Origin of the sequence: Lederbergia graminis (assembly GCF_042655485.1) — a bacterium.
Classification (GTDB): domain Bacteria; phylum Bacillota; class Bacilli; order Bacillales; family Bacillaceae_C; genus Lederbergia; species Lederbergia graminis.
This window is the reverse complement of sequence record NZ_JBHSMC010000001.1, coordinates 807402-865072: the sequence shown is the minus strand read 5'-3', so window position 1 is coordinate 865072 and position 57671 is coordinate 807402. Positions and strand designations below refer to the sequence as shown.

The 57671-nt window shown below is 34.5% G+C and carries 57 protein-coding genes, 1 tRNA gene and 2 riboswitches (1 of these 60 only partly in view); of the genes, 47 read left to right on the top strand and 11 right to left on the bottom strand.

All coding sequences use genetic code 11. The annotated features are described in order from the left end of the window. Positions 1-50 precede the first annotated feature (50 nt). The 5 genes from ACFPM4_RS04435 (at position 51) to ACFPM4_RS04415 (ending at position 4481) form a co-directional block, all read left to right on the top strand. Positions 51-983 (top strand): beta-ketoacyl-ACP synthase III, encoded by a 933-nt coding sequence (locus ACFPM4_RS04435; protein ID WP_382348195.1) that lies wholly within the window; start codon positions 51-53, stop codon positions 981-983. A 37-nt stretch (positions 984-1020) separates the two neighbouring features. Then, positions 1021-2256 (top strand): beta-ketoacyl-ACP synthase II, encoded by a 1236-nt coding sequence (gene fabF / locus ACFPM4_RS04430; protein WP_382348073.1) that lies wholly within the window; start codon positions 1021-1023, stop codon positions 2254-2256. A gap of 291 nt (positions 2257-2547) precedes the next feature. Continuing rightward, positions 2548-3327 (top strand): DUF2268 domain-containing putative Zn-dependent protease, encoded by a 780-nt coding sequence (locus ACFPM4_RS04425; RefSeq protein WP_382348070.1) that lies wholly within the window; start codon positions 2548-2550, stop codon positions 3325-3327. 118 nt (positions 3328-3445) lie between these two features. Further along, positions 3446-3658, top strand: a complete 213-nt coding sequence (locus ACFPM4_RS04420; protein ID WP_144929051.1) for a hypothetical protein — start codon at positions 3446-3448, stop codon at positions 3656-3658. 76 nt (positions 3659-3734) lie between these two features. Next, positions 3735-4481: a YjbA family protein gene (locus tag ACFPM4_RS04415; RefSeq protein ID WP_382348067.1), complete on the top strand. Its 747-nt coding sequence runs from the start codon at positions 3735-3737 to the stop codon at positions 4479-4481. 50 nt (positions 4482-4531) lie between these two features. Here the strand turns inward: ACFPM4_RS04415 and trpS are convergent, their stop codons facing one another. Next, positions 4532-5524 (bottom strand): tryptophan--tRNA ligase, encoded by a 993-nt coding sequence (gene trpS, locus ACFPM4_RS04410; RefSeq protein WP_144929063.1) that lies wholly within the window; start codon positions 5522-5524, stop codon positions 4532-4534. Between the two features lie 285 nt (positions 5525-5809). Here trpS and ACFPM4_RS04405 point away from each other — a divergent pair, with 285 nt between their 5' ends. The 5 genes from ACFPM4_RS04405 to pepF all read left to right on the top strand — a co-directional run bounded on the left by ACFPM4_RS04405 (position 5810) and on the right by pepF (position 12161). Then, positions 5810-7009: a putative glycoside hydrolase gene (locus ACFPM4_RS04405; RefSeq protein ID WP_382348064.1), complete on the top strand. Its 1200-nt coding sequence runs from the start codon at positions 5810-5812 to the stop codon at positions 7007-7009. A 365-nt stretch (positions 7010-7374) separates the two neighbouring features. Next, positions 7375-7770, top strand: a complete 396-nt coding sequence (gene spxA, locus ACFPM4_RS04400; RefSeq protein ID WP_144929047.1) for a transcriptional regulator SpxA — start codon at positions 7375-7377, stop codon at positions 7768-7770. Positions 7771-8220: 450 nt separating this feature from the next. Then, the gene (gene mecA, locus ACFPM4_RS04395) at positions 8221-8880 is read left to right on the top strand and encodes an adaptor protein MecA (RefSeq protein ID WP_382348061.1); all 660 of its coding nucleotides are present in this window, start codon (positions 8221-8223) and stop codon (positions 8878-8880) included. A 97-nt stretch (positions 8881-8977) separates the two neighbouring features. After that, the gene (locus ACFPM4_RS04390) at positions 8978-10195 is read left to right on the top strand and encodes a competence protein CoiA (protein ID WP_382348058.1); all 1218 of its coding nucleotides are present in this window, start codon (positions 8978-8980) and stop codon (positions 10193-10195) included. A gap of 145 nt (positions 10196-10340) precedes the next feature. Continuing rightward, on the top strand, positions 10341-12161 hold the full coding sequence (gene pepF, locus ACFPM4_RS04385; protein WP_382348055.1) for an oligoendopeptidase F: 1821 nt from the start codon (positions 10341-10343) through the stop codon (positions 12159-12161). 565 nt (positions 12162-12726) lie between these two features. Here the strand turns inward: pepF and ACFPM4_RS04380 are convergent. The 3 genes from ACFPM4_RS04380 to ACFPM4_RS04370 all read right to left on the bottom strand — a co-directional run bounded on the left by ACFPM4_RS04380 (position 12727) and on the right by ACFPM4_RS04370 (position 15203). Beyond that, positions 12727-13578 carry a ClpXP adapter SpxH family protein gene (locus tag ACFPM4_RS04380; RefSeq protein WP_144922477.1) on the bottom strand — a complete coding sequence of 284 codons (852 nt, stop codon included), beginning with the start codon at positions 13576-13578 and terminating at the stop codon, positions 12727-12729. A 392-nt stretch (positions 13579-13970) separates the two neighbouring features. Next, positions 13971-14621 carry a lytic transglycosylase domain-containing protein gene (locus ACFPM4_RS04375; RefSeq protein WP_144922474.1) on the bottom strand — a complete coding sequence of 217 codons (651 nt, stop codon included), beginning with the start codon at positions 14619-14621 and terminating at the stop codon, positions 13971-13973. Between the two features lie 6 nt (positions 14622-14627). Continuing rightward, positions 14628-15203: a CYTH domain-containing protein gene (locus ACFPM4_RS04370; protein ID WP_144922471.1), complete on the bottom strand. Its 576-nt coding sequence runs from the start codon at positions 15201-15203 to the stop codon at positions 14628-14630. Positions 15204-15365: 162 nt separating this feature from the next. Between ACFPM4_RS04370 and yjbM the strand changes: the two genes are divergently transcribed. The 3 genes from yjbM to ACFPM4_RS04355 are packed head-to-tail and all read left to right on the top strand — an operon-like array spanning position 15366 to position 17758. Beyond that, entirely contained in the window at positions 15366-16004 is a 639-nt protein-coding gene (gene yjbM / locus ACFPM4_RS04365; RefSeq protein ID WP_382348051.1) for a GTP diphosphokinase, read from the top strand. A gap of 28 nt (positions 16005-16032) precedes the next feature. Then, positions 16033-16836, top strand: a complete 804-nt coding sequence (locus tag ACFPM4_RS04360) for an NAD kinase (protein WP_144922465.1) — start codon at positions 16033-16035, stop codon at positions 16834-16836. After that, the gene (locus ACFPM4_RS04355) at positions 16766-17758 is read left to right on the top strand and encodes an RluA family pseudouridine synthase (protein ID WP_382348048.1); all 993 of its coding nucleotides are present in this window, start codon (positions 16766-16768) and stop codon (positions 17756-17758) included. The genes ACFPM4_RS04360 and ACFPM4_RS04355 overlap by 71 nt, the downstream gene beginning before the upstream one ends. Positions 17759-17792: 34 nt before the next feature. Here the strand turns inward: ACFPM4_RS04355 and prpE are convergent, their stop codons facing one another. Then, entirely contained in the window at positions 17793-18530 is a 738-nt protein-coding gene (gene prpE, locus ACFPM4_RS04350) for a bis(5'-nucleosyl)-tetraphosphatase PrpE (RefSeq protein ID WP_382348045.1), read from the bottom strand. A gap of 201 nt (positions 18531-18731) precedes the next feature. On the opposite strand from prpE, the gene mgtE reads away from it, so the two are divergent. The 4 genes from mgtE to ACFPM4_RS04330 all read left to right on the top strand — a co-directional run bounded on the left by mgtE (position 18732) and on the right by ACFPM4_RS04330 (position 23533). Beyond that, positions 18732-20102 carry a magnesium transporter gene (gene mgtE, locus ACFPM4_RS04345; protein WP_382348042.1) on the top strand — a complete coding sequence of 457 codons (1371 nt, stop codon included), beginning with the start codon at positions 18732-18734 and terminating at the stop codon, positions 20100-20102. Positions 20103-20123: 21 nt separating this feature from the next. Then, positions 20124-21971 carry a monovalent cation:proton antiporter family protein gene (locus ACFPM4_RS04340; RefSeq protein WP_382348039.1) on the top strand — a complete coding sequence of 616 codons (1848 nt, stop codon included), beginning with the start codon at positions 20124-20126 and terminating at the stop codon, positions 21969-21971. Positions 21972-22090: 119 nt separating this feature from the next. Then, on the top strand, positions 22091-22873 hold the full coding sequence (gene fabI / locus ACFPM4_RS04335; RefSeq protein ID WP_144922450.1) for an enoyl-ACP reductase FabI: 783 nt from the start codon (positions 22091-22093) through the stop codon (positions 22871-22873). Positions 22874-22987: 114 nt separating this feature from the next. Further along, positions 22988-23533 (top strand): CotO family spore coat protein, encoded by a 546-nt coding sequence (locus ACFPM4_RS04330; protein WP_382348036.1) that lies wholly within the window; start codon positions 22988-22990, stop codon positions 23531-23533. A gap of 53 nt (positions 23534-23586) precedes the next feature. Here ACFPM4_RS04330 and ACFPM4_RS04325 read toward each other — a convergent pair whose 3' ends face one another. Continuing rightward, complete coding sequence (locus tag ACFPM4_RS04325; protein ID WP_382348033.1) at positions 23587-24114, bottom strand: CotY/CotZ family spore coat protein; 528 nt, start codon at positions 24112-24114, stop codon at positions 23587-23589. Positions 24115-24233: 119 nt separating this feature from the next. Between ACFPM4_RS04325 and ACFPM4_RS04320 the strand changes: the two genes are divergently transcribed. The 8 genes from ACFPM4_RS04320 (at position 24234) to ACFPM4_RS04285 (ending at position 28176) form a co-directional block, all read left to right on the top strand. Beyond that, complete coding sequence (locus ACFPM4_RS04320; RefSeq protein WP_382348030.1) at positions 24234-24590, top strand: DUF1360 domain-containing protein; 357 nt, start codon at positions 24234-24236, stop codon at positions 24588-24590. Between the two features lie 341 nt (positions 24591-24931). Then, the gene (locus ACFPM4_RS04315) at positions 24932-25411 is read left to right on the top strand and encodes a sporulation protein (protein ID WP_382348027.1); all 480 of its coding nucleotides are present in this window, start codon (positions 24932-24934) and stop codon (positions 25409-25411) included. Between the two features lies 1 nt (position 25412). Next, complete coding sequence (gene spoVAC / locus ACFPM4_RS04310; RefSeq protein WP_144922438.1) at positions 25413-25889, top strand: stage V sporulation protein AC; 477 nt, start codon at positions 25413-25415, stop codon at positions 25887-25889. Then, the gene (gene spoVAD, locus ACFPM4_RS04305; protein ID WP_382348024.1) at positions 25890-26906 is read left to right on the top strand and encodes a stage V sporulation protein AD; all 1017 of its coding nucleotides are present in this window, start codon (positions 25890-25892) and stop codon (positions 26904-26906) included. Positions 26907-26933: 27 nt separating this feature from the next. Next, entirely contained in the window at positions 26934-27290 is a 357-nt protein-coding gene (gene spoVAE, locus ACFPM4_RS04300) for a stage V sporulation protein AE (RefSeq protein ID WP_144922432.1), read from the top strand. A gap of 97 nt (positions 27291-27387) precedes the next feature. Further along, a complete protein-coding gene (locus tag ACFPM4_RS04295) occupies positions 27388-27495 on the top strand; it encodes a YjcZ family sporulation protein (protein ID WP_144922429.1) in 108 nt (35 codons plus the stop codon). Between the two features lie 129 nt (positions 27496-27624). Next, complete coding sequence (gene spoVIF, locus ACFPM4_RS04290) at positions 27625-27879, top strand: sporulation-specific transcription regulator SpoVIF (protein WP_382348020.1); 255 nt, start codon at positions 27625-27627, stop codon at positions 27877-27879. Positions 27880-27939: 60 nt separating this feature from the next. Beyond that, positions 27940-28176, top strand: coding sequence for a hypothetical protein (locus tag ACFPM4_RS04285; RefSeq protein WP_382348017.1), 237 nt, complete (start codon positions 27940-27942; stop codon positions 28174-28176). 57 nt (positions 28177-28233) lie between these two features. Here the strand turns inward: ACFPM4_RS04285 and ACFPM4_RS04280 are convergent, their stop codons facing one another. The 3 genes from ACFPM4_RS04280 to ACFPM4_RS04270 form a co-directional block, all read right to left on the bottom strand. Further along, positions 28234-28680, bottom strand: coding sequence for a GNAT family N-acetyltransferase (locus ACFPM4_RS04280; protein ID WP_382348014.1), 447 nt, complete (start codon positions 28678-28680; stop codon positions 28234-28236). A gap of 7 nt (positions 28681-28687) precedes the next feature. Further along, the gene (locus tag ACFPM4_RS04275) at positions 28688-29197 is read right to left on the bottom strand and encodes a YjcG family protein (RefSeq protein ID WP_144922415.1); all 510 of its coding nucleotides are present in this window, start codon (positions 29195-29197) and stop codon (positions 28688-28690) included. A gap of 82 nt (positions 29198-29279) precedes the next feature. Then, positions 29280-29999, bottom strand: coding sequence for an alpha/beta hydrolase (locus tag ACFPM4_RS04270; protein ID WP_382348010.1), 720 nt, complete (start codon positions 29997-29999; stop codon positions 29280-29282). Positions 30000-30140: 141 nt separating this feature from the next. On the opposite strand from ACFPM4_RS04270, the gene ACFPM4_RS04265 reads away from it, so the two are divergent. From ACFPM4_RS04265 to ACFPM4_RS04205, 13 genes are all read left to right on the top strand, one after another. After that, complete coding sequence (locus ACFPM4_RS04265; RefSeq protein ID WP_382348007.1) at positions 30141-31133, top strand: TAXI family TRAP transporter solute-binding subunit; 993 nt, start codon at positions 30141-30143, stop codon at positions 31131-31133. 126 nt (positions 31134-31259) lie between these two features. Next, positions 31260-31332, top strand: a tRNA-Val gene (locus tag ACFPM4_RS04260). 181 nt (positions 31333-31513) lie between these two features. Next, a riboswitch (ZMP/ZTP riboswitch) is annotated at positions 31514-31599 on the top strand. Between the two features lie 49 nt (positions 31600-31648). Then, positions 31649-32488 carry a bifunctional 5,10-methylenetetrahydrofolate dehydrogenase/5,10-methenyltetrahydrofolate cyclohydrolase gene (locus ACFPM4_RS04255; protein ID WP_382348004.1) on the top strand — a complete coding sequence of 280 codons (840 nt, stop codon included), beginning with the start codon at positions 31649-31651 and terminating at the stop codon, positions 32486-32488. A gap of 264 nt (positions 32489-32752) precedes the next feature. Continuing rightward, positions 32753-34399 (top strand): catalase, encoded by a 1647-nt coding sequence (locus ACFPM4_RS04250; protein ID WP_382348001.1) that lies wholly within the window; start codon positions 32753-32755, stop codon positions 34397-34399. Positions 34400-34974: 575 nt separating this feature from the next. Continuing rightward, positions 34975-35802, top strand: a complete 828-nt coding sequence (locus tag ACFPM4_RS04245) for an AraC family transcriptional regulator (RefSeq protein ID WP_382347998.1) — start codon at positions 34975-34977, stop codon at positions 35800-35802. 89 nt (positions 35803-35891) lie between these two features. After that, the gene (locus tag ACFPM4_RS04240) at positions 35892-36560 is read left to right on the top strand and encodes a ThuA domain-containing protein (protein ID WP_144922321.1); all 669 of its coding nucleotides are present in this window, start codon (positions 35892-35894) and stop codon (positions 36558-36560) included. 32 nt (positions 36561-36592) lie between these two features. Beyond that, entirely contained in the window at positions 36593-37699 is a 1107-nt protein-coding gene (locus tag ACFPM4_RS04235; RefSeq protein ID WP_382347994.1) for a Gfo/Idh/MocA family protein, read from the top strand. Positions 37700-37734: 35 nt separating this feature from the next. Beyond that, the gene (locus ACFPM4_RS04230) at positions 37735-38910 is read left to right on the top strand and encodes a Gfo/Idh/MocA family protein (protein WP_222125506.1); all 1176 of its coding nucleotides are present in this window, start codon (positions 37735-37737) and stop codon (positions 38908-38910) included. 117 nt (positions 38911-39027) lie between these two features. Then, a complete protein-coding gene (locus ACFPM4_RS04225; protein WP_382347991.1) occupies positions 39028-39570 on the top strand; it encodes an NADPH-dependent FMN reductase in 543 nt (180 codons plus the stop codon). Between the two features lie 69 nt (positions 39571-39639). Beyond that, positions 39640-39822 carry a hypothetical protein gene (locus tag ACFPM4_RS04220; protein WP_144922312.1) on the top strand — a complete coding sequence of 61 codons (183 nt, stop codon included), beginning with the start codon at positions 39640-39642 and terminating at the stop codon, positions 39820-39822. A gap of 27 nt (positions 39823-39849) precedes the next feature. Further along, on the top strand, positions 39850-39969 hold the full coding sequence (locus tag ACFPM4_RS04215; RefSeq protein ID WP_222125505.1) for a DUF6254 family protein: 120 nt from the start codon (positions 39850-39852) through the stop codon (positions 39967-39969). 96 nt (positions 39970-40065) lie between these two features. Beyond that, entirely contained in the window at positions 40066-41010 is a 945-nt protein-coding gene (locus tag ACFPM4_RS04210) for a nucleoside hydrolase (RefSeq protein ID WP_144922309.1), read from the top strand. Between the two features lie 97 nt (positions 41011-41107). Continuing rightward, positions 41108-42853 (top strand): sulfatase-like hydrolase/transferase, encoded by a 1746-nt coding sequence (locus ACFPM4_RS04205; protein ID WP_382347986.1) that lies wholly within the window; start codon positions 41108-41110, stop codon positions 42851-42853. A 123-nt stretch (positions 42854-42976) separates the two neighbouring features. Here ACFPM4_RS04205 and ACFPM4_RS04200 read toward each other — a convergent pair whose 3' ends face one another. Beyond that, positions 42977-43666, bottom strand: a complete 690-nt coding sequence (locus tag ACFPM4_RS04200; protein WP_382347983.1) for a YesL family protein — start codon at positions 43664-43666, stop codon at positions 42977-42979. A 303-nt stretch (positions 43667-43969) separates the two neighbouring features. Between ACFPM4_RS04200 and ACFPM4_RS04195 the strand changes: the two genes are divergently transcribed. The 6 genes from ACFPM4_RS04195 (at position 43970) to ACFPM4_RS04170 (ending at position 53764) form a co-directional block, all read left to right on the top strand. Further along, positions 43970-44959 carry a LacI family DNA-binding transcriptional regulator gene (locus ACFPM4_RS04195; RefSeq protein ID WP_382347980.1) on the top strand — a complete coding sequence of 330 codons (990 nt, stop codon included), beginning with the start codon at positions 43970-43972 and terminating at the stop codon, positions 44957-44959. 128 nt (positions 44960-45087) lie between these two features. Continuing rightward, positions 45088-45951, top strand: coding sequence for an ABC transporter permease (locus ACFPM4_RS04190; protein ID WP_382348191.1), 864 nt, complete (start codon positions 45088-45090; stop codon positions 45949-45951). Between the two features lie 39 nt (positions 45952-45990). Beyond that, the gene (locus tag ACFPM4_RS04185; RefSeq protein ID WP_382348188.1) at positions 45991-46884 is read left to right on the top strand and encodes a carbohydrate ABC transporter permease; all 894 of its coding nucleotides are present in this window, start codon (positions 45991-45993) and stop codon (positions 46882-46884) included. Between the two features lie 119 nt (positions 46885-47003). Then, positions 47004-48638, top strand: coding sequence for a type 2 periplasmic-binding domain-containing protein (locus ACFPM4_RS04180; RefSeq protein WP_382347978.1), 1635 nt, complete (start codon positions 47004-47006; stop codon positions 48636-48638). A gap of 266 nt (positions 48639-48904) precedes the next feature. Beyond that, positions 48905-51229 (top strand): glycoside hydrolase family 2 TIM barrel-domain containing protein, encoded by a 2325-nt coding sequence (locus tag ACFPM4_RS04175; RefSeq protein ID WP_382347975.1) that lies wholly within the window; start codon positions 48905-48907, stop codon positions 51227-51229. Between the two features lie 51 nt (positions 51230-51280). Beyond that, positions 51281-53764 (top strand): chitobiase/beta-hexosaminidase C-terminal domain-containing protein, encoded by a 2484-nt coding sequence (locus ACFPM4_RS04170; protein ID WP_382347972.1) that lies wholly within the window; start codon positions 51281-51283, stop codon positions 53762-53764. 102 nt (positions 53765-53866) lie between these two features. On the opposite strand, the gene ACFPM4_RS04165 is transcribed toward ACFPM4_RS04170, so the two are convergent. Further along, on the bottom strand, positions 53867-54988 hold the full coding sequence (locus ACFPM4_RS04165) for a methionine biosynthesis PLP-dependent protein (RefSeq protein ID WP_382347969.1): 1122 nt from the start codon (positions 54986-54988) through the stop codon (positions 53867-53869). A gap of 79 nt (positions 54989-55067) precedes the next feature. Continuing rightward, positions 55068-55175: riboswitch (SAM riboswitch) on the bottom strand. A gap of 331 nt (positions 55176-55506) precedes the next feature. On the opposite strand from ACFPM4_RS04165, the gene ACFPM4_RS04160 reads away from it, so the two are divergent. The 3 genes from ACFPM4_RS04160 to ACFPM4_RS04150 form a co-directional block, all read left to right on the top strand. Further along, complete coding sequence (locus ACFPM4_RS04160) at positions 55507-56154, top strand: hypothetical protein (protein WP_144922302.1); 648 nt, start codon at positions 55507-55509, stop codon at positions 56152-56154. 25 nt (positions 56155-56179) lie between these two features. After that, positions 56180-57235: a M42 family metallopeptidase gene (locus ACFPM4_RS04155; protein ID WP_382347966.1), complete on the top strand. Its 1056-nt coding sequence runs from the start codon at positions 56180-56182 to the stop codon at positions 57233-57235. Positions 57236-57352: 117 nt separating this feature from the next. Next, a protein-coding gene (locus ACFPM4_RS04150) for a peptide chain release factor 3 (protein ID WP_382347963.1) crosses the window boundary here: on the top strand, positions 57353-57671 show its 5' portion. 1262 nt of this gene lie beyond the right edge of the window; the window shows 319 of its 1581 coding nt (coding positions 1-319); its start codon is at positions 57353-57355; its stop codon lies beyond the right edge, outside the window.

Genomic DNA, 57671 nt, shown 5'->3' with positions numbered 1-57671 from the left:
TGATAATAATAACATGTGTGAATTTAGATAGGAAAGTAGGGATTGCTATTATGAATGCTGGTATCATTGGCGTTGGGAAATATGTTCCTGAACAAGTTATTACGAATAAAGATTTAGAATTAAGAATGGATACATCAGATGAATGGATTAGAACAAGAACAGGTATTGAAGAAAGACGTATTGCTCCAGATGATGTAAATACGTCAGATATGGCATATATAGCAGCAAAAAATGCAATTGAAGATTCTGGTTTACAACCAGAGGATATTGATTTAATACTAGTTGCGACGATCACACCAGATCAACCATTCCCGACAGTAGCATGTATACTTCAGGAAAAATTAGGTTGTACGAAAGCAGCTGCAATGGACTTAAGTGCTGCATGTGCAGGTTTCATGTATGGAATGATAACTGCTAAGCAATTCATTGAAAATGATGCATACAAAAATGTTTTGGTTGTAGGATCTGAGAAATTGTCTAAAATAACAGATTGGAATGATCGTAATACTGCAGTATTATTTGGCGATGGTGCAGGTGCATGTGTAATGAGCACTGTGTCAGAAGGCCGTGGTATATTATCTTTTGAATTAGGAGCAGACGGCTCAGGTGGTAAGCACTTATATCAAGATGATTATATTGTAATGAATGGAAGAGAAGTATTTAAATTCGCGGTTAGACAAATGGGTGAATCTTCCGTTAACGTGATTGAAAAAGCAGGGCTATCAAAGGATGATGTAGATTTTCTAATTCCACATCAAGCGAATATTCGAATCATGGAATCGGCTAGACAACGTTTGGAATTACCTGAAGAAAAAATGTCTAAAACAGTGCATAAGTATGGAAATACTTCATCTGCATCCATTCCATTATCCTTAGCAGATGATTTAGAAAATGGGAAAATTAAAGATGATGACATCGTCGTTATGGTCGGCTTTGGTGGCGGACTCACTTGGGGAGCAATAGCGATGAGATGGGGTAAATAAGAAAATAACACACCTTAATACTAGGAGCTGAATGAATATGAAAAGAAGAGTAGTTGTAACGGGCATAGGAGCAGTAACTCCTCTAGGAAACGATGTCGATACAACGTGGCAAAATATTCTAGCTGGAAAATCTGGAGTTGGTCCATTAACAAGATTAAATCCTGATGACTATTCAGCAAAAGTAGCTGCAGAGGTAAAAGACTTCGATGTTGAAAAATATGTAGAAAGAAAAGAAGCGCGTAAAATGGACCGTTTCACGCATTATGCTCTTGCAGCATCCATGATGGCGATAGAGGATGCAAAACTAACGATTGATGAGAGCAATGCGGAAAGAATTGGTGTTTGGATTGGTTCCGGTATAGGTGGAATGGAAACATTCGAGAATCAATTTGAGACTTTCCAAAAACGTGGATATCGAAGAGTAAGTCCTTTCTTTGTTCCGATGATGATTCCAGATATGGCGACAGGACAAGTATCGATTTATTTAGGAGCAAAAGGTGTAAACTCATGTACAGTTACTGCATGTGCTACGGGGACAAACTCGATAGGAGACGCATTTAAAGTAATTCAACGCGGGGATGCAGATGCGATGATTGCTGGTGGAGCAGAGGCGCCAATTACACAAATGTCAGTTGCTGGGTTCTGTGCAAATACTGCACTTTCAACTAACCCAGATCCAGAAAAAGCAAGCAGACCATTTGATGCAAATCGTGATGGTTTTGTTATTGGCGAAGGTGCAGGAATTGTCATTCTCGAAGAATTAGAACATGCTTTAAAACGTGGAGCAACAATTTATGCGGAAATCGTTGGTTACGGTTCTACAGGAGATGCCCACCATATTACAGCACCAGCACCAGGTGGCGAAGGTGGAGTGCGTGCTATGAAAATCGCACTTTCTGATGGTGAACTATCACCTGAAGATGTTGATTACATTAATGCACATGGTACAAGTACACCATATAATGATAAATATGAAACAATGGCAATCAAAGAAGTGTTTGGTGAACATGCATATAAATTAGGTGTAAGTTCTACTAAATCAATGACTGGCCACTTATTAGGTGCTGCAGGTGGAGTAGAAGCCATCTTCTCTGTACTGGCGATTAAAGATGGTGTAATGCCACCAACAATCAATTATGATACTCCAGATCCAGATTGTGATTTAGATTATGTAGCAAACGAAGCAAGAAAAGCGGAAGTCAAAGCTGTTATGAGTAACTCACTTGGCTTTGGTGGTCATAACGCGACGATTGTATTTAAGAAGTATGAATAAATAGTGATAAAAAGAGTCTATTCGAAATTTGATGAATTCGGATAGTCTCTTTTTTATTGTTCGATTTATTAGGTGTTTACTACTCCTGTTCCTTTTCCCACAGATTCTAAATACTTTTTACTCTGGAGATATGGCTTGCAAGCATGACTTTCCTCAATTAAACAATATTTAGAGTTACATAGAATGATAAAAAGTGCTCCACCATCTTTCCTTTTGAGGTTTGCAATTTTGTAACCAACTCTGTTTTCAAAAAATAGTATGAAATGGAGAGGTGGTTTCGAAAATGGGGTAGTGGGAACAGATAAATGGTTAGATGAATTTCATGATAATCCAATAGAATTATGCAAAAAGGCGAACCCTGGCGTAAAAGATGCCAATGATTTTTATAAATATTTAAGACTGTTTGGAATGTATACTCCATCTGAACAGACAAAGAAAACAATTGGAATTTTAAAGAAAGAGAAAATTTGGAGTAAAGTAGATCAATTTTATCAGAATTACCGAAAAAAATGGCGTGGACCAAATGTGGATATATATATATTTCCTATAAATGAAAATCAACATTTTTTTATGGGACAATTAAAAGGGAAGTCAGGGATTGCATTTCCAAATAAATTATTTTTATTTGTTAAAAATGGGCTAGAAGAAAAAGAATTAGAAGCGTTGTTTGTACATGAATATCACCATGTCACAAGAATGAGAAAATATAAAAAAGAGCTTGAACAATATACATTGTTAGATTCTATCATTTTTGAAGGACTTGCTGAATTAGCTGTATTGAATTGTTGTGGTAAAAAGTATTTGGCGCAATGGACGAAGGAATTCTCGAATGAAAGAATAGCATATTTTATGAAACATATATATGAACCCAATCTATCGGTAACGAGAGAAGATCGCTCACATGATGACTTTCTCTTTGGAAGGAGAGGGATTCCAAAAATGTTAGGATATGCTGTTGGTTTTGAGCTTGTGAAAGGATATGTGAAAAACAATAAGATAACACTGTTGGACTCATTTGAAATGAAATCGGAGGAATTTCTGAGAAACAATCACTTTCTCGATAAAGAATAAGAAATGATGTTTCTGAACGAAGGAATCTTGTTGGATACTGCATTAGTCCTTAACTCTATCATATATATTTACATGAATGATAAGTAAACAACAATCTATTTACAGGATGTGTTTATTTATGATATATCGCATATCATTATTGCTAATCGGGATATGTTTCTCTTTAGCAGGTGGTGTTAGTGTAGTAAGTTACTTAAATATGATTACTACCGGTGTAGGATATAGAGATTATTTTGTCTTTATCTTAACAAGGTTTGAATTTTATATCCTGCTAGCTGGACTAGTGATTATTATATCCTCCATCTATAGTTCGAATAAAAAATCAGAGTAGCTGTTACTTATAGGAATAATTTTACTACAGCCTGCCTATACTGATTGACAAATAGTAATGAAGTGAGGGGTTAAGGATGCTGTATCTTCATGATGTTTGGGTGAATTGGTTTGAAGGTGAAGAGAACGGTTACAATGTATGCCATTTTCATGAATGGAGAAGGGGAGAAGATGTAATCGAACTCCTAGATCAAGTTCCATTGTTGTATATCGAACCAATTCTTTTTGACTACATTGAAAACAATTTAGCAGAGTTACCACAGGCATTACTTAATGATATTTATAAAAAAGCATATTTACGAAAAAATCATGAAAGAGTGCAATTAGAGTATTGTTTTGTAGTAACAGATGGAAAAGGAATTTTAGCAGTGGATACGATAGGTTACACAATCCCATTAAGAAAAAGTAGGTTAATACCTCGTCAAGAGCAACTTGTTTATGAAATGATTGCAGATAACAATCCAACAATCTATAAGTTTAAGCCTGATTCTATTAAGGAATATCATATTTTATCTCCTGCTCCTGAATTAATGTCCGGCTTAACAAGGAAAGAAAGACATTTGAAAAATTTAATGTTTATGGCATTGGATCAGTTATACACATCTAAAAATACAGCAGAAATTCGCTATTGGTATACAGAGTGGTCACCGCATCGGTATAACGATATTCAAGCAATGGACTTTGAAGAAGCATGGCAATCTCTCTATGAAGAAACGAAAGAGGGATGGACGGAAAAACACGTCATGCTTTGTGAAAATCTCGTAAAAGGTCAACCTTTTTTTGAAAAACTATGGGAAATGGAATATGATTCAAAAGTTAATTAAACAAAAGGAGGGCTTATCCATTTACATTGGACAAGCCCTCTTTTAATAATTTATTTCTTTTTTCTTCCTAATCCCATTGCATTTTCCATTTTCTTTAGCATTTTATTCGCTTTTCTAGCAGCTTTTTCTGCCCCAGCATCTAGTATGTCATCTAGTTCTGAAGATTCAAGTAAGTTTTTACAACGTTCCTGTATAGGTGCAAGTGCGTTTACAACTACCTCAGCTAAGTCGTTCTTAAAATCTCCATATCCTTTACCATCATAATAAGCTTCTAATTCTTCTATCGATTTGTTACCTAGAATAGAATAAATGGAAAGTAAATTTGATACACCTGGTTTGTTTTCGCGATCAAATTTAATAATTCCTTCAGAATCCGTAACAGCAGATTTAATTTTCTTTTCAATTTGTTTTGGCTCATCTAAAATCGTAATAAATCCACGTTGATTTGAATCAGATTTACTCATTTTTTTAGTTGGGTCTTGTAAAGACATGATTCTTGCCCCAACTTTTGGAATTCTAGCCTCAGGAAGAGTGAATATATCATTGTAGCGGTTATTGAATCTTCCTGCTAAATCACGAGTTAATTCGATGTGTTGTTTTTGATCATCACCAACAGGAACAATGTCAGCATTATATAACAAAATATCCGCTGCCATTAAAGGAGGATATGTTAATAATCCTGCTGATACAGCTTCTTTTCCGTGTGCTTTGTCTTTGAATTGTGTCATTCTTTCTAACTCACCAAGGTAAGAAATACATTGCAACATCCATGCAGCTTGAGCATGTGCAGGGACTTCAGATTGGATAAAGAGTGTAGCTTTTTCAGGATCTAATCCTGCAGCAATATAAATTGCAGCTAACGTCCTAATGTTTTTTCTTAATGTTAATCTTTCTTGTGGAACCGTAATAGCATGTTGGTCAACAACGCAGAAATAGCAATCGTAATCATGCTGTAGATCAACAAATTGTTTAATAGCTCCTATGTAATTGCCAAGAGTTACAACGCCACTTGGTTGAATACCAGAAAAGATAGTTTTCACTATAAATAAACCTCCTCTAAAAAATAAAAAGCATCCGTGCAAATTGAAAGCATTTGTATAAAAGCACGAAGTAATATGTACATAATTTTACCCATATGTTTAATAAGAAGCCTGTTGGACAATGTACTGTTTATTATACCTGCTGAAAATATGACAAGCAAGATAGTAGAATATTCTCATGTTGGAGATATTCGTTCCCTTCAACAGTAAAAGTTGTTAAAATAGATAAATAGACAAGAATCAACATAGTACCGACAAATTTCTTGTTTTTAAGGAGGGAGAAGTCTTTTGAGTTGGGGAAAACTGTTGGTTATTGCGGGGTTATTGATCAGTTATTTAAGTATGCTTCCAGTCCAAACCGCCGCAGAAAGTAATACAATCCACAAACATCAAATAAGTGAATTTACGTTGGAACTAAAAGAGCTTCCAGCGAAAGTGCCACGTTTTGCATATGATTCAGGGAGAGAATTTGAATATCCAGACGCTGTTCGTGGAATATACGTAACAGGCCATTCCGCTGGTGCAAGTAGATGGAATACATTAGTAGACCTAGTCGATTCAACGGAATTAAATGCAATGGTTATTGATATAAAGGATGATTGGGGGAATGTTACATATAAGCTTCCAGAGAATCATCCAAATGCTGATATTAGCCGAAATTATATTAAAGACCCTGTAGAAATGATGGATACGCTTGAGGAAAAACAAATTTATCCAATTGCAAGAATCGTAGTTTTTAAAGATTCTGTATTGGCAGAAAAGAGACCAGATCTTTCATTTATTGATGGAGAAAAAGTGTGGAAAAATGGTCGAGAAGAATCTTTCGTTAATCCATTCATGAAAGAAGTTTGGGATTACAATATAGATATAGCAATAGAAGCGGCAAAACTAGGTTTCCAAGAAATTCAGTTTGACTATGTGCGTTTTCCAGAAGGATTCGAAAAACGAGCAGATGATTTTAAATATGGTCTTGGTGAATATGCAGATTTAGAAGAAGATGATGTGCAAAAACGTGTTGCAGCAGTTAGTGACTTCGTTGCTTATGCGAAAGAAAAACTAGCAAACTATGGTGTGCAAGTATCTGTTGATATTTTTGGATATACTGCAACAATTCCGGAAGCACCAGGTATTGGACAGAACTTCACAAAGATATCTGAAAATGTCGATGTGATTTCATCTATGATATATCCTAGTCATTGGACACCTTATTTCGGTATAGCAAAGCCTGATTTGGAACCATACAAACTAGTGAGGGAGTATGCAAAGGTAGAAAATGAAGTTCTAGGAAAGATTGAAAATCCCCCTGTCTCCCGACCATGGTTACAAAATTTCACTGCATCATATTTAGGGAAAGGAAATTATAAAGAGTATACTGAGGCTGAGATAGAAGCACAAATAAAAGCTCTTTACGATGAAGGTATACAGGAATACCTTTTATGGAATCCATCCAATGTTTATTTTCCTGATGCAGATTATACCCCAGAATAAGTGTAAATAGGCTAGTCGGCAAAGTATGCCGCTAGCCCTTTCTTGTGTGAAAAAAACATGTATATTATTGACATTGTCGGAAATATTAACTTGGAATTAATCGATTAATGTTTAACAGTTAATAAAATGGGGTACATATTCCACAAAGGTGAGTGACTATAACAGCTTATATAAAATTATAGTAACAGATGGAAAAAAACCTTAAAACACCTATTCATTCTGGCAGTTATGGTGTATAATACATATATACTGTTCTATTAGATAAGAAGCAGTGAAATGGAATAGGATTGAAAATAGTTAACGATATATATATTTTTTGCATATAAATATGCAATCATTTTTAGAATAGGAGTGTGAGTTATATTATGGTAACATTGTACACTTCACCTAGCTGTACATCTTGTAGAAAAGCAAGAATGTGGTTAGAGGATCAAGGAATTACATATAAAGAAAGAAATATTTTTTCTGAACCACTTACCTTAGATGAAATTAAAGGTATATTAAGAATGACGGAAGATGGTACAGATGAAATCATCTCTACTCGTTCGAAAATATTTCAGAAATTAAATATTGATTTAGACTCTCTTCCACTTCAACAATTATATGATTTGATTCAAAAAAATCCTGGGCTTTTAAGAAGACCAATTATTTTGGATGAGAAAAGATTACAAGTTGGATATAACGAGGATGAAATTAGACGATTCTTACCAAGAAAAGTAAGATCATATCAACTTAGAGAAGCACAAAAATTAGTTAATTAAATCACCAATTACTACTTTTCATCCATTCGTATCCTTGCAAATTTGTGGAAATTGAAACCAATACACACATATTACAAAGCATTGGATAATAAGAATAATTATGGATGAACCGAAAAGGATAAATATATACTGCAAATGGTATTTCAAAAGAGCGGCTAGTAAAAACTTTATTAAAAGGGTTTTTAGTCGGCTCTTTTTATTATGTATATTAAATTTTATGAATAAACTTGATTTTCAGCCATATGTTAGTTAAAATAAGCAAAACATGAACTATTTAGATAGGCAAATGAACGATTTTGTAAATAGGAGTATTAATTGTTTCCAATTTTGTAGTGCTTATCATAAAATGAGTACAAGGAGAAATAAATACATTTTACTAATAAGAAAATGCATCTCCTGTACGGGATTAAAATCCCTTCACCACCAAAAATTAGAAGGGAGTGTTGATGTGTGGAAATAGAACGAATAAATGAGTATACGGTTAAGTTTTATATTTCGTATGTTGACATAGAAGAGCGAGGCTTTGATCGAGAAGAGATCTGGTACAATCGCGAGAAGAGTGAAGAACTTTTCTGGGAGATGATGGAGGAAATTCATCTTGAAGATGAATTTGTCCCTGAAGGACCACTTTGGATTCAAGTTCAAGCCTTAGATAAGGGACTAGAAGTTATAGTCACAAAAGCACAAATTTCTAAGGATGGGCGTCGATTGGAACTACCTATTCCTGATGCAAAAATAGATAGCATTCCTCTTAATGAGAATATGGCTGATTATTTAGATCAAAATTTCAAACTCGGAGCAATTGAGAAAATTGACGATAAACTTCTTGAGTTTATGATGGAGTTTAACGATTTAGAACATGTCATTTCTTTAGCAAAAGTTCAAAATTTTGAAGATGTAACAACAACGCTTTATTCTTATGATGATAAGTATCATCTATATATTAAGTTCTTGGCCGATAATATTGACGACGACACAATTGAGGATGCATTAAGCTTACTTCTAGAATATGGAGTAGATAGTCCATATACCACTTTCTTCCTGGAGGAATATGGTAAAGTTGTGATGAAGGATAATGTGTTTTCTACAATAAATCAATACTTTAATTAATTAAGCCGATTTCAAATTGAAATCGGTTTTTTCTTGTAATTAAAAAGGATTTTATGAATGATTGTAGAAATATTAGTGTAAGAAAGGAAGTGGTGAGTTGTTAACAGCTTATAATGAAAATGGAAATTTTATTTCATTAGCAGGTGACATGTCACCTCAACAAATTAGAAGTACATTACAAAACCAAAACTTCTATTGTCCAATATGTAAAGAACGTGTAATTTTGAAAGTAGGTGAAATACGGATTCCCCACTTTTCCCACCTCAAATTCTCCAATTGTAGTTCCTCAGTATCAGAGCCTGAAAGCCACCAGCATTTGCAAGGAAAGAAACAGCTTTTTACATTTTTTAAGAGTAAAGTTAAAAGTGTGTACTTAGAGGTGTATCTTCCAACAATCAAACAAAGACCAGATATTTTTATTAAGCAAGAGAATCATTCCTATGCGATTGAGTTCCAATGTAGCCCAATATCTCGTGACATAATCAGAAAGAGAACAAATGGTTATTTATCAGCTGGTATTATTCCAATTTGGATTATTGGTGGCTTACCATTTCAGCAGCAATATTCAAAGAATTTCTTTCGATTATCTGACTTTCAGTGGAGTTTTGTAAAACAGCGGGGCAATAGTGGGCTATCTAGTATAAGTTATGATCCAAGTGATGAGATGTTCCATTATCTAACTGGCATTACTTCATTAACGTCCAGAAAAATTGCAGCATCTTATCAGGTGCAATCTTTAAATGGAAATTCATACACAAGAAATGTATTCCATCCAAAATCCTTAAATGTTAAACGCTGGATACAAGAAAAAAATAACTGGTTACAAACAAAAGTCTATTATGGAAATTTAAAATCAGATCCCTTTCTAAAAAATGTATATATCCACAAACATCATCCATTTCACTTACCACCAATTATAGGAATTCCCACTCTCTATAAAGAATACTTTCACTCACATCCAGTAGAATGGCAATTTTACACTTACTTAGACTCCTTGAAGAACATAAAAATTGGTCAAACATTTTCTTTGAAGTATGTACATCATAAAATCGAGAACAGAATACGTTCAGGTCACATTATTGCAAGAGATTTACCACTAGAAAAAGAACAGAGATGGAAGGAAGCGCTGGCAGAATATATCCATGTACTTTCTAAACTGGAATATTTCGACCGTAAGGGAATAGATTTATTTGAAAAGAAAAGAAATATTTTGATTCCACAAACGATGGAACAATTACAAAAGCAAGAGGAAAGTTTATATAGGAATATAAGCTTTGGTCATACTAGTTATAGGAGAGATAATTCATACAATTAAAAGAATGAATATCCGATATAAAGAAGCTAACGAAATAATTAAAATTGGCAGGATTATTGAATATTTAGTAGAATAAGTAATGTAATTAAACTTTCGGTTTTCGAAAGAATTTTAAAAGTAGTGTTATTTAGAATGGAGGATGGCAATGGCCAACGAAACAGCAGTAAAAACTCTTCCTGCGCGCTCAGAAATTCCTGAGGAATTGACATGGAGATTAGAAGACATTTTTGAAAGTGATGATGCTTGGGAAAAGGAATATGAAGATATTAAAGGACTTTTAAAGGAAGCTGGTAATTATAAAGGTAAGCTAAGTGACAGCTCTGAGACATTATATGAAGCTCTTCAATTCCAATCCAAAGTATCCGAAAGAATGGGTAAGCTGTATACATATGCTCATATGCGATATGATCAGGATACTGGTAATTCCCATTATCAAGGTTTGAATGCACGTGCTGAAAGTCTATATTCAGTTGTTGCAAGTGAATTCTCATATATCGTTCCAGAAATTTTAGATATAGATGAAAGTAAACTAGCGCAATTTGTAGAAGAGAATAAAGATTTACAACTCTATAAACATGCACTAGAAGAAATTAATTTACAACGTGGACATGTATTATCTGCTGAACAAGAGGCTCTTCTTGCACAAGCTTCTGAAGTACTAGGATCCTCCAGTACAACATTTGGAATGTTAAATAATGCAGATTTAGAATTTCCAGTTATTAAAGATGAGAATGGAAATGATATTCAAATTTCCCATGGGAATTATGTGAAGTTCTTGGAAAGCCAAGATAGAAGTGTTCGTGAAGCAGCCTTTAAAAAGGTTTATGAAACGTATGGGAAATTTAGTAATACTTTCTCTAGTACATTAAGTGGCACTGTTAAAAAGGATAATTTCTATGCAAGTGCTAGAAATTATCAATCAGCACGACAAGCAGCATTAGCCGCTAATAATATTCCGGAAAGCGTGTATGACAATTTAGTAGAAACGATTAATAAAAATCTGCACTTATTGCATCGTTACGTTAAACTCCGTAGAAAGGTTCTCGGTGTTGATAAGCTGCATATGTATGATTTATATACGCCATTAGTGAAAGATGTGAAAATGGAGATCTCCTATGACGAAGCAAAAGAATTAGTTATTGCTGGACTACAGCCTTTAGGAGAGGAGTATGTAAACATTCTGAAAGAAGGATTTTCAAATCGTTGGGTCGATGTGGAAGAGAATAAAGGGAAGCGCAGTGGTGCTTACTCATCTGGTACCTATGGGACAAATCCTTATATATTGATGAATTGGCAAGATAATGTTAATAATCTTTATACTTTAGCTCATGAGTTTGGACATAGTGTGCATAGTTATTACACTCGGAAAACTCAACCATATCCTTATGGAGATTATTCAATATTTGTTGCAGAGGTTGCATCAACTTGTAATGAAGCATTACTTGGAGATTATATGCTGAAACAAACGGATGACAAACAGCAACAATTATATTTAATTAATCATTATCTTGAGGGCTTCCGTGGAACTGTGTTTAGACAAACAATGTTTGCTGAATTCGAGCATTTAATCCATAAGAAAGCTCAAGAAGGTGTTGCATTAACAGCAGAAATGTTAACGAAAGAATATTATGCATTAAATCAAAAGTACTTCGGTGAGGAAGATATTATTATTGATGATGAAATCGGACTAGAATGGTCTAGAATTCCTCATTTCTATTACAATTACTATGTGTATCAATATGCAACTGGATTCAGTGCTGCAGCTGCATTGTCGAAACAAATTCTTGAAGAAGGAGAACCAGCGGTTGAACGCTACCTTGGATTCCTGAAAGCAGGAAGTTCGGATTATCCGATTGAAGTTTTGAAAAAAGCTGGAGTCGACATGACTACATCTGAACCAATTGAAGCTGCATGTAAAGTCTTTGAAGAAAAACTTAATGAAATGGAAGCATTACTTGCAGAATAAAATAGTGGGACTGACGAAAAAAGTCATAAAATTGACTTTTTCGTCAGTCCCTATCTTTTTATACGCATAATCTCTTGATTTCTTATGTGATTTTTTTGTGCTAGTGCTGCAACTAGGCTAAACGTGGTTAATGTGTTGGTTACACAGCTCTTTGTACATTATTAATGAAAGCCTCTAAATTTATTTCTATCGTTAAGAAAAAGAAGTAGTCCAAGTAGTGTGATAAATAGTAGTGGAGAGGTGATAAATAACGGGATGATATTCATTAGCCCTAATATATTGATAAAGAAGCAAATGACGGAAAGGATGATAAGTGAAATAAGCACGAACTTATGCAAGGATAAATCTCCCATCTGTTGTTTTTATTTTAATATATGCCCTATATACTATAAACATGCTGAAGAATAAAACTGGGAGGATAATGAAAATAAGTAAAAAGCCAAACTATTACTTGAATTTTTTTCAAGTTAGTTCGGCTCGAATTTCCTTCTATAATCTTATTGGAAAAATATTGTTCAAACTGTAAATTGTCTGGGATGCTTATCAAAATGGTCCTAAACTCTGTTTAATATAAACATTTAGAAGTATATTTCCATACTGGTCCATTTTTAGCTTGTAATTTCTGTGCTTTTCTTTGAAGTTGTAGTTGCTTCATTTGTCTTTCTATTTTGTGGACAGGTTGATCATAGATCATAGCTAAGTCTTGAACAGCGATAATTGGGTTTATCGATAAAAATAGTTCCAATGGTGGCTTTTCCGCTGGTTTTGGTTTACATTCTAACAGTTCTGTCAAAACCTGAACATAAATATCATAGGAATAGAGACCTGTGATTTTCAAGCCTTCATCCTCAATATTTTCGTTAAAGAATACCATCGCTGGCATTTCATTTACTTCCATCTCAGCTGAGATTCGCACATCACATTGAAAAGCTTTTGCAGCACTAGGTGAATAAATATCACGTATAAATTCATCTAGATCTAACCCAATATTTTGTGCGCAATGCTGTAACACATTAATATCTGTAATATCTTTATTCTCAACAAAAAGTAATTCTTGTAGTCTCCGGATAAAACGAATGCCAGCTCTTTTCCCTTGTAATTCAGCAGCTTTAATACTTATCGCAGCTAAATGAGGTAAGAAAACACATTTATCAGAACTATGATCAATTTCTCTAGAGTGACAGTTGCTATTATACTGATCTTCTGAAATGTTACTTATTTTTTTATTAAGTACATCCAATTTTCCGCATAATACATACTTTAACGTAAAGTAATCGCCATATTCCATTTGTAGTTTACTAATTATTGGAGCAAGTGACCAACAATCTAAACAAAATGGATCGATGAATAAATATATCTCCAAAGGCTTATTATTAGTTAAATTCGAGTCATACGGCATGCTACTATTCGAAACCATATGAATCGCTCCTTTTTTCGTTGTGTTAATTAGTATGTATATTGTAGCAACGACTTTTTAATAACTCAAATAAATAGTACTGTGTGAATCTAATCACAAAAAAAGAAGAGGAAAGAAATAGGCTAGGGAAAATATGGACAAGATTTTTAATTGAACTAATTCATGTAAATTTGCAGGTATTTTGTAGGAAAGCGTCACTGCTGTGAAATTTCGAGTGTGGTTCTTATAAGAGGGGTTTTCAAGAATACAAAATACAGCTTATTTTTGAAGGGATATTTAATAGGAATTGAATCCTACCACGGAGAAAATACACTTCGCTTTCCAAGGTGCTTAGAAGAGCGAAGTGTATTTCCGTTTGCAGATGTACTTGCACAGATATAAGTCTAGTCGTTTTAGCTATAAAATGTTCCTAAGACTTTTTTTACATAGTTTTGTGTTTCTTTAAAAGGAGGGATACCTCCATATTTATCAACATTACCAGGACCAGCATTATAGGCAGCTAGCGCGAGTGTTAAATCACCATTATATTTATCAAGCATGTTTCGTAAATATTTACTACCACCATTAATATTTTGTACAGGATCAAATATATCTGTAACTCCTAGTCCACGGGCTGTTTTAGGCATAAGTTGCATAAGTCCTGAAGCACCTGCACTACTAACTGCAGTAGGATTAAAGTTAGATTCATGTTTAATAACCGATTTAATTAATTTTACGGGCAGGTTATATTTTTTTGCTATTTCTTCCACTATGTCATCTATCTCTTTAGAAGATGCTTCAAATGTACTAGTAGTTGCTTCTTGAACCATTGCATTATCAATTTCTGTTCTGGCAAATGAGGGTTGATATTGCAGATACTGAACAGTACCTAATACATGATGATTTATAGATCCGTTTCTTGCAGAGTTAGATGTAGATTCTAATATCGTTTGTTGTAGTAGTTGTTGAAAATCCTGGCTATTAGTGGATTTGTTATTAGAGCGGGAGAATCCCTGTAGTAATTGCAGTTCCATTAATGATTTTATTTGACCTAATGTATTCATAGAGTCTCACCTCATTTTTTGTTCATAAAGACGGGCAATTTTACTTAATGTAGGTCTCACTTTAATATTATACTCCATTAATAACTGTCTGAAAATATCATTTCCCTCATCCCAATTAGCTACTTCATATTCTATCTCAAAATCTTCTTTCCCTAAATAATAGCTATGATCAAAAACTAATGTTCCGTTTTTATAGGGAATTTCTGCACGATCAGTACGCAATGAACCAACACATTCAATTTCATCTTGCTCAATTTCCATTTTTCGTAGTTCATTGAGTACTTCACATGGTGGGAAGTGGCTATATGTCATAATCTCCTTAACTTGATGTTCAGTAAGATGATCATTTATCTCCAGTAAACCTTGACCTTGAGGAATCTTTAAAGTTAACTCACTTCTATTAGGGAGTTCTCTAATTCTTAAAGCAGCACCAACATTCCTTAATGAAAGTAGTTTTGTATCAAAGTAATGATTAATTTGAGTGAAGAAATCCTTTTCTGAAATCTGAAATGACTCGATCAGATAGTCAAATTCCGATTTCGATACAATATTTTTAAATTCAATTTCCAAGTTTCTTGACATACGTATGTCCCCTTACAAGTTCTTATCAGTATTATCCTTTTAAATTCTCTTTGTTTCAATTGTTTTTAATAGGAAAATATAATGTTTATGCTAAAATAAAGAGGCGATTATTCTATTATAAATGATTGAGATTGTGTTTAACTTTGAAGAGGTGACATGTAAGTGAACAATTGGGACCAATTTTTAGCACCATATAAACAAGCAATTGAAGAATTAAAAATAAAGTTAAAGGGGATGAGACGCCAATTTGAACAAGAACATACTCACTCCCCAATTGAATTCGTAACGGGTCGTGTGAAGCCGGTTGCTAGCATATTAGATAAAGCAAGGATTAAGAATATTCCACTGGATAAATTAGCGACAGAAATGCAAGATATTGCAGGGCTACGCATGATGTGTCAATTTGTAGATGATATTGAAACAGTGGTGAAATTACTGCGAAATAGAAACGACTTTCGAATTGTAGAAGAAAGAAATTATATTTCTCATAAAAAACCAAGTGGCTATCGCTCTTATCACGTTGTTATTGAATATCCTGTTCAAACAATTACAGGGGAGAAGAAAATATTAGCTGAAATACAAATTCGAACTTTAGCGATGAACTTCTGGGCAACTATTGAGCACTCTTTAAACTATAAATATAAGGGGCAGTTTCCAGAAGAAATTAATAAACGACTTCAAGGTGCTGCTGAGGCAGCATTTCGTCTGGATGAAGAAATGTCAAAAATAAAAGATGAGATTCAAGAAGCTCAAGTTTATTTTACAAAAAATAAGGAAACGGGAAAAAAGATCGATAAGTAGTACAACTTCCTATGAAAGGATGAGTATTTTGAGATTTGCTATAACTTCAAAAGGAAATCCAGAATCAAATGCACTAAAGCAAAAAATGAGAACGTATTTAGAAGACTTTGAACTAATATATGATGAGGGGAAACCAGATATTGTTATATCGGTTGGCGGTGATGGAACATTGCTATACGCGTTTCATCGTTATAGTTCAAGATTAGATAAGACTGCATTTGTCGGAGTGCATACTGGTCATTTAGGATTCTATGCTGATTGGGTACCAAGTGAAATCGAAAAATTAGTGATCGCTATAGCGAAAACACATTACCAAGTGATTGAATACCCGTTATTGGAAACAATTATTCGTTATCGACATGGTGGTAAAGAAACAAGATATCTTGCATTGAATGAATCTACAGTGAAAAGTCTTGTAGGTACTTTTGTTATGGACATTGAGATTAGGGGAGATCATTTTGAACGTTTCCGTGGTGACGGATTATGTATTTCTACTCCATCTGGTAGTACGGCGTATAATAAAGCATTAGGCGGAGCTATCATCCATCCATCTTTACATGCAATTCAGTTAACTGAAATAGCTTCCATCAACAATCGTGTCTTTCGTACAGTAGGTTCACCACTTATATTGCCAGATCATCACACAGTTGTTTTAAAGCCAGTTAAGGACTTTGACTTTCATGTAACAATTGATCATTTAACTGTTATGCACCGAGATGTGAAGTCTATACAGTTTCGTGTGGCCGATGAAAAAGTGCGTTTTGCTAGATTTAGACCTTTCCCTTTCTGGAAAAGGGTACACGATTCATTTATTTCAGATGGGACTAATTAACGTGCAGGAGCAATTTACATTAACCTGGCATATTACCGATGATGATATTGGTAAAGAGTTAAAAACTTTTTTGAAGGAAAAAAACATATCTAGTAGAGCGTTAACTGATATTAAATTTTCGGGTGGATTCATTAAAGTAAATAATGTAGAAAAAACAGTAAAATATAAATTGCAGCAGTTAGATATAGTGGAAGTTGTTTTTCCAATGGAGGATAAGAATCAACAAATGCTAGGGGAGAACATACCTTTAGAAATTTTATATGAGGATCGAGACATTTTAGTGATAAATAAGCCTCCATATATGAATACAATTCCTTCGCGGGAGCATCCAACTGCAAGTTTAGCAAATGCACTTGTTCATTATTATGAAAGCACGGGAATCCATGCAGCTATTCATATTGTCACTAGGCTAGATCGTGATACATCAGGGCTAGTATTAATTGCAAAACATAGGCATGCGCATCATCTCTTGAGTATCATGCAACAAAGACACGAAATTAAGCGATATTATGAAGCATTTGTCGGAGGCATTGGGTTAGAAGAAATGGGGACCATTCACGCTGCAATTGGTCGCAATCCAAATAGTATTATCGAGAGGGAAGTTAGAATGGATGGGCAATATGCAGTGACACATTTTCAAAAGCTCGTTGAGTATCCTTCCTTTTCTCATGTTAGACTAAAATTAGAAACTGGTAGAACCCATCAGATCAGAGTTCATATGGCATTTATTAATCATCCATTAATTGGAGATGATTTATATGGTGGTGATGTAGTGTTGTTGGAGCGTCAGGCGCTTCATTGTTCAGAGATTCAGTTTCACCATCCATTTCAATCAAAATTATTGCAACTTACTGCTCCATTGCCTGATGATATGAAGCAATTACTGCAACTAAAAGAATCCTTCCAAAAAGAATCATTGTGATTTTTTTGGAAGGTTTTCTTATGCTGTCAAATGCTTAATCAATTTTATTAAACTTCTCTTGTATAAATGGAAGGCTGGATGGTACTGAAATTGTTTCATTTTCTGGATAGCGAAGTGCGGTTAATTTTCCACCAAAGACAGCACCGGTATCAATGTTTATTGTATTTCCTACTCGCCTTGGTTTATCAACAGGTGTATGACCATAAACAATAAGTGCTTTCCCTTTATAATGTTTTGCCCAATCTCTTCTAACAGGCATGCCATTGTCATGAAATTCTCCAGTAATATCTCCGTATAATACAAACTTTTCAACGCTTTTATTTTGCTTACCGATATAATCTTCTCTTATCCCGGCATGAGCAATCACAAGTTTACCATCATCTAGAATGTGGTAAAGTGGAGACGATTCATAAAGTTCCATAAACATTTTTTTGACATGATTTTCTTTTTTAAAGGAAAGTGCTTTTAGTTCAGCAACAGTAGTTTCAAGACCATGAGTAATTTGTACTTTTCTACCTAAGAAATAACGGTAAAGTTTATTACAGTGATTTCCCGGCACATAGAACGCATCCTGTTTCTTCCAAAGCTTCCAAACGATTTCAATCATTTTTAAAGAATGTGGACCACGATCCGTAATATCTCCAACAAACGCAAGTTTCCGACCATCAGGATGTACGGGAATATCATCCGTCCAAACATAGTTTAATTGTTCAGTTAATTGTTTGAATTCTTCATAACATCCATGAGTATCCCCAATAATATCTAATTTCATTTCATCACCTAAAAAGTATCAACTTTGTACATTTTATAGGATAACCTTTTCAAATGGAACTATAACAACTTTTCATTTATAATGCTTGTATGGAAAAAGAAGATTGGATACATGATTATTTCGTTAATGTTTCTATTTTTGGAAGACAAATGCTTTCTAATTTGTTAGGATAGTGTGGACAATGGAGAGGAGGGCTTCATCATGCAAGTAAATGAAGAAGTAAATGAACAAATAAATGAGCAAATATTAATTCAGGCTGTAACGGAAGATGACCTCCAAACTTTTCGTGAAGAATTTCTGAAACTACATCATTTTGATCAAGCCCAATTCTTTTTTCGAGTTGAGCCAGAAATTAGGTTAAAAATCTACCATTATCTATCACCTAAAGAGCTAGCAGATTTCTTTGAAATGTTAGAAATAGATGATGATGAGTATAAAGATATATTAGCAGAAATGGAACCAAAATATGCTGCTGATATGTTAGCAAATATGTATGCAGATAATGCGGTTGACGTATTAAATAATCTAGATAAAGATCAAGCTGCAAGTTACCTAACAATTATGGATAAAGTAGCTGCTCAAGACATAAAAGGCTTACTCCACTATGCTGAATATACAGCAGGAAGTATCATGACAACGGAGTACATAGCAATTTCTCAAAACCAAACCGTCCGTTCTGCAATGCAAATATTAAAAAGCTTGGCTCCAAAAGCAGAAACTATTTATTATGTATATGTTGTTGACGAAGATAGTAAACTTGTTGGAGTATTATCATTAAGGGATTTAATTATTAGTGATGATGATACAATGATCGCTAATATTATGTACGACAGAATCATCTCTGTTTCCGTAGGAACGGACCAAGAAGAAGCAGCAAGGCAAATGCGAGATTATGACTTATTAGCCTTACCAGTAGTCGATTTTCAAAACCATTTACTGGGTATTATTACAGTTGATGACATCATTGATGTTATTGATGAGGAAGCATCAGATGACTATTCGAAACTTGCTGGTGTATCTGATATGGATAAAATTGATCGCAGTCCATTTACAGCTGCTAAAAAACGTCTACCCTGGCTAATTATTTTACTATTCCTAGGGATGTTTACTGCGAGTTTAATTGGTCGCTTTGAAGATACTCTAAATCAAGTATCAATCTTGGCTGTATTTATTCCGCTTATTGCAGGAATGGCAGGAAATACTGGAACACAAGCATTAGCTGTTGCAGTACGTGGAATCGCGACAGGTGAACTAGAAGAAGCAAATAAGTTTAAGCTAATCATTCGAGAAGCGGGCACAGGACTAATAACCGGTTCTATTTGCGGAATCGTAGTGACTCTTGTTGTATTTGTTTGGAAGGGAGAGTTGTTTCTAGGTTTTCTCGTAGGCGTGTCTATTTTATCTTCTTTATTTGTTGCAACGATGGCCGGAGCACTTGTCCCATTAGTAATGCATAAGTTGAAAATTGACCCAGCAGTTGCCTCGGGACCTTTTATTACAACGATGAATGATATTACATCCATTTTGATTTATTTTGGTTTAGCAACCATGTTTATGAGTTATTTAGTTTAAAAAGAAAGTTGGTACTTTTTTATGGAACATGAATCTTTAAGCTCGCTTGTTATTGTGTTGATTGTGGCATTCTTAACTCCATTTATTTTACATCGATTTCGATTAGCTTTTATACCTGTCGTAATTGCAGAAATAATTATGGGTTTAATTATAGGTAAGAGTGGTTTTGACTTAATTGAAGGTGGATCATGGCTGGAAACATTATCGACATTAGGGTTTATTTTTCTAATGTTCTTAAGTGGAGTTGAAATTGATTTTTCAGCCTTTAAAACAACCAAAAAGAAAATAATTTTGCCAAATGGAAAAGTAGAGCCCAACCGTCTAGGTGTTTCTATGATTATTTTCCTAGGAATATTTATTGCATCAGTTGGATTGTCGTACCTATTTGTTGCAATGGGATTAATCGATGATATATTCCTTATGACATTAATTATTTCTACGATCTCACTTGGTGTTGTAGTTCCTACTTTAAAGGAAGCAAATATAACAAAAACTGGGATAGGGCAAATCATCTTATTAATTGCTGTTATCGCTGATTTAGTAACAATGATCCTTCTTGCAGTCTTTGTATCCATTTCTGGTGAAGACCAAGGCAATATGTGGTTGTTACTAATCTTATTTGGCGCTGGAGTATTAATCTATTTCATTGGAAGACGCTTTAAAAATCGCGCATTAGTAGAGAAGTTATCAACTGGTACAACGCAAATTGGTACTAGAGCTATCTTTACGTTAATTATTGTATTAGTGGCATTATCTGAAACTGTCGGTGCAGAAAATATACTAGGAGCATTTTTAGCTGGAACACTTGTATCTCTTTTAAATCCAAAACAAGAAATGATACACCAGCTAGATTCATTTGGTTATGGATTCTTGATACCTATCTTCTTTGTAATGGTTGGTGTAGAACTAGACTTATGGTCACTTTTGAGTGATAAAAAGATGTTGCTCTTTATTCCATTATTATTAATTGCTCTTCTCATATCAAAAGTGATACCAGTTTTGATATTAAGAAAATGGTATGATCTGAAAACTGTAATGGCATCTGCTTTTTTACTAACCTCTACACTGTCACTTGTAATCGCGGCAGCAAAGATTGCAGAAGGTATGGAGATTATTACACCGGAAATGAGCGGGATGTTAATTTTAGTTGCTGTAATTTCTTGTATTATCACACCAATTTTCTTTAGAAAGTGGTTTCCAAAAGAAAATGGCTATGAGAGAAAACAAAAAACGGCCTTTATTGGTGCTAATCAGTTAACACTACCGGTTTCAAAAGAATTATCAACAGATCTATTTGAAACAACCGTATTTCATAAAAAGCTAGAAAAACCAGATTCCCAAGTTACAGATTCTGCGTTTAATATTGTGGAACTAGAAGATTATTCAGAAAAAGAACTAGAGACTGCAGGAGTATTTGATTCTGATATTTTATTCATATCGACAGGTGATGAGGAATTAAATTCCTTGTTAGCAATAAGTGCAAAAGAGCGTGGTGTTGAAAGAGTTATTGCACGTATCGAAAGTCCGGATTTAGAAGATACACTGGAAGAAAATGAAGTAGAAGTATTCTCAACAATTCTGTCAACGACGGTACTTATGAAAGCCTTAATAGAATCACCACATATTGCAGATATCATGACAAATAGGGAAACTGCTCTATATGAGATTGAAATGACAAATCGAAATTATGATAATATGAAGCTCAGAGAATTTCCATTTATGGGCGATGTAATTATTGTTCGGATTTTCCGTGGCAATGATTCACTAGTGCCGCATGGTGATACAGAACTGCATATGCAAGATCGATTAGTCGTATCTGGAACAGAAGAATATGTAGATGAATTAAAAAGAGAACTTCAATATTCGTAACACTAATGAGCACAAAAGATGAATTCTTTTGTGCTCAGTCTTTACAACATAGAAACTTCTCGTGTATGATTAGTACTAGGTACTAATAACTTGTATTAAAATTAGGAGGATATAAAATCATGACTCTTTCTTTAAATGGAAAAACGTATGTAGTAATGGGTGTAGCGAATAAACGTAGTATTGCATGGGGAATTGCAAGATCTCTACATAGTGCAGGAGCAAAACTAATCTTCACATATGCTGGAGAAAGACTTGAAAAAAGTGTCCGTGAACTAGCAGATTCATTAGATGGTGAAAAGTCACTCGTATTACCTTGTGATATTACAAAGGATGAAGATATTGACAAATGCTTCCAAAACATTAAGGAAGAAGTAGGTCATATTCATGGAATTGCTCATTGTATCGCATTTGCAAATAAAGAGGAATTAAGTGGTGAATATTTAAATACAACTCGTGACGGGTTCTTATTAGCACAAAATATTAGCTCTTATTCTCTAACAGCTGTATTAAAAACAGTACAGAATTTAGAAATTATGCCAGAGGGCGGCAGTGTAGTAACAATGACTTACCTCGGTGGTGAACGTGTCGTTACAAACTATAACGTAATGGGTGTTGCAAAGGCATCCCTTGAAGCAAGTGTGAAATACCTTGCAGCTGATTTAGGAAAATATGGTATTCGTGTAAATTCGATTTCTGCTGGACCAATCAGAACTTTATCTGCAAAAGGAATTAGCGACTTTAATAGCGTATTGAAAGATATTGAAGAAAAAGCTCCTTTACGTAGAACAACAACGCCAGAAGAGGTTGGCGATACAGCATTATTTTTATTTAGTGACTTAGCTCGTGGAATTACTGGTGAAAATATCCACGTAGATAGTGGCTACCATATTATGGGAGTATAATAAAAAGCAATTGTCATCATCGGATGGCAGTTGCTTTTTTATATTCATTCTGAAACATTAGCCCATTTGTAGCATACATATAAACGAAGTAAAAAGAAGAGGAGGTGCTCCTTCATGGAGGATCAATCAATACAAAAAAAAGGGGAACCTTTATTATACATTCATCAGCCAAACTTTCCGAAACCAGTAATAAAAATGCAAGATACATTTATCACCTCTAGGGATATACAAAGAGAAGTCGAAGGCATTAATCTTAATACACATAATCAAGATACTCATACTCTTGATGGTAATGAAGTGGTTAACAACGAAAATAGTGTTAAAGAAGAAGTAGTACAAAAAAAAGCAGCTGATTATTTCCGAGAGCAATCGATTGAACAAGGGAAAGATGTGAAAGTCCCAGATTTGAAAGAAAGAAAGACGTGGAAATTATCTCCGGTAAAATCATTTAGAAGCATGTCTATACCAGAAAAGCTTCAATATTTATCAAGATTCCCAAAAAGTCAACCACCATATGCTTGTGAATTTATCACTGAATCGAATAGGGCTCGTGGTTTTCTAGATAGTTTTGGTGAAGGGAAAGTGGGCATACGAAATTCCCAAGGAGAAATAGTGGAATTACAAGTGAATGAAATTAAAGGCATACGCATTATTTTATAAAACTCAGAATAGAAAAATGGAAATGGAGAATTTTCTCCATTTCCATTTAATTTTTACTCACAAATTTCTAAATCAACATCAGCGATACATTGTACTGCACAGAAGCAATGAAGATCTACTGTAATACAGCTGTTGCTTCTAGCCCAGTGACGAACTGAGCATAGTTCTTCATAATCGATTTTGCCGTTATTCATTATTTTAACAACAGTTGTTCTATCTTTCTTAAGTGGGATGAGTACACGTAAAGTAGCACAGCAGTTATCGAAGATTTCCTCTACTCTAAAGTAAACAGAAACACACTTTCCATCATGACCTCTAAAGAGTCCTTTGAATAGATCGCCATCTTTATTTGTTAACGTGAATACACGTGTATCTGCACGTTCACGGGTTGGAAGTGCTAGGTCGCCAAGAGGCTCAATAAAGCAGCTTGATGTACAGCTTAAGCACTCATCTTCTACGGCTTCATCTTGTATATCTTTTATAGCGCGTACTACTTGACATACACAACCTGAAGTACATCCGCAGTGGTTGTTTCTATCTACCCCAAGCACATCGCTTGATTCCATATCTTCAAAACCCATAGTTCATTTCCTCCTTATCATAATTGATTCATTTACACTAATAACATATTAGAGTAGAGACAAATGAGTTACAGACAGATACCCATTTTGGGAAAATAGGCAGGTTAGGAGTGGAGAAAATGGATATTTCTTGGTTACAACTTGTGTTAATTGTTCTAGCGGTGTTTAGAATAACAAGGTTGATTGTATATGATCAGATAACGGCTTTCATAAGGGCACCATTTATGGAGGAATATGAGGAGGAAATGGAGGGAGGGGAAACAGAAGTTTATTTAATTCCCCGGAGTAAGGGGATTCGTGGCTGGATTGGTGAATTGCTTAGTTGTTACTGGTGTACGGGAGTTTGGGTAGCAATTGCTGTTTTCATATTATGGAAATTCAATCCCAACATTGCTGAACCAGTTATTCTCATTTTTGCATTTGCAGGGGGAGCTGCAATCATCGAAACAATTATACAAAGAATTCTTTCGGATTAAGGCTATTATAAAGACCAATCATTCTATTACCACATAAAATATAATGAAAGCTGCTTTTGAAAAAAACATTAGGAAGTGAATAAATAATGCAGAGACCACAAGGAAATCAAAGGCCAGTTACACCTCCTACTCCTAAGAAACGTGGATGCGGTTGTGGTAAGCGAATAAAAAAGCAACCAAAAAGACCTCAATAAAAGAAAAAATAAGGGATCACAAAAAATGTGATTCCTTTTTTTTATTATTCAATGTACATCTTCTTCCTACATATTTTCATTCATAATTTATCGATAGTGGTAAAAAATATTAACATGTGTTGATGTTTTTTAATTTGGGAGGGCCTTATGCGTAAAAAAATGATATGTGTAGTGCTTATAGCATTGTCACTGTTACTGGTTGGTTGTTCTGCTGCATCTAAAAATGACGGAGATAAAGCAAAGGGTGCATTAATGAAGTCTATTAATCCTGCTCCAGTTGAAATTAGCTATCGTGACAAATATAAATCGATTGCATTCCAAGTTAGAAAAGATGTAAAAGATTTTGATGAAGTTTATGATGTTGCAATCATTGAAGGTGATAAAGATGTAGTTGTCTCGTACAAAGTAAGACATCTATATCGCTTTAACATGAAAAAAATCGAAAAGAAAATAACTGATTTTTTACATGAAAAATACCCTGATAATCAGTTTATCGTTTCAAGTGATTACAAAATTTTCCTGGAAACAATTAGATTAAAAGAAGATCTTGAGACAAACAATATATCCGCTGATGATGCGAAGAAAAGATTAGATAAAATAATTAAATTACAGAAGGAAATGACTTAAAATGCCCAGTAAGAATAAGACAAAAACGCCAGAACAAATTGAATATGATAAATTGCAAAAACAGCAAGAATTAAAAAGACCTGTTCTAAAAAATTGTATCCGCGCCTTTTGGGTTGGTGGGACTATTTGTCTCATTGGTCAAGCAGTTAGTTATTTTTATATATATTTCTTTGATTTCACTGAACAGACAGCAGGAAATCCTACAGTATCCACGATGGTATTTTTCGCCATGCTACTTACGGGCTTTGGTATTTATGATAGGCTAGGTCAATTTGCAGGCGCTGGTAGTGCAGTCCCAGTAACAGGTTTTGGAAATGCAGTTATTTCTTCTGCTATCGAACATCGGTCCGAGGGATTCGTTTTAGGAGTAGGAGGTAATATTTTTAAATTAGCTGGTTCTGTTATTGTATTTGGTGTCTTTTCTGCATTTGTCGTGGCCTTAATAAAAACAATCCTTACAACATGGGGAGGGTTTTAATTGCTACAAGGTGCTCAAACATGGGTATTTAATAATAAACCAGTAATTTTGTCAACAGGAGTAGTAGGTGGCCCATTTGAAAAGGATAGTAAATTATCAACCGATTTTGATAAATTTCATGATGACTTATGGATGGGACAAGATTCCTATGAAAAGGCGCAACGAATCTTATTAGAAGATGCCGTTGAAATTGCATTACGGAAGAAAGCACTCAAGGAAGAGGATGTACAATTTTTCTTAGCTGGCGATTTAATAAATCAAATAACACCGACTAGTTTTGCAGCTCGAACAAATCAAATTCCTTATTTTGGTTTGTTTAGTGCATGTGCAACATCAACAGCAGGATTAGCACTCGCATCGCTTATCGTCAATAGTGGTGGAGCAAAATACGTTCTTGCAGGAGCAGCAAGTCACAACGCATCTGCTGAAAAACAATTTAGATATCCAACAGAATACGGTGGACAAAAACCACCTACAGCACAATGGACGGTGACGGGAGCTGGGGTGGCCTTAATTGGTTCCGGTGACTTAATCTCCAGTCCTTATCCTCGAATTACAGCTGCTACAATTGGAAAAGTAGTAGATATGGGTTTAAGTGATCCTTTTAATATGGGGGGAGCAATGGCACCAGCAGCTGCAGATACGATTCAACGACATTTTTTTGACTTACAATTAGATCCGAGTCATTATGATTTAATTGTAACAGGAGACTTAGCTCAAATTGGACGAAATACAGCATTAAAACTATTCGAGCAAAAAGGACTGCAAATAAAAGATGAACAATTTAAAGACTGTGGCTTACTGTTATATGATGATGATCAAGAAGTCTTTGCAGGTGGAAGTGGCCCGGGTTGTTCTGCTGTCGTAACGTATGGTCATTTATTAAATCAGATGAAAGCCGGAGTTTATAAGAAAATATTATTTGTTGCTACAGGTGCGTTATTATCACCTTTATCAGTACAACAAAATGAAACAATACCGTGTATAGCACATGCAATTGCAATTGAGTTTGAGTAAGTAGGTTGTTAGAAAGGATTGAAAGCTATGCTTGCAATGTTTTTTTGGTCTTTTGTCATTGGTGGATTAATTTGTGTAATTGGACAATTATTATTTGATGTAGCCAAACTAACTCCTGCACATACCTTAAGTATATTAGTTGTAAGTGGAGCGATTTTAGCCGGTTTTGGTTTATATGAACCTTTAATTGATTTTGCCGGTGCAGGAGCAACAATACCGATTACTAGCTTTGGAAATTCACTTGTAGAAGGAGCAATGAACGAAGCAGAAAAACATGGATTGGTTGGCGTTCTGACTGGTATGTTTGAGGTCACATCATCCGGTATTTCTGCAGCAATTGTATTCGGATTTATCGGGGCGTTATTATTCAAACCTAAAGGTTAATTGCTGATAAAAAATAAAAGTTAGCACATATGCCCATACAGAAAACAATCTCCTCACATAAATTATGAAAGAACCAATAAAAGTGAGGTGAAAGTGAATGTACGGATATGGCGGCTATGGTGGCGGTTATGGTTACGGAAATTCATTTGTTTTGATCGTTGTATTGTTTATTTTACTAATCATTGTTGGCGCAAGCTTTTGCTAATATGAAGACGTAGAAAGATGGAATGAATGATACTCATTTATTCCATCTTTCTTTTCTATTTTATTTCGCTTTCACTTTCTTTCAAGTTCCTTCATACAATATAAAGATTTAAGGGAGGAGCGGCGAAAAATGGAAAATCAATTCTTTAAAAACATTGAAAAAAAATCTGGTGTCAACATGAATGAGATTTTTGAATTAGCGAATTCATTACAAAATGCAAATTTTAAAGATGAAAAAACAGTTCGTATGATTATTAAGAGGGTATCAAAAATTGCGAATAAGCCAGTATCGAAAGAAATCGAAGACAAAATGGTTGAATCCATCACAAAAGACGGTAATAAGTTAGACATGGGGCAAATATCAAAAATGATGAATAAAAAATAAAAATGTTTAAGGTTAATGAAAGAGGGTAAAGTTTATAAGAATAGTGATGGGGGGATTTAGATGGGCTATATTTTACCAATAAACCAAACCCAATATCTGCAATATCGGGAAAGAATGCTGAAGACTAGAAACACTAATAAAAGTCCAGAGGTAGTTTCTATTCCACCGCTACAGTTAAAGCAAAACTTTACTCAACAATCAGCTGTTCATCAATTTTGCACATCTAATAACACAATAAAAAATACTTCCGGTGTAACAGAAGACGGCTTAGGTGAAAATATAGACATATATGTGTAAGTAATGAAAATGCCTTGTATTCACGTAGGAGTACAAGGCTAGATTTCATGAACAAAATTATACGGAAGTAGTGGGAACTGTGATCGTTTTTTTCATCGTTTTATGAGGAATTCCAGCATCCATAAATTCCTCCGAAATAACGTCGTACCCTAATTTTTCGTAAAAAGGTATTGCAGTAATTTGTGCATTTAACTTGAGGCTTGGTAATTTTAGGCTTTTAGCATAATCTTCAATTGCATTCATCATTCTCTTTCCAGCACCTGTTCCACGATATGTGGGTAACACACAGATTCTTTCTACTTTTCCGGAATGATCGAGAACACGAAATCTCCCTGCACCCACTGGAGAATTGTCTTCCTCATAAACAACAAAATGTGTAGCCTCTTGTTCATATTCATCTATTTCTAATTCAATGGGAACTTGTTGTTCCTCTACGAAAACCTTTTTTCTAATTGCAAAAGCATCCTGTAGTTGTTCTTCGTTGTTCACTTTTATTACGTTCATTATACGATTAATCCTTTCCAAGTCGGAATGTTTCATAAACGGTCCAAGAACCGTTCTCTAATTGGTAAACAAGGTGGAATCGATCTACTACTTCACTATGTTCTACTCCTAACATTCTAAGAGAACCGTAAACATCTGAATGTTCATCGTTAGATAACTTTTGTGCGATTGTCACATGCGGCACAAAAGGGTGTTTTGATTCTTCACAAGGTAATTGTTGTTGGAAGTCCTCATGTAAATTTTGGAGGACATCATTCATTTTCACTTTAAAATAAATCGTATTATTTATTGGTTGAAATGAACTTACCTTATGAACTTCTAATTGAAACGGTTCATATTTTTTTGCGATTTCTGAAATAATATTTGTTAATTTATCAGCATCTATATCTGTCTCAAATGCCTCTTGTAGTGTTAGATGTGGAGGTATTAATGCATAGTGAGGATCGTACCTTTTTCGATATGAATTAGCTAAATCTTGTAATGTTTTTGATGGAAAAACAACAATACCGTATTTCATTTCATATCCTCCTATTCCTATTTTAGTAAACCAATTCTTACTCTTATACTATAACAAATATTAGCAAAACTTTACATAGTCGTTATATGAACATTTTTTGTAGGGCTCTTTTTACATCTGGCTGCCAATATTTCCATGAGTGGCCACCATCAAACTCATCATAAAATAATTGAAATCCTTTTTCCACTAAAATTGCGTTTAGCTTGCGATTAGGTGTTAAAAAATCGCGATTATTAGAGATTTTTACTACCTTTTCATCTTTTCCGACCACATGGTATATGGAAAGGAGGGAAGGGTTTGGATGCTGTTTAGCTGCTGTTAGCACATGATCATCTACATAAGGTGAATGCATAATGACATTACCAAATATATTGGGGTATTTAACAGCAGTCATGAATGCTACAGTGCCAGCCAAGCTATCCCCCATTATATATCTATCTTTTCCTAACGCAGTGGTTGGAAATTTATTATCAATCCATGGCACAAGTTCATGAGCTAAAAATCGAATAAAAGCTTCATTTTCTTCCCCTTGAGGATGATACTTATTTCTTCGATCTTCTATCGATTTGTAATGTGTTCCAACGATAATTATATTTTTTATTTCGTTATTCTCGATTAATTCATCTGTAAAACGTGTAAGTTTTCCCATTTGTATATAATCTTTTACATCTTGGACAATCAGAACGGAATAATCAAGAAATGGTGAAAATGTAGCAGGTGTATAAACGAGTGTTATCATTTGATCATTTAATTCCCGACTGTTTAAAGTATATTCCTTGATTGTTCCTTGAACATTTCCCATTTGAAGTCCTCCATAATAGAATAGAAATTTTAATATTGGTGATAATTTTATCATAGAAATTCATGGTTTGTGAAAAAAGACAATTATCATATTCCATTATGTTTGCAATTGTTTTTTATTACATCATGAGGAGGAGTTCTTTTGAAACAAAGATTTGTTTTATTTACTGCTTTTCTATTCCTATTATCATCCATATTGATTGCCTGTGAAGGAACGAAAAAAGAAGATAAGAATACAGATAAGGCTGAAAGTGAATATGGGATTGAGTCTTTAAGGATAGCGACAGGTGGAACTGGTGGTACATATTATCCTATAGGTGGCAATCTAGCCAAATTAATAACAGATTCTACAGGTGTCGAAACAAATGCAATTACTTCTGAAGCATCTGTAGAGAACTTGAAATTACTTGAAGAAGGTGATGCTCAACTTGCATTCACACAATCGGATATTGCCAATTTTGCCATCGAGGGTACTCATATGTTTGAAGGTGATAAAGTAACTAAACTTCAAGCATTAGGTACACTTTATCCAGAAGCGATTCAAATTGTTACAACAAAAGAAGCTGAAATTCATTCTGTTGCAGATTTAAAAGGGAAGATTGTTTCGATCGGATCAGAGCAATCAGGTACAAAAACAAATGCAGAGCAGATCCTAGAGGTTTATGGAATGTCAATAGATGATGTAAATACTCGTCATTTATCATTTGACGACTCTACAACAGCTCTTCAAGATGGTACAATAGATGCTGCATTTCTTACTAGTGGGACCCCTACAGGAGCAATAGAAGGGCTTAAAGCTACAAAAGATATTGTAATTATTAATCTAGAAGATGATAAGCTAGAGCAGTTAATTAACAAATATCCATATTATCAAAAGGATACTATTCCAGCGGGTACATATGACTCGGTTGAAAACGTTCATACTGCAGCAGTACAAGCTATGTTAGTCGTTCATTCAGATATATCAGAAGCCCTAGTTTATGAGGTGACAAAGCTTTTATTTGAAAGTACTGATAAACTTGGCCATCCAAAAGGAACATTTATTACAGCAGACAAAGCTTTAGATGGAACTGCATTCGATATACATCCAGGTGCAATGAGATACTTTAAAGAAAAAGGGATTTCTACAGAATAAGAACTCCATCGAGATGGGGCATCTAGGATAAACTAGGTGCCTTTTTATGTATAATACAGTTTTGTATTGTTGACAAAAGGAGAGCCTCAGTGTATATTTAATTGTGTGAAATAAAATACATATTAAGATTCTGTAGCTCAGCTGGGAGAGCGCCACCTTGACAGGGTGGAGGTCGTTGGTTCGAACCCAATCAGAATCACTAATACAAAACTGCTGAAATTGCTTATAAACAAAGTGATTTCAGCAGTTTTTTTTTGATACAGTTTTGAGTCAAAATATTAGTACAGCTGTTTTGGGGGAATTGGGGAAACTTATTACAAAAATAATATTTTCAATTTGACAATTAATCCCTATATGTTATCTTTTATTTATATAAAGGAAGTAGACACAGTAACTGACGACATTTGTGGAAATGACCACAAGGAAGCTGTGTTTTATATATGGTCGGGTCGTCTGGGCAGAGATAAGGATATATCCTTATCTCTTTTTTTATTATATTTTAAGGAGGCGTAGTTATGGATAAAATCGTTTTGGATGGGAATGTTGTTGCCCAAGAAATAAGAGAGGGCTTGAAAACTCGTATTGAGAAATTAAAGAAAAATGGTTTAATACCATGCCTAGCTACTATATTAGTTGGTGATAATCCTGCTTCAGAGACCTATGTAAAAATGAAAGGGAATGCTTGTAAAAGATTAGGTATGAAGTCTATTCGTGTGCATTTGCCCGAAGAAACAAGTACATCGGAGTTGGTAGAAACAATAAAAGAATTAAATAATGATAACTCGGTTCATGGTATTCTCTTACAACATCCAGTACCACCACATATTGATGAACGCACTGCATTTGAAGCAATTGATATTCGAAAAGATGTAGATGGTGTAACAAGCACAGGTTACGGACAGACAGCGTTAGGATTCGGAGAATATCCATCTTGCACGCCAGCAGCAATCATGAAGATCTTAGAGCATTACCAGATCCAAATTGATGGTAAACATGCTGTAGTAGTAGGGAGAAGCCCAATCTTAGGTAAACCTGTTTCTGCTTTACTTCTTAATGCAAATGCGACTGTTACCACTTGCCATTCAAGAACCTCCAATTTACCTGAAATCTTAAAACTAGCAGACATTGTTGTTGCAGCAGTAGGAAAGCCTGAATTTATTAAAGGTAGCTGGCTAAAGGACGGTTCAATCATTTTAGATGCAGGTTATAACGAAGGGAATGTTGGTGATATTGATTATAAAACTTGTTATGAAGTTGCTAGTGCAATAACACCTGTTCCTGGTGGTGTTGGTCCAGTTACTATTGCTACTTTGTTGAAACAAACAGTAGAATCAGCAGAAAAATACTCTGTTTAAGTTAAAGAGGTTAGGACAATAACATCTGAACAATGGAAGTAAAACTATATCGCTTCGGAAATACACTACGCTTTCCGAAGTGCACAGCATATTGGGTTCGAACCCTATAAGAATCACTAATACAAAAAGCGTTGTTTCATTTGTGATGATGCAGCGCTTTTTTCCTTTTAATAGTAATCATAAGTACTAATAGAAACAGCATAAAATTTTAAATTTTATGGAAAGCTAGGTGGTGTTTATATTTAAAATTAGGAGGTTTTCTTTATGGCAAATAATGAAGAGAATCAAGATTCATTAAATCAAGACATAGATCGTGAAATACTAACAAATCGACAAGGTCATCCGGTAACAGATAATCAAAATATTCGTACGGTTGGTAATCGTGGTCCAGCTACACTTGAAAATTATCATTTCATTGAAAAAATTTCTCATTTTGATCGCGAAGAAGTACCTGAGCGTGTAGTACATGCCAGAGGTGCTGGTGCTTTTGGATATTTTGAAACATATGGAAAAGTCGGCAATGAACCGGTTGAAAAATATACTCGAGCGAAAGTATTTTCTGGTGCTGGAAAGAAAACACCAGTCTTAGTACGTTTTTCAACTGTAGCTGGGGCAAAAGATTCACCAGAAACGGCAAGAGATCCGCGTGGATTTGCAGTAAAAATGTATACAGAAGATGGGAATTGGGATTTAGTCGGAAATAATTTGAAGATATTTTTTATTCGTGATGCGATGAAGTTCCCTGATATGATACATGCATTTAAAGCTGATCCGGCATCCAATGTACCAAACCCACAAAGGATGTTTGATTTTGTTTCAAGAACACCAGAGGCTACACATATGATTACGATTTTGTTTTCTCCTTGGGGAATCCCAGCTACATATCGGCATATGCAAGGTTCTGGTGTAAATACGTACAAGTGGGTGAATGATAAGGGTGAAGCTGTTTTAGTGAAATATCATTGGGAACCTAAACAAGGTATCCGTAATTTAACACAAGAGGAAGCAGAAAAAATTCAAGCAAAGAACGTTGGTCATGCAACACAAGATTTATATGAAGCAATTGAACGTGGAGATTATCCTGAATGGGAGCTTTTTGTCCAAATTATGGAGGATGATTATCATCCAGAACTTGATTTTGATCCTCTTGACGATACGAAACTATGGCCAGAAGATAAGTTTCCTTGGCTTCCTGTAGGTCGTATGGTCCTTAATCGTAACCCTATAGACTATCATGCAGAAATAGAGCAGGCAGCCTTCGGTACAGGAGTTCTTGTAGACGGTATGGATTTCTCCGATGATAAAAAGCTTCAAGGTCGTACTTTTTCCTATTCTGATACACAACGACACCGAGTTGGAGCAAACTATTTACAATTACCGGTGAATGCTCCTAATACTCCTGTTCGTACAAATCAACGAAGAGGACAAATGGATCCAAGAGATCCAGAACAATTTAAAGATAACGCTCATATTAACTATGAGCCTTCCATGCTAGGTGGATATAAGGAAGCAAGTAAGCAGGAACGTCCTCCGCATCAGCCAACTTATAATGCTGCTGTATTGAGTGAGCCAATTGATCGACCAAATAATTATGGTCAGGCAGGAGAGACATACAGAAGCTACGATGAATGGGAACGTGATGAGTTAATTAAAAATCTTTCAGAAGCACTAGCTATATGTGACAAACGCATACAGGATGCTATGATTGAGCATTTTACACAAGCAGACGAAGATTACGGTCGCCGGGTAAAAGATGGCATTGAAAAGAAAATGCAAGAATTACAAGGAATGGAGACAAATAATGTTCCAGGAAAAGAAGCAGGGGCTTCTAAATATGGACAAGGCTCAATCGATGCCAATGCAGCAACAAAAGACGCGGTGAAAGAGAGTCACGAGGCAGATCCATATTAATTTATTCACAACTAGACAAGGCTAATGAGCCTCCTCGACGCTTAACGCCTGTCTAGCTTAGGCTCCTAGCGGCTAGCGAACGATCCAATCCTTTCCCTACGATAAGTCAACATCGGCAAGAGGAACGTCGACTAAAAGCGGCACGTCCTGTCGCTTCGCCTGCATTAGTACATCCTGTACGTCACAACGTCGACGTGACCCACATCCTGTGGGCCCTCGCCGTGTTTTCTTTATCCACAGTACAGGATTGGCTCCCGTTCGTACGCCGCTGATCAGTCGCCTTCGCTTTTCTGTCTGCGGGGTCTCATCGAGGCCTTTGTTCCCGCAGGAGTCTATATGTATTTCCTCCGCTGATAACTATAATATATTTATAATTGAAAAAGTGACCGAACTACCTTGTATTGAAATCAAGTTATAGTTCGGTTTTTATTTGCAACCATATACCTCTGTCACATCTTCTTTTTTATTGAAATATATATGTACTCAGATTTACAGAGTAGAAAAATAATCAATTATCTATATTAATTGAATGTTTGATATAATAATATATATGCATAATAAATAGGTGGTAGAGGATGAAAATAATTCATGAGCAATTATCGTTGGAACCGTTTAACCCAATTAATATTATTCAATCACGTTTTCAAGAGTTTCCGAAACACTGGCACGCAGAAATAGAGCTTATTTATGTGAAAGAGGGCACGCAGGTAGTGGAGTTGTCTGGAGCAACGTATACGTTAAAAGAAGAAGATATATTATTAATAGGTTCTGGTGAGGTACACTCTTTTCCTTTTCAATCTTCTTCAAGTAGTCTAATTATTTTTCATCTAGGCAGATCCATATTTGAACCGTATTCAGACTATATTTTTAATAGTGAGTTTCCAACTCCAATTATAGAACCAACAAACGAATTCTATCGTTTATTAGGAGAAAGTATTTTAAAAATAGTAAACCTACGTAATGAGAAGGTACTTGGAGGTGAACTATTCTTAAAAGCTGAAATTAATAAACTTGCTGGAAACATCATTAAATATGTGCCCGTTAAGCAATTAATGGATAATGAAAAAAAGAAGAGGCTGGAACAGTTAAAGTTATTAGAACGTGTTTTAATACATATTGACCAAAATTATGATCAAGAAATTACGCTTGAAGAGGCTGCGAACATATCGGGAGTAAGCATTTTTCATTTTTCCCGTCTTTTTAAAAAATTAATTGGAGTTAATTTTATTCAATTTTTAAATGAAACTAGAATCACAAAAGCAATGATATTATTGCAAAATAAAGAAGATCCTATTAGTGAAATTGCATTTAAGGTAGGATTTAATAGTATTCAAACATTTAATCGCTGGTTTATGCAGATAAATGGATTCACCCCTTCACAATATAGAGCAAAATATGAGTAGTGGAAAACAAATTGTGTGTAGTATTACTATTTTTTCATATTTATAATAATAGTTAAGTGAAAGAATATTTCATACTTAGGGGGATTTACATGAGAAAGGCATTAATTTTTCAAGGTGGATGGGACGGGCATGAGCCTGAAAAAACAGCCGATATTCTTGCTGGGATTTTAAGAGAAGAGAATTTTGAAGTAAAAATTACCGATACATTAGAAACATTAGCAACGGATGATTTGTCTTCATATGATTTAATTGTTCCTAACTGGACACAAGGACAAATAACGAATGAACAATTAACCCCATTATTGGAAGCGATTGCAGGTGGGGTTGGGTTAGCGGGACTTCATGGTGGTATGGGTGACAGCTTTAGAATGGCAGTAGATTATCAGTTTATGACTGGTGGCCAATGGGTAGCACATCCTGGGAATGACAAAATAGATTACGTAGTTAATATTTTAGATGCAGATCACCCACTAACTGCAGGAATGGAAGATTTTAATGTATGTTCAGAACAGTATTATATGCATGTTGATCCAGCAGTAAAAGTACATGCAACGACGAGATTCCCAGTTGCTGATGGACCTTATGCTTCTAATGGTGAAGTAGATATGCCTGTTGTTTGGACTAAAAGATGGGGAAAAGGAAAAGTGTATTATTGCTCATTGGGACATGTAGCAGAAATAGTGAGCATGCCCGAAGTAATGCAATTAATGAGAAATGGCATGACATGGGCTGCAAGAAATGCTAATAATGAAGAGTAAGAGATTCTAACACATGAGGGGTTATTTACTATATGAAAACAATGAAACTTGGAATAATAGGCTGCGGTAATATTAGTAGTATTTATTTTGAAAACTTGAACAAATTTACGGAAGTTGAAGTAAAGGCATGTGCTGATTTAGTGGCAGAAAAAGCCGAGGCACAAGCAAAAAGATTTAATATTCCATTTGTTTATACGGTTGATGAATTACTTAATGATCCGGAAATTGAACTAGTAATAAACTTAACCATTCCTAAGGTGCATGCTCTAGTTTGTAAGCAAATAATTGCTGCTGGTAAACACGTTTATGTAGAGAAACCTCTAGCTGCTGAACTAAAAGATGGAGAGGAAATACTTGCTCTAGCTAAAGAAAAAGGAGTAAGGGTTGGTTGTGCCCCTGATACATTCCTTGGTGCTGGTATTCAGACTTCAAAAAAGCTAATTGATGAAGGTGCAATTGGTAGACCGTTATCAGCAACTGCATTTATGATGGCACCTGGACATGAAATGTGGCATCCAGATCCTGGATTCTATTATGCACCAGGTGGTGGACCAATGTTTGATATGGGACCTTACTATTTGACTGCTTTAGTACAATTATTGGGTCCAATGAAACGAGTTACTGGTAGTGCAACGAAAGCTTATACAGAACGCACAATTACGAGTCAACCAAAATATGGTGAGAAAATTAAAGTTGAAACACCTACACATTTAACAGGAACGATTGACTTTGTTAATGGTCCAGTAGCAACAATGATTATGAGTTTTGATATTTTTACCCGAGTGGACTTTCCTAATATCGAAATCTATGGAACAGAAGGTAATTTACGTGTTCCGGATCCGAACCATTTTGGAGGGCCTGTATTGCTGCGAAAACGCGGGGAAAAAGATTGGACGGAAGTTTCAATCACACATCAGCATTCAGGCAATTCTCGAGGAATCGGTGTACTAGATATGGTACAAGCCATTCGTGAAGAAAAAGAACATCGAGCAAATGGAAATTTAGCCTTGCATGTTTTAGAGGCAATGCATGGTTTCCATGTTGCTAGCGAACAAGGTATTCACCATCAAATGCAAAATCAATGTGATTCACCAAATCCGGTACCAGAAGATGGTCTCTTCGTTTCAATCAAAAAATAAATTCAAATAATATTATTAAAAGGGAGCGGTGATGTATGGCAGATGTAAAAAAGGAACTTAGAATTGGAATGGTAGGTTATAAATTTATGGGGAAGGCACACTCACATGCTTTCCGAGATGTATCCTTTTATTTTGATCCGAAAGTAGAACCAGTTTTACAGGCTATATGTGGTCGCCAAGAAGAGGATTTGAAACAAGCAGCTGAGAAGATGGGCTGGAACAGTTATGAAACAGATTGGAGAAAATTAATTGAAAGAGACGATATCGATTTAATTGATATTGTTACTCCAAATAATAGCCATGCAGAAATTGCAATTGCTGCAGCAAAAGCCGGGAAGCATGTTTTTTGTGAAAAACCATTAGCCTTAACTTTAGAGCAATCAAAGGAAATGTTGAAGGCAGTACAGGAAAATGGTGTCATACACATGATTAATCATAACTACCGTTTTTCTCCAGCTATTCAAATGGCAAAGAAATTAATAGATGAGGGTCGCTTAGGGAAAATATATCATGTTCGTGCCCTGTATTTACAAGATTGGATAATGGATCCACAGTTTCCATTAGTATGGAGATTAAATAAAGATATTAGTGGATCAGGATCTCATGGAGACCTAGCAGCTCATTCTATCGATTTAGCACGCTTTTTAGTCGGTGAGTTCGAGGAAGTAACCGGTATTTTAGAAACATTTATTAAGGAACGACCAATAGTAGAATCAAGCTCAGGTTTGTCAGGAAGCGCGTCCACTGACAAATTTGGTAAAGTCGAAGTAGATGATGCAAGTGTATTTATCGCACGATTTGAAAATGGGGCGATTGGTACTTTTGAGGCAACTCGTTTTGCAGGTGGAAACCGTAACGGAAACCGTATCGAAATTAACGGAGAAAAAGGTTCGATTCGCTGGGATATGGAAAACATGAATAACTTAGAAGTATATTTTCATGATGATGAACCTGGTCTACAAGGCTTCAGAACGATTAATTGTACTGAAGAGCTTCATCCATATGCAGGCGCATATTGGCCAGCAGGGCATATAATTGGTTATGAACACACATTCATAAACTTAGTAACAGAACTTTTAAATGGGGTTGCAGAAGGGTATAATCCTCTTCCAAACTTTGAAGATGGTGTAAGAAACGCAGCTGTATTGGAAGCAGTAGAACAATCCTCACAAACAAAACAATGGGTACGAATCGCAGATTTACTTGAATAGAACATAGCCGTAAGCCGGTGAACCTATCCCAACAAGGAGACGGTTCAGTCAATGGTTTACGGCTTTTTTCAATTCTATGTTAAAATTTATGTAATAATAGATAAGGGTGAGAGCAGAATGAAACTAGTCGGTATATCGGGATCTCTTGCAGGTTGGAAAACATACAATGTTATTGAAGAAGTATTATCGGCTGCAAAGAAGATTGACCCTACGATCGAAACAGAATTAATTGATTTAAAGGATTATGAAATCGAATTGGTGAATGGAAGTCCATTATCATTTTATAATAAAGATACTTGGAATGTGGTTCAAAAAATAGTAAATGCTGATTTGTTAGTATTTGGTAGCCCAATTTATCAGGCATCCATTACAGGTTCTCTGAAAAATCTGTTAGATCATTTGCCTATAAATGGATTAAAATCAAAAGTAACAGGGATTGTTACGTTAGCTGGTTCAGAAAAACATTTTCTCGTAGGGGAATATCAATTAAGACCTATCCTTGCTTATTTAAAAGGAATTGTCCCTTACAGTAATGTCTTTGTAACAAATGATGCGTTTGATGACGAAAGTGAATTAGTCGATAAAAATATTATCGAAAGGCTACATAACTTAGCAAATGAGATGATTCAGTTACAACAAAATATCGATAAAACCGACTGAATATTGTATGCCAATAAGATGTATATTTCCTCCGGCAATTATCATACTACAAAAAAAGGAGGGATATACTTGGCTAAACGAACGAAGAAAAATGATGCAAAGCAGAAAAATAAAAAGGGGTTTGACTCTAGTAAAGTAGATAGTGAATTTGGGAAAGAGTTTGGAAGCGCACAAGCAAACCAAGCTCATAAAAATAAAGCAAAAAAAGAAAAGGCATCTAAAAACCAAGGTGAATGGAAAGGCATGCACTAATTATTAAGCAAAGGAGAATTTCCTTATATGAGCCATCCGAAACGAGAAGAAGAACGTCGGTTTAAAGATAGAAAACAATCTCAAAATCCTCATGGTAAAGTAAAATCATTAAAGCAGTTAGCAGATGAAGTAGATAAAGGAAAGTAACAAACAAAAGAGGCCATTGGTCTCTTTTTTAGTTTCAAGTATTTATATAGTGACAATCGCCCTTTTCACATCATATTTTGTCTAGAGGTGATTTGGGTGAAGAAAATACTTTTATTTGGTGATCCAGGAATCGATGATGCCATAGCGATTATGTATTGTTTACTACATCCTGAGCTTGATTTAGTTGGAGTAGTTACAGGATATGGAAATGTGACAGAGGAGCAGGCGAGGGATAATACCGCTTTTTTACTCTCCTTAGCTGGAAGAGAGGACATTCCAATCATTGGTGGTGCAAAGGGACCGTTTTCAGGTGAGTTTGTCACATACTATCCGGAAATACACGGTAGTGATGGATTAGGACCAATTAAGGTTCCGGAGGATATAAATCCAAAAGTATTCGGCTTTCAAAAAGCGATTGATATAATAAATGAATATAAAAATGAGCTGACAATTGTTGATACAGGTAGATCAACATCACTTGCAATGGCATTTATATTGGCAGGAGATGAAGTGGTAAACTCTGTAAATAGTATCTTCTCCATGGGGGGAGCATTTTTGTATCCCGGTAATATAACGGCTGTTGCCGAAGCTAATTATTACGGTGACCCGATTGCAAGTAATCTAGTTTTGGAAAAAGGAAGAAATGTTACCATCATTCCGTTAAATATTACAAATAAAGCAGTTGTGGACCAAGAGATGCTCCAATATATTAAGGAAAATGCAGACAATCCTTTTAAAAATATTTTAGATGCTACCCTTCGATACTATGATAAAGCATATGAAGAGTTAATACCTGGTCTAGCTGGACCACCTGTACATGATGTTCTTACTTTATACGCTGTTATTGCTCCAGAACAATTTGTTTATGTAAATCGAAGGGTTACGATAGATACTTCAGAACAATCTAGAGGCAGAACGATTGCTGACTTTCGAGCGAATCCAGATGAAGAGCCTGCTGAAACAATTGATAAAATAGCTTTTGATTTCAACTATAACGAATTTAAAGCTGACTTTCTAAAAACAATGATAAGAGCAATATGAGGAAGGTTTTTCATAATATTTTAATATCATCCAAACCATTTTCTCTATACCATCATATGTTAATAAAAGGAATTTCATATGAAGGTAGTGATGATTGTTGTCCAAAAAGAAGAAAAAGCAAAGACCTAATATTCTTTTTTTGATGGTAGATGAAGAACGTTTTCCAACTGTTTATGATAATAGTGAACTTAAAGCATGGTGTAAAGAAAATTTAAGGACACATGAACTATTACGGGATAATGGTATCGAGTTTATGAATCATTATATTGGTAGTGTTGCATGTGCTCCTAGTCGAGCTACATTATTTACAGGGCAATATCCTTCCTTACATGGTGTTACCCAAACGACAGGAATTGCAAAAGGGGGATATGATCCCGATGTGTTTTGGCTAGATCCAAACACAGTTCCAACTCTAGGTGATTATTTTCGTGCAGCAGGTTATCGAACTTTTTGGAAAGGGAAGTGGCATATTTCTGAAGCAGATATTCTGCAACCTGGTAGCCATAATGGATTAACGAGCTATGATCAACATACCGGTATACCAAATCAGGAAAAAGAACAATATTATGTAAATGCTAATCGATTAGATGATTATGGGTTTGATGGCTGGGTAGGACCTGAACCACATGGTAGTGATCCAAGAAATTCAGGTTCATCAGCTGCACATGGTGTCAGTGGAAGGGATGTAATATATTCAAAGCAAGTTGTCGAATTAATTGATTCACTCGAAGAAGATGAAAATGATTCACCTTGGTTAATCGTATCATCCTTTGTGAATCCACATGATATTACGCTTTATGGACTTCTCTCACGTATTGATCCACGCTTTGAATTTAATGTGAGTGAAAATATGCCTGCTATTCCCGCAGCTCCAACAGCAAACGAGTCATTATTAACCAAGCCAGTAGCACAACAAAGTTATAAAGAAGTGTACCAACAGGCATTTCAACCAACTAAAGACAGTGAATTTTTGCGACAGCTCTATTTCTCATTACAGAAACAAGTAGATGACGAAATGTATAAAATTGTAGATACATTAAAACAATCAAAGTTCTATGATAATACCATCATTATTTTTACTAGTGATCACGGTGATTTACTTGGTGCCCATGGAGGACTATTCCAAAAGTGGTATAACACGTATGAAGAAACAACCCATGTTCCTTTCATCATCCATAGTCCGGAGTTATTCTCAGGGAGGAATACATTTGAACCCTTAACAAGTCATGTGGATGTTATTCCTACTTTACTCGGGCTTGCCAATATTGAAGTGGAGGAAGTAAAGAAAATATTAAGTAAAGACCATACAGAGGTTCGTCCGTTTGTAGGGAGAAATTTAGCTTCCGTAATAAAAAATGAGAGTGATTGTTCTAGTATTCATGAACCAGTTTATTTTATGACAGACGATGACGTAACAAGAGGTTTAAATCAAGTAAGTTTAATCGGTCAACCATATGAGTCCGTCGAGCAGCCCAATCATATTGAAGCAGTAATTGCAAAGTTAAAGACACCAGGAAATGAAGTAGAAGAAATCTGGAAATTTTCTCGTTACTTTGATAATCCACAGTTTTGGAGTAATCCAGGTGTTGAAGATGTTCAAGTTAGAACGAAAGACGGAGTTCCTATCACAGATGATACAGAAGCTTCTATCTCTGTAACGAAAATAAAAACAACGCCAGTAGAAGATGAATTCGAATTATATAACATTACTCGAGATCCATTAGAAGAAATAAATTTAGCTCATCCAACAAATGCCACAGTCGAAGCGAAAGTAATTCAGAAAATATTAGAGCAAATGCTAAACCAGCAACGGGAACAGAAAAGACTAAATCCAAATGTTTAAATTAATCCAAATTGAAATATTGTAAAAAAAGAAGTGAGAGAAACTTACATTTTCTTCTCGACTTCTTTTTTGCTATGGAATCAATATTAATTTTCAAATAGAATATAGTTTCTTAGCAAAACTTTAAGAATCTTCATGAACCTGCTCCTGCTCTACTCCCTTGTAGTATAAATAAAAACTAAGAAAAGCAATTAGTGATCCTAACCCTAGTAAAATAAGAGGAGAAAAAAGATTAAAACTCACATATACAAGTATGATGAATCCTAAAGTTATCCCTATCGTTTGTAACGGTTTTCCAACCGATAATAAAAATGAATTTTTTAACACATATAGAAAACTCAAATGATAGTGAACTAGATTGCAAAAAAAGTTTGTTGTAAAGACTAACATAAACATGCTTACAAGTAAAAATACATATAATAAAGGTGAGTTTAGTGTTGAAAAATAATAATAATCAAAAAGTAAGATGCCCCAAAGAGGTACAAAAATCATACCTCCGAACATGCTCTTTTTATAGTTTTCTTTGTAAAATTTTATAAAAGACTTTATTAATGATATATCTAACTCTCCAATTATCCACTTCCTTACTACCGCAAAAAGTGCCGTAGTGGATGGAAAGAATAAGAATGGTGAAAGCAGAGCAATGATTACAAAATTCACAATTAATTGTTCAGGTGTATTAATGACAATACTGTTAAACGCTAAGTAAGCGATAGGTAAATTAAAGAGTATCCATAGAATATTAGATAATGTGAATCTAACAATCCATTCACTAACTATGTATAATCTTCCTATTAATGTGCTTGATTCCATTCGTACTCCTCCTATATGGATTGTTCTTTAATAAATAATAGCATAACAGAAAGTAAGATTAATAAAATTTTTTAGAAAATAATTAATTTTTATATTGATTCAATGATTTAATTGTGATAATCTTGTGACATAAATTAAAACGTTTTTATGAAATAATAGCCAAAAATCATTAAAAAGGCTCTTTTTCTCAAGAAATAATTGAAGAAATAAAATAAATACGTTTTTATTATGCTAAAAAATAAAAACGTTTTAATAATGTAGAAAGGTAGGGGAGATCCAATATCTAAGGTAACCATCCGAGATGTGGCAAGAGAAGCAGGGGTATCGATTTCAACAGTATCAAACGCCTTAAATGGTATAGATGTACTTCATCCAAATACTCGAGAGCATGTATTAAAAGTTGCAAAACGGTTGAATTATATTCCTAATTTAAACGGAAAGAATCTTAAATCTAATGCTACTAAAGTGTTAGGGCTTTTTATCACGAGTATGCAAGGACCTTACTATGGGATTCTTGCAGATGCCATTTATAAAGAATGTGAAAAATTAGGTTATGAATTAAATATATTTCTTACTAAAAACGAATTTACTGCATTAGCTAATATTTTTGGTAAAAGGATTGACGGTGCAATAATATCAAATGAATACATTAGAGAAGAGCATGTAGAAAAAATAGAACAAGCCAATATCCCTACTGTATTTTTAGATAGGGAATTCGTAGGGAGAACTATTTCAAGTATTGTATTTGATTCATATAAAGGGGGGCAGGATGTTGCTCGTTACCTTTTAAATTTAGGTCACCGCAAAATATGCTATATTCGGGGATATGAAAATCTATATGACGATGTACAAAGATTTAAGGGATTTATAGATACTATTGATAAGTCAGGTATATTATTTTCTCATGATGACTTATTAGTTGGTTATTTTGAAGAAGAAGCTAGTTATGCCGCTGTAAAAGCATACGTGAAAAGTGGAAAGGCACTGCCAGATGCATTTTTAGCAGCGAATGATTTAAGTGCCATCGGATGCATGAAGGCATTAAAATCAGAGGGAATAATTGTGCCTGATGATGTAAGTGTAATCGGTTTTGATAATATTGATTTAAGTGAATATGTATCGCCGTTACTGACAACTGTAAACAATCCAATTGCAAGGCAAGGTATATTAGCAGTTGATAGTTTAATAGAAATTATTCAAGGCAAAAAAAGTCATGGAATATTAGAAAAACTAGAAGGTAACTTAGTTGTAAGAAATTCTTGTACTTTAAATAAAAACGTTTTAATCGAGTAATTTGACTCGATTAATATTTTAAAACAGTTTGTAAGCGCTTAAAATTATTGTCCTGCTACAAAAAGGAGCGAATAATATTGAAATCAAAAAGGTTTATAAAAGAATTTAAGTCGCAATTACCACTACAAATGATGGTTTTTCCTGGAATAATATTTATGATTATATTTTGTTATATTCCTATTTATGGTCTTGTTATTGCATTTAAAAGTTATTCCGTTGTAGATACCATCTCATCAGCACCATGGGTTGGATTTGAAAACTTTAGGATTGCTTTTGCTGATAAGTTTTTTTGGGAATCTGTTGTTAATACGTTAGCGATTAGTTTCTTAAAACTCTTAATTGGATTTACTTCCCCTATCATATTAGCGATTATGATTTTTGAATTGAAAAATGGATGGTTCAAAAAAATGGTTCAGACGATTTCTTATTTACCACATTTTCTATCATGGATAGTTGTGGGTGGTATGCTATTAAGTTGGCTATCTACTTCAGGTATAATTAATACCTTTTTAGTAAATATCGGAATTTTAGATAACCCACGGAATTTTATGATTGAGCCTGAAAGTTATTGGATGATTGCAGTACTCTCTGATGTGTGGAAGGGAGTTGGATGGGGGACAATTATTTATTTAGCTACAATGGCGGGAATAGATCCTACATACTATGAAGCTGCAAAGATTGATGGAGCTTCAAAAATGCAACAAATTTTCCGTATTACCTTGCCTTTAATGAAATTTATTATAGCGCTGATGTTCATATTAGCAGTTGGAGGTATTTTAGGTTCTAACTTGGATCAAACATTAGTATTAATTAACCCACTAAATGCATCACATGCGGAAGTTATTAATTCTTATGTTTATAAAGTCGGGTTAGCTCAGGGAGATTTCTCATATGCAACAACAGTAGGTTTAGCAGTTTCAATTGTTTCATTGATTTTGGTTTTAATCACAAATAAATTCACTAAAAAAGTCAATGATAAATCTGTTTTCTAGGAGGATATTATGACAGTCGCTACTGATAAAAAATTAATGGTGAATGTAAAGGTTAAAAGAAACGACAAAATAAAGGAAAACAGAATTTTTAATATAACTAATATCATATTTTTAAGCTTATTTACTTTCATTATTATATATCCAATTTGGAATATAGTCGTTAAATCATTTAGCAGTCCCGATACAATCGCTAATGTAGGTATAAGTATATGGCCAAAGGACTTTTCATTAGTTAACTACCAATTAGTATTTAATGATCCTACGATTTGGAACGCCTTTGTTATTTCTATTCTAAAAACCGTTATAGGTGTCGTAACACACGTATTATTTACTTCGATGGTAGCATACGGAATGAGTAAAAAGTATTTACTTGGGAGGAATATATATACTGCACTAGGAATTGGAACAATGTTTTTTAGTGGTGGAATGATTCCAACATATTTATTAATGAGATCGCTAGGTTTGCTAGACAGTTTCTGGGTGTATATTATACCATCACTTTTTAGTTATTATGATTTGTTAATTTTAATGAATTTCTTCCGGGAAATACCTGAGTCGCTTGAAGAGTCTGCAAAGATGGATGGTGCAGGTGTTTGGACTATTTTTACTAGAATAATTCTTCCGCTATCTACACCAGTTCTAGCAACAATTGCATTGTTTAACGGGGTATTTCAGTGGAACGATTATATGACTGCTAAGATCTATATTAGTAATGAGGCGTTATATCCAATCCAAATGAAATTATATGAAATTATCGTTCAAACACAGGCAGCCGCTAATATGCAGACGGCAACATCTGTAGTAATCCCTACAACTTCAGAATCTATTCAGTTAGCAACTATTGTTATTGCAACAGTACCAATCGTTTTAGTTTACCCGTTCCTACAAAAGTATTTTATTTCTGGGATGATGATTGGTGCAGTGAAAGAATAGTACTAAAGATATTTATTATTAACAACGAGTTTGGGGGTGAATAAAAACGTTTTAATTTTCATTTGTAAAAGACTGATGAATATTCATTGATCTGTCAATAATTAAGAGGGGGAAAGGTAATGAAGAAAAATAATAATCGTATATACTCTACTAGCTTTTTAATATTGGTATCTATCATTCTTATTTTAGCAGGATGTAATAAGGAATCATCTAATGCAGGAAAGGGTTTAGATGAAGAAGTCCGATATGAAATTGATGAAAACACTCCAGCTTGGAAGTTAGATGAGAAGGAAAATGTGGAACTAACTTGGTATGTTAATGCGGATTGGTTTAATACTGATTACGGCAATGACACAATAACTAAGAAATTAAAAGAGGATCTTAATTTGAATATCAAGTTTTTAACTGGTGATGATGCAAAGTTAAATACGTACTTTGCAGGTAAGGACTTACCAGATATTATTACAATCTTTGGTGGTACTTCGTCGACGGCACAAAGAGCAGCTTCATGGGCGCTTCCTTTGAATAAGCTAGCAGAAAAATACGATCCATACTTTTTTAAAGTTGCTCAGCAACAAACGTTAGATTGGTATAAATTAGACGATGGAAATACTTACGGATATCCTAGTTATTCTAATACAAAAGAACACTATGATAGTGGGATGATACCAGGTCAAGATGCATTTGTGATTAGAGAAGACATTTATGAAGCGATAGGAAAACCTAGTATGTCAACTCCGGCTGAATTTCTGGATGCAATGGAAAAAATTAAAAAACAATTTCCTGATGTAACTCCTTTTGGTTTTAGAGGATTTTCCGCTGAGGGAGATACAGGTTCATTAGGATCATCTTTTCAAAATCATATTGGAGTACCTATTACGACATCTGATGGTAAATGGTTAAATCGTAATCTTGACGAAGATTATTTGACATGGATCAAAACATTTAATGAGTCATATAAAAAGGGGTATATTAGCGAAGATATCTTCTCAGATGACAACACAATTTTCGAAGAAAAGGTTGCAGCTGGAAAATATGCAACAATGCATATTAGTGGAGCTGCACAATTATCTGGAGCATTACAAAAGAATTTAGCAGCAGATCCAAAGCGGAAATATATCGCTATAGATGGTCCAAAAAGCACAGTTGGAAATGAACCGACTCTAAGTCAATCAGGAATTTCAGGTTGGTCCGTCACTTATATCACGAAGAATGCAAAAGATCCTCAAAAAGCTATACAATTATTCACTTATCTTTTAAGTGATGAAGGACAGTATTTAACTACATTTGGTGTAGAGGGAGAGACATTTGAATTTAATAAAGATGGGAAGGCAGAGCTTAAACCAGATGTGGTGAAACTACAGACTGATAATCCAGATGAATTTAAGAAAAAATATCGATTAGGTGAATTTTGGTTCTTTGGACATGACACATTTTCAGCAAAAAATGGTGTAAAAAAACCTATAGAATCTATTGAACAAATACATGAATGGGCAAATGGAAAGTTAAAACCACAATTTCTTATAGAAAATATTGACCCTGATCAAGGTACTCCAGAAGCTCGTAGCTTAACAAATATCAATTCAAGATGGGCTACAACACTAGCTACATTATTAAGAGTAGAAAATGAAGGTCAATTTAATGATACCTTGAAAGAGTACGAAAAGTTCCTAGAAGATAATAATTTCGATGCAATAGTTAAAGTTAGAAATGAAAAAATAAAAGAAAATATTGAAAAACTAGGTCTCAACTAAATACTATCACTAAGGATCAAGGTATTAAGCCTTGATCCTCCTTTATAAACAAGGCTCTGTTAAAGTTCATTGTTGTTAACAACTTAGTTGATTGTAGTGGATGTACACGAGACTCCTGCGGGAACAGCACTAGCCGAAGATCCACTTGGCAAAGCGGGTTTTCTTTGCCAAGTTAGTTGAGGCCGTGCCCGCGGAAAGCGAGTGTACAGAAGCGAAAATCAACAACAGAGTTTAACAGAGCTATAAACAAATGAAGAGGTGCAAGGATGAAACCACAAAACATAGGAAGTTTGCAAGCCACACTTGAACTTAAAAAGATTAATAATAAAGTAGTACCATTTCAGAATGGGATTCCATACCCATCATTCGAACCACAAAATAGGCTAATCAAATCATTAGCTGGAAAGTGGAAAAAGCTTCGATTCAATGCTGATCATGATTGGTCCATGATGTTAAGGAATCAAGAATGGGTTGATAAGACCGAAAAACAATCTAGTGGAGTTATATCAACTTCCTATGATGACAGTGAGTGGAGTAGCCATTTAATTCCTCTACCAGAAAATAAACTTACAGGAAAAGAAGAAGTAAATGGTGCTGAAACATATGAAAATGGAGTTTGGTATCGAAAATCTTTTGTATTAAATGATAGTTGGGATGAAAAAATTATTACATTAAAATGCCTAGCTTTATCGTATATTGGTGATTTTTGGATAAACGATAAATACGTAGGATACCACGAAGGAGGATATACCCCTTTTTCATTTGATATAACCAAATTTGTTCGTAAAGGCGAGAATAAAATAGTAGTTCGAGTCGATAATCCTCCATGGACAACAAGAGTTGATACAATTCCAGCACAAAACAATGACTTTTTTAACTATACAGGGATTATTCATGATATTTATCTTGAGGCTACGGAAGGAGTACATGTTGTAAGGACTGATATTACACCAAAAAATATTAACGGCGATATTGACGTATCTGTAGTTATAGAGAATCGGACTAAACAATTTAGTTCTGTTACCTTAACAGGTGCAATTTTTGATACAGACGAAACCGGAGAAGCTTGGTTATCAAGTCCGCTCGCAGAAACAATTTGTAATAATGAAATTCCTATTAATGGTCTAAATGAAAAAACTATTACATTATCGCCAATGGAAACTCAGGTTGTAAATTATCAACTAACAATTCCGAATCCAAAGCTATGGAGTATTAGAAAACCAAATTTATATGTATTTAAAATATCATTGCGTAATAAGGATCGTGAAATCGATAAACATTATACGCAGTTTGGGATTCGAACAATTAAAACAAATGAAACTAAAATATGTTTGAATGAACAACCTATCTTTTTAGCTGGAGTAGCACGTCATGAAGAATGGCCGCAATTCGGAAGAACGGCATCATGGGAACGAATTATCGGAGACTTTTTAAAAATAAAAGATCTCTCTGTTAACATGGTAAGAACCGCTCACTACCCTAATCATATTTATACTTTTTTAGTACTTGATCGTCTTGGTATAACAGCGATGAGTGAAATTCCTTTATGGCAATTTGAAAAAATACATTACGAAGTACAAGAAGAAAGACAAATATCCTATCAAATGTTTAGGGAAATGGTATTTTCAAACTTTAATAGACCATCCATTATTATGTGGAGCACACAAAATGAATCTAAAGAAGTAAGACTGCGGAAAATTTATAACCAAAATCTAGCGGATGAAATTCGAACGTTATATAAAGATGGAAGATTGATTACACAGAGTGCAGCTGCTGATCAGCCAGGGTTTGAAGATGAATCAATGGAACCACTAGATGTTCTAGGTTGGACAATGTACTTTGGAATTTTTCATGGAAGTACACCATACGAAGGCACAAGAAATTTCATAGAAAAGGCACATCAAAAATGGCCAAATAAGCCTATTATCAATACGGAGTATGGAATATGGAGTAATGCTGATAATAGCTTTTTAGATAAACAAGTTGAAATTTATCGTGATGTACAACTTGCTTTACTAGAAAAAGCAACAGTTTCACCACAAGGTATCGTAAATGATCATGGTTACATTGCAGGAATGGACTATTGGACTGCATTTGATTGGTTTGTTAATCATAATCAATTTTATCAAACAATGGGAATGTTGAGGATGGATAGGAAAACAACTAAACCATTGTATCAATATTTTGTGAATGATCATCAGCGATTAACCGCTGAGAATAAAGGGTTCGGTATCATACAAAAGTATGAAAATATGGAGAAATTGAAAATTAAAGAAAAACAAATTAGTAAGGGCAGTGTGAAATTTTCATTTGAACATTCCGTTGATCTAACTAAATTTAACTATTTGAAAATATCGGTGTTTGATGCAGAGAGTAGGGACAGTCTCTCAGTAAAAATAAAAAATGAGCAAAATAAAGAAGTAACATATAAAACATATCATATTGTTGAGAATATTGTATTTGAAGTATTTGTTCCATTATGGACACTCGATGCAAAAATAATAGCTAATACAAATCAAATTACTATAGCTTATGAAAGTAACAGAAAAATAGAAATTAGAGATATTGACTGTACAATGGCTGGAACTTAAAGGGAATGGATGATTTTTCGTATAAAAAAATGAAAAAAAGGTGGAGTGTAGATGCGTAATAAATCAATCTGGAACCTATTATCTTTGATTCTATTATTTTTAATCATTATCACTTTAACCCCTCATTCTAAGCATGCTGAAATTCCTGATGGTGCAATCTTGTTTCAGAACTTTGAATCAGGAGATGATATGTTCATACCTAGTGAAAGTGTAAGTGGAAGTCTGTCGACTACAGAAGTATTTGAAGGAAAGAAGTCATTGGAATATGTAGTTACTTCTAGTGGTGATCCAAATGAAAGTAGAGGAAGTATGGATATCTTATCAATCAATGGGCCAATCGATGTTTCGAGTATGGAGTATTTGATTTTTTCAATTAAGGATACTCAAGGATCTAATACAATAAAAGTTGCATTGTCGGATATTAATGGTGCATCAAGTAATTTTAGTTGGCAATCACAAAATACAAAGAAAAATGATTGGGTTTACTATCAAGTACCATTAACTGCGTTTAGTGGTGTAGATTTAACTGCAATAACAAATGTACGTATTGGACAGTGGAATGAAGGCATCTATTATATTGATGAAATGTATTTTTCTACAAAAACTCCACCAACACCTTTAGATAAGCCAACAGTTTATAAACCAGCAGGAGAATATAACGATTATGTAGTTGTAGAACTTATCTCGGAACAAGGGGCGTTTCCGATATATTATACACTGGACGGTACAGTACCAGACAAAACATCTACAATATATAAAGGATTCATAAGAATTGATACGACCTCTACATTAAAAGCAGTAGTGTATAATCCAGATCATGATATGTATAGTGAAGTTAGCTCATTTAACTATACGATTAATCAAAATAGTAATTCTATAAAACCATATGCATATCCAGGAGCTGGTATTTATTCTAGCATTCAAAATGTAGCTTTATCTAGTACTCTAAAAGATGCCAACATTTATTATACATTGGATGGCAGTAATCCAACTACATTAAGTACAAAGTATACTAAACCAATTAAGATCTCAAAACATACACTTATTAAAGCAATTGCTGTAAATGAGCATATGCAAAGTGATATAGCGGTTTTAGAATATGAATTTAATGAAAAATCATCACCTTACCTAAAAGCTGATGGGAAAAAATTACGCAATAATTACGGTTCTGGAAATGAAGTTGTACTACAAGGTACAAATGCAGGTGGTTGGTTAGTAATGGAAGCATGGATGACTCCTACAAACTCACCTGATCAAATTACTACCATTGAGACATTGACAGACAGGTTTGGTGAAGAAAAAGCCTGGAATCTAATTAACCTATACCAGGATAAATATTGGCAGGAATCTGATTTCGATAACATTAATGAAGAAGGTATGAATGTCCTTCGTCTACCATTTACTTATTTTGAAATGATGAATAACGATGGTAGTTTAAAAGAAACAGCATTTGATAGGTTGGATTGGTTTATTAATGAAGCAGCAAAAAGAAATATTTATGTTATTTTGGATATGCACGGAGCTCCGGGATCACAAAATGGAAAAGATCATTCAGGTGATACTAGACGACCTGATAAAGGTAATCTGTACGGGAATAAAGAAAATATGGATAAAACTATATTCCTATGGCAAGAAATTGCAAATAGATATAAAGATGAAGAATGGGTAGCAGGGTATGACCTCCTAAATGAACCAGGTGGAGCAAGCGGAATAGAGCAATTTGATTTTTATAATGATATATATCTAGCGATTCGTGAAATTGATAAGAATCATGTCATTTTTATCGAGGCAATCTGGGAACCTAAAGACTTGCCAAATCCCGAAGTATATCGTTGGGAAAATGTTGCTTATTCATACCATTTCTATGGATGGGATGATATAGACAATTTTCAATATCAAAAGGAATTTATTGATTCAAAAGTAAAAATGGTAGAGGAAACAGATTATAATGTACCATTACTTGTAGGTGAATTTACTTTTTTCAATAATGTCGAAAGCTGGGATTATGCATTAAACCTGTTTCAAGAACAAGGCTGGAGTTATATAACTTGGACATATAAAGTAACTGGTATTGGTAGTAGTTGGGGGTTGTATACAGGTAATCCTACAAAAGTTGATATCTTTACTGATAGTGAAGAAGTTATAAAATCAAAATGGAGTAATGTTACAACTGTTAATTCGTATACACGCAATGACAAAATTGCTAATATAGTTCGCAAATACTCTAATAAGTATCAACTTCCGTATGTTAAAGAAATAATTCAACAAGTAGAAATAACGAATAATGGTTTTCGCAATTCATTATTAGCTCAGTTGGCTAATGCGGAACGGCATTTTTCAAAAGCAAAAAGTTTCTTAGCAAAGGGGAATGAAAAACAATCAAATCATTTTGAGTCAAAAGGATATGAAAATCTGGAGAAAATAAAAGATAAAATCATGAAAGATACTGGAAAACATATTGATGAAAAATCTGCAAATACTCTTATTAATTTACTAGATACTGTAATTAATAATCGTAGTATTTTAATAGAATAAACGCATAAAAGAGCAGAAATCATAGCAATGATATCTGCTCTTTTTTATTATTGGTTATAGCAATCTTTATTTTCTACGCTGAGGCGCATGAATATTTTACTATTATAAGCTTTGGTGTACTTCTTTACTTAATAATGTAAAGACTTGTTGTAAATCAGCAATTAAATCCTCTACTTCTTCCACACCAACAGAAAACCTTAATAAACGATTATCAACACCACGTCGGTTTCGATCTTCTTCTGGAATATCAGCGTGTGTTTGAGTAGAAGGATAGGTAATAAAGCTTTCCACACCACCTAGGCTTTCTGCAAAGGTAATTAATTGCAGATTTTCAAGGAACGGAGCTATCCATTCGCTCTTTGCTAGACGGAAAGATACCATTCCACCTTTACCAGCGTATAGGACATCTGTTACTAAAGGTTCTTGTTCTAAATACTCTACAATTTTTTTTGCATTGTAGTCATGTTGTTTCATACGTAAATGTAGTGTCTTAAGTCCTCTTATTAATAACCAACAGTCTGATGGGGAGAGAGTTGCTCCAATCGCATTATGGTTAGTAGCTAATTTATCACAAAGCTCTTGCCCTTTTGCAACAACAATACCTGCTAGAACATCATTGTGGCCACCGATATATTTTGTTCCACTATGAATTACGATATCAGCACCTAAAGTGATTGGTTGTTGGAAATATGGAGTTAAGAATGTATTATCCACAATCAATAATAATTGATGACGGTTAGCAAGTTCAGCGTATTCCTGTATATCAATTTCCTGCATTAAAGGGTTTGTTGGTGTTTCAATAAAAAGAGCTTTCGTTTTATTCGTAATGAGTTGTTCTGTTTCCCGAACATCTTTAAATTCTGTATAAGTTGTTTTTATATTGTACATCTCTACGTATTGCTTTAATAAACGGTAAGTGCCACCATAAATATCATCAGGTACAATTAATTCATCTCCAGAGCGAAACAATGATAAAACTAATTGAATAGCTGCCATGCCAGTGCTACATGCAAAACCTGCATCTCCACCCTCTAGATTAGCAATTCCTTCTTCTAAAATAGCGCGTGTAGGATTTTTGGTACGTGAATAATCATAACCAGTAGATTTACCTAGCCCCTCATGTTGATAAGCGGTAGATAAATAGATAGGTGTACTCACTGCACCTGTTTTAGGATCACTTTTATTACCTAACTGAACTAATCTAGTTTCTATTTTTTTCGTCATGTTTATCAGCCCTTTTAAAATGAAGTTATAAAAAAAATGGACCTTCTATAAGAAGAAGATCCATTTGATTGAGTCATTCTTCTTATCTTTTAGGCATATTTCTGCCTATTGGAATTAGCACCTTTGCCAATATGACCGGTTGCTGAGACATCTTAGGGCCAATTCCCTCCGCCTCTCTTGATAAGATTACGTATTAATTTATTGGTCCAATTTTCATTATTCTATTATAATTTTCGGAAATATGCAATAGATTTCTATTAAAAAACTTACAATGCCATGACATTGCAGTTTATGATTATTTACAGCGAAATACTTGGATTTAGCAGCGATTGTTTCTCCATATTTGATGGCCTTTCGAGAGGAAACACAAAGATTTATGGTATCGCGAATCACATATCAATGCTTAATCTCTTTCTTTTTTAAAAATGAAGAAACTTAAATAGAAAAGAAATAGATTGTATTGTAAAATATAAATTATAAAGAATATTCATATTGCTTGGAAAGTGGAGTGAAGATTTTTGAAAAAGCCGCTAAGAGAAATATTAGCACCATTAAGTACAAAAGATAAGATGAAATATATTTGGGATTATTATCGTTATCATTTCATTATTGGGATAATAGTAATTGCAGTTCTCTCCTACATTATTTATGATGCAACATCCAAAAAGGAGGATGTATTAAATATCGTAATTACGAATGAATTAATATTCCCAGATGCAGTTCAACAGTTTGAAGAAAAAGTAAATAAAGCACTATTATCTGAAGATGAGCAAGATGATTCTCGTGTATTTATTCAAACATTACAATCTTCTGGCAACGATGCAAATATGCAAGTAGGAATAGATTTACAAAAGTTAACAGCTCAAATGGCTGCTGGTATGATTGACTTCTATATTATTGATGAAGAAGTCTTTCAGCAAATGAACGAAGAGAAACAAGTTCATTCTTTTCTCGAAATGAGTGGCTTAAAGGAACTTACATTTTCCGATGAAGAAGTTATTTATTCAAAGCATGATACTAATGATGTAGTAGGTATCAAAGTATCTGCAATTAATTTATTTGATGAAATTTTGCCTGAATCAGATAAAATACTATGTATTCCGATTACAACAAAGAATGAGGAATATATTGCTCGCTTTATTGAATTAATCAATTCCAACAACTAGATAGGAACAGTTAGGAGCTAAGAAAATGAATACAAATATTAATGTAAATGAAACTATGCAATTAATTAAAGAACTCGTTTCTATACCAAGTCCCTCGGGAAATACAAAAAGAGTTATCGATTTTTGTGAGCAATATTTAGCTAACTCGAAAATAGAAATGAAGCGAAATCGAAAAGGTGGCTTACTAATCACAGTACCTGGAGAAAATGATCAACAGCATCGGATGTTAACGGCTCATGTCGATACGTTAGGTGCTATGGTTAAGGAAATTAAAGCAAATGGACGTTTGAAACTTTCCATGATTGGCGGCTACCGCTGGAATTCGGTTGAAGGTGAATATTGTGAAATTGAAACAGAATCAGGAAAAGTTTATACAGGGACTATTTTAATGAAGCAGACATCTGTTCATGTATATAAGGATGCAGGGGATGCAAAAAGAAACGAAGACAATATAGAAGTACGTATTGATGAGCTTACAAATAGTGAAGAAGAAACGAGAAAATTAGGTATCAATGTTGGTGATTTTGTTTCCTTTGATCCACGCGTTCAAATTACGAAAAGTGGCTACATAAAATCACGTCATTTAGATGATAAAGCAAGTACTGCCATTTTATTACGTTTAATCAAACAAATCTCGGAGGAAGGAATTAAGCTTCCATATACAACACATTTTCTTATTTCTAATAATGAAGAAATTGGATATGGCGGGAACTCAAATATTAGCCCTGAAACAGTTGAATACTTGGCTGTTGATATGGGCGCTTTAGGTGACGGCCAAGCTTCAGATGAATATACAGTTTCTATTTGTGCAAAAGACTCTAGTGGACCATATCATCTTGGCTTACGGAAACATCTAGTTAATTTAGCCAAACAACATAATATTGATTATAAAGTTGATATATATCCTTATTATGGTTCAGATGCATCAGCAGCTATACGATCAGGTCATGACATCGTCCATGGTTTGGTTGGGCCTGGCATTGAAGCATCACATGCATTTGAAAGAACACATGAAACGTCGTTAATGAATACAGAAAAATTATTATATGCATATGTATTATCACCCATTACAACAATATAAAATGATCAAACCTTAGTCGAAATATTTTGATTAAGGTTTGTTTTTGTTTTAATGATTGAATTTCAATAGTGGAGGAATTATGATAGGAAAAGACTTATAAACGGAAGGAATATGTATATGGCAAAAACATTGAAAGCAGAAGTAGAGTCAAGAAAAACTTTTGCGATAATTTCTCATCCGGATGCCGGTAAAACAACAATGACGGAAAAACTACTTTATTTTGGTGGCGCAATCCGTGATACCGGAACCGTAAAAGGGAAAAAATCCGGTAAATTTGCAACATCTGACTGGATGGAAATTGAGAAACAACGTGGTATATCTGTAACTTCATCAGTGATGCAATTTGATTACGATGGATTTCGTATAAATATACTTGATACCCCTGGGCACCAAGATTTTAGTGAAGATACGTATAGAACATTAATGGCAGTAGATA

Coding starts and splice junctions, on each gene's coding strand:
- spoVAC (WP_144922438.1), top strand. CDS start 25,413: ATGCCCAGTAAGAATAAGACAAAAACGCCAGAACAAATTGAATATGAT.
- ACFPM4_RS04155 (WP_382347966.1), top strand. CDS start 56,180: ATGAATACAAATATTAATGTAAATGAAACTATGCAATTAATTAAAGAA.
- ACFPM4_RS04435 (WP_382348195.1), top strand. CDS start 51: ATGAATGCTGGTATCATTGGCGTTGGGAAATATGTTCCTGAACAAGTT.
- ACFPM4_RS04420 (WP_144929051.1), top strand. CDS start 3,446: ATGATATATCGCATATCATTATTGCTAATCGGGATATGTTTCTCTTTA.
- ACFPM4_RS04370 (WP_144922471.1), bottom strand. CDS start 15,203: ATGTCAAGAAACTTGGAAATTGAATTTAAAAATATTGTATCGAAATCG.
- ACFPM4_RS04295 (WP_144922429.1), top strand. CDS start 27,388: ATGTACGGATATGGCGGCTATGGTGGCGGTTATGGTTACGGAAATTCA.
- ACFPM4_RS04415 (WP_382348067.1), top strand. CDS start 3,735: ATGCTGTATCTTCATGATGTTTGGGTGAATTGGTTTGAAGGTGAAGAG.
- spoVIF (WP_382348020.1), top strand. CDS start 27,625: ATGGAAAATCAATTCTTTAAAAACATTGAAAAAAAATCTGGTGTCAAC.
- ACFPM4_RS04320 (WP_382348030.1), top strand. CDS start 24,234: ATGGATATTTCTTGGTTACAACTTGTGTTAATTGTTCTAGCGGTGTTT.
- ACFPM4_RS04245 (WP_382347998.1), top strand. CDS start 34,975: ATGAAAATAATTCATGAGCAATTATCGTTGGAACCGTTTAACCCAATT.
- mgtE (WP_382348042.1), top strand. CDS start 18,732: ATGCAAGTAAATGAAGAAGTAAATGAACAAATAAATGAGCAAATATTA.
- ACFPM4_RS04225 (WP_382347991.1), top strand. CDS start 39,028: ATGAAACTAGTCGGTATATCGGGATCTCTTGCAGGTTGGAAAACATAC.
- ACFPM4_RS04330 (WP_382348036.1), top strand. CDS start 22,988: ATGGAGGATCAATCAATACAAAAAAAAGGGGAACCTTTATTATACATT.
- ACFPM4_RS04325 (WP_382348033.1), bottom strand. CDS start 24,114: ATGGGTTTTGAAGATATGGAATCAAGCGATGTGCTTGGGGTAGATAGA.
- ACFPM4_RS04315 (WP_382348027.1), top strand. CDS start 24,932: ATGCGTAAAAAAATGATATGTGTAGTGCTTATAGCATTGTCACTGTTA.
- ACFPM4_RS04170 (WP_382347972.1), top strand. CDS start 51,281: ATGCGTAATAAATCAATCTGGAACCTATTATCTTTGATTCTATTATTT.
- ACFPM4_RS04275 (WP_144922415.1), bottom strand. CDS start 29,197: ATGAAATACGGTATTGTTGTTTTTCCATCAAAAACATTACAAGATTTA.
- ACFPM4_RS04230 (WP_222125506.1), top strand. CDS start 37,735: ATGGCAGATGTAAAAAAGGAACTTAGAATTGGAATGGTAGGTTATAAA.
- fabF (WP_382348073.1), top strand. CDS start 1,021: ATGAAAAGAAGAGTAGTTGTAACGGGCATAGGAGCAGTAACTCCTCTA.
- pepF (WP_382348055.1), top strand. CDS start 10,341: ATGGCCAACGAAACAGCAGTAAAAACTCTTCCTGCGCGCTCAGAAATT.
- ACFPM4_RS04235 (WP_382347994.1), top strand. CDS start 36,593: ATGAAAACAATGAAACTTGGAATAATAGGCTGCGGTAATATTAGTAGT.
- ACFPM4_RS04255 (WP_382348004.1), top strand. CDS start 31,649: ATGGATAAAATCGTTTTGGATGGGAATGTTGTTGCCCAAGAAATAAGA.
- ACFPM4_RS04250 (WP_382348001.1), top strand. CDS start 32,753: ATGGCAAATAATGAAGAGAATCAAGATTCATTAAATCAAGACATAGAT.
- spoVAE (WP_144922432.1), top strand. CDS start 26,934: ATGCTTGCAATGTTTTTTTGGTCTTTTGTCATTGGTGGATTAATTTGT.
- ACFPM4_RS04175 (WP_382347975.1), top strand. CDS start 48,905: ATGAAACCACAAAACATAGGAAGTTTGCAAGCCACACTTGAACTTAAA.
- fabI (WP_144922450.1), top strand. CDS start 22,091: ATGACTCTTTCTTTAAATGGAAAAACGTATGTAGTAATGGGTGTAGCG.
- prpE (WP_382348045.1), bottom strand. CDS start 18,530: ATGAAATTAGATATTATTGGGGATACTCATGGATGTTATGAAGAATTC.
- ACFPM4_RS04280 (WP_382348014.1), bottom strand. CDS start 28,680: ATGAACGTAATAAAAGTGAACAACGAAGAACAACTACAGGATGCTTTT.
- spxA (WP_144929047.1), top strand. CDS start 7,375: ATGGTAACATTGTACACTTCACCTAGCTGTACATCTTGTAGAAAAGCA.
- ACFPM4_RS04285 (WP_382348017.1), top strand. CDS start 27,940: ATGGGCTATATTTTACCAATAAACCAAACCCAATATCTGCAATATCGG.
- ACFPM4_RS04165 (WP_382347969.1), bottom strand. CDS start 54,988: ATGACGAAAAAAATAGAAACTAGATTAGTTCAGTTAGGTAATAAAAGT.
- ACFPM4_RS04200 (WP_382347983.1), bottom strand. CDS start 43,666: ATGGAATCAAGCACATTAATAGGAAGATTATACATAGTTAGTGAATGG.
- ACFPM4_RS04340 (WP_382348039.1), top strand. CDS start 20,124: ATGGAACATGAATCTTTAAGCTCGCTTGTTATTGTGTTGATTGTGGCA.
- ACFPM4_RS04270 (WP_382348010.1), bottom strand. CDS start 29,999: ATGGGAAATGTTCAAGGAACAATCAAGGAATATACTTTAAACAGTCGG.
- ACFPM4_RS04215 (WP_222125505.1), top strand. CDS start 39,850: ATGAGCCATCCGAAACGAGAAGAAGAACGTCGGTTTAAAGATAGAAAA.
- ACFPM4_RS04190 (WP_382348191.1), top strand. CDS start 45,088: ATGATGGTTTTTCCTGGAATAATATTTATGATTATATTTTGTTATATT.
- ACFPM4_RS04375 (WP_144922474.1), bottom strand. CDS start 14,621: ATGAATACATTAGGTCAAATAAAATCATTAATGGAACTGCAATTACTA.
- ACFPM4_RS04240 (WP_144922321.1), top strand. CDS start 35,892: ATGAGAAAGGCATTAATTTTTCAAGGTGGATGGGACGGGCATGAGCCT.
- ACFPM4_RS04380 (WP_144922477.1), bottom strand. CDS start 13,578: ATGGTTTCGAATAGTAGCATGCCGTATGACTCGAATTTAACTAATAAT.
- ACFPM4_RS04180 (WP_382347978.1), top strand. CDS start 47,004: ATGAAGAAAAATAATAATCGTATATACTCTACTAGCTTTTTAATATTG.